The organism is Rathayibacter sp. SD072 (genome assembly GCF_017355185.1).
Classification (GTDB): Bacteria; Actinomycetota; Actinomycetes; order Actinomycetales; family Microbacteriaceae; genus Rathayibacter.
Genome location: NZ_JADILJ010000029.1, coordinates 1 through 46,842, shown reverse-complemented (window position 1 = coordinate 46,842; position 46,842 = coordinate 1). Strand labels below are relative to the sequence as shown.

The window sequence follows — 46,842 nt, the reverse complement described above, 5'->3', positions numbered from 1 at the left end:
CACCGAGGCCCGCGGCTTCGCGCTCTACGTCGGCATCGACGAGGCCAAGGCGCGCGCCGCCGGAGTCGACCTCGGCCGCCTCGTCGAGGAGCTCAAGCGCGTCACCGCCCTGATCGCCCCCGACGCCGAGACGTACGCGTCCGTCGCCCTCGCCCCCCAGGGAGCCGGCGGCCGCGACGTCGACGTCGTCCGCCTCGCCCTCCAGGACCCCGCCGCCGTCGCCAAGCGCCGCGCCGAGGCCGAGCCCGACCTCGACCGCGCCCCCGGCGGAGTCGTCATCGACATCTCCCGCAAGCGCGTCATCCTCGACGACGAGACCACCGCCCTCACCTACAAGGAGTTCGAGCTGCTGCAGTACCTCGTCCTCCGCGAGGGCCGCACCATCGAGCGCGCCGAGCTCATCGCCTCCCTCTGGGGAGCCGCCGACGACGACGCCCCCAACGAGCGCACCATCGACGTGCACGTCCGCCGCCTGCGCGCCAAGCTCGGCCGCTACGAGGACATCGTCCGCACCGTCCGCGGCGTCGGCTACCGCTTCGACCGCCACGCCGACGTCGCGATCCGCTACGCGTCCACCCCGAGTCCTGATCTTTTTTGAGGGCGGAGCGCGAGCGCTCCTCCCTCCGCGGTCGGCTTCTCGACGGGTCGAGTACCGCAGAGCGAGGTGCCTTCGGCTCGCTCGAAACGCTGACACGCGTTTCTCGCCCATCGCCTTCGAGACGAGCGGCGGGTCGAGGCGCGAAGCCTGAGGTGCGGCTCCGCCGGCACGCGGTGCGGTGCTTTCTCGTGGGCGGATCACAAGCGCTCCGCCCGCCGCGGTCGGCTTCGCGACGGGTCGAGTACCGCAGAGCGAGGTGCCACCGGCTCGCTCGAAACGCTCGCACGCGTTTCTCGCCCATCGCCTTCGAGACGGGCGGCTGGTCGAGGCGCGAAGCCTGAGGTGCGGCTCCGCCGGCACGGTACCTGTGAGGTGCGGCTTCGCCGGCACGGTTCGCAGAGCACGGTTCGCCGGCAGTCCGGTCGCACCGACGCCGTGTTCAGGTGATCGGGGCGCAGCAGCGCGTTCCTCGGAGAGTCGCCTCGGGCAGCCTGCTCCGAGGGAGGAGAAGCGTTCGGTGGACGGGCGCTCGCTCGCGATCGTGACGGGAGCAGGAGGGCCGACAGCGACGCGGGTGCGGGCGGTCGGCGGCTCGGATCGAGGACCTCGGGCGCGCGTTCCGGAGTGGGGGCGGAAGCGGATGCGGCGTTCAGGGAGATCTCAGGAAATGGCCTCTTGCGGCGTTATCGATCCGTTATATAGTTCAAGAGCGTTAGTCGTTTGCTGTGGCGGCGAAGCGTGGAAGTGATTGCAGGACACTCTTGGTGCAAGGGAATGAAGGCCGGCCGCTCGCCTCAGCGGCCGGCCTTCTGTCGTTCCCGGGCCCGTGCGGTCGCGGCGCTCCGCCGCCCGCGGGACCGAACCCGCACTCGCGCCCCGGAGCAGGGTGGGGACACCGTATCCTGAGCACGACGGAGGAGGTCGGGTGAGTTCGAGACGTGCGGTTGCGGCCTGGGAGTCGCTCTTCCGCGCGCAGGTGCACGTGATGCGGGCGCTCAGCACCGAGTTCCCCTCCAAGGAGATCTCGCTGAACGAGTACGACGTGCTCTTCAACCTCACTCGGCAGCCCGATCGGCGCGCACGCCTCCGCGACCTCAACAAGCACGTGCTGCTCACCCAGCCCAGCGTGAGCCGTCTGATCGACCGGCTGGTCAGCCGCGGACTCGTCGTCAAGAGCGAGGATCCGACCGATGCGCGCGGGACGGTCATCGCGATCACGGACGACGGCTACGACATGTTCCGCCGCGTGGCGCTGCACCACATGGAGACGATCTCGCAGCACGTCGGCGACGCCCTCGACGACGACGAGCTCGACCAGCTCACGGCCCTCTGCGACAAGCTCCGCGACCGCGTCGCCTCCGCCTGACCGGCGGGCTGCCACGGGTCTCCTCCCCAGGCGCGCTCCTCCGCTAGCACTCCACGAACGCGGCGGCCAGCACTTCGCCCCGGTTCCGCTCTCGCGGATCATGGAGACACCATGAGCACCTCCTCCCCCACCCTCGTCTGGCTCCGCGACGATCTGCGCCTCGCTGACAACCCCGCGCTGCGAGCGGCGGTCGATCGCGGCGGGCCGGTGGCGGTCTGCTACGTCCTCGACGACGAGTCGCCCGGCATCCGGCCGCTGGGCGGCGCGGCGCGGTGGTGGCTGCACGGCAGTCTCACCGCTCTGGGCGCCGACCTCGCTGCGCACGGCGGGTCCCTCCTGCTGCGCCGCGGACCCGCCGAGGCCGTGATCCTGCAGCTGGCCGACGAGCTCGGCGCGGGTGCCGTGCACTGGAACCGGCGCTACGGAGGGGCCGAGCGCGCCGTCGACACCGCGGTGAAGGAGGGCCTGCGCTCGCGCGGCATCGAGGCCGAGAGCCACCAGGGCTCGCTGCTGTTCGAGCCGTGGACGGTGCAGACCGGCGGAGGGACGCCCTACTCCGTCTACACGCCCTTCGCGCGCGCCTGCAGGAAGAAGGACGTGCCGCGAGCGCCGCTGCCCCGTCCGCGCTCGATCGACGGCGTCGTCGACCCGGTCGCCTCCGACGACCTGGACGACTGGGAGCTGCTGCCGACCCGGCCCGACTGGGCGGCGGGACTGCGCGAGCGCTGGGTGCCGGGAGAGAAGGCCGCGGCCGATCGTCTGCGCGCCTTCATCGCCGAGCAGCTCGACGACTACTCCGACGGCCGCGACCGCCCGGCCGACGACGCGACGTCGAACCTCTCGGCGCACCTGCGCTGGGGCGAGATCAGCCCGTTCCAGGTCTGGCAGGCCGTCGTCGAGTCGCGGGGAGAGGGGGCGCACCACGAGCAGGGCCGCGAGCGCTTCGCCTCCGAGGTGCTCTGGCGCGAGTTCTGCTACCACCTGCTGTTCCACTGGCCCGACCTCGCGACCGCCAACTTCGACACCCGCTTCGACCGCTTCCCGTGGGCCCACGCGAGTCAGGAGCACCTCGACGCCTGGCACCAGGGCCGCACCGGCTACCCGCTCGTCGACGCCGGCATGCGGGAGCTCTGGCGCACCGGGTACATGCACAACCGGGTGCGGATGGTCACCGCCTCGTTCCTGATCAAGAACATGCTCGTCGACTGGCGCGTGGGCGAGGACTGGTTCTGGGACACCCTCGTCGACGCCGACCCCGCCAGCAATGCCGCGAACTGGCAGTGGGTGGCCGGATCGGGAGCCGACGCCTCGCCGTTCTTCCGGGTGTTCAACCCCGTCACCCAGTCGCACAAGTTCGACCCCGCCGGCGACTACCTGCGCAAGAACATCCCGGAGCTCGCGGCGGTGACCGGCTCCGCGATCCACGAGCCCTGGACCCTCCTGGACACGCTGACCACGGAGGGCGAGGACTACCCCGCGCCGATCCTCGACCTCAAGGAGACCCGGGTGCACGCGCTCGACGCCTTCGCGCGCATCAAGAGCTCGCCGCGCAGCATCGCGCACGTGGACGCCGACTGAAGGAGGCTCCGTCCGGGCCGCGGGGCGGGCCCGGCCCTCAGGCGTCTCCGACCCTCAGTCGTCGCCCGCGGGATCCAGGAGGAGCGCGGGATCCGCGAGCGGGGCGCCGCCACGGCCGGGGGCCCGCAGATCGCGCGCGGGGATGCCGACGAGGACGGCTCCGTCCGGGGCGTCCTTCACGACCACCGCGTTCGCCCCCACGCTGACGTCGGAACCGAGGGCGATCGGGCCCAGCACCACGGCTCCCGCGCCGATCACGACGCGATCGCCGATCGAAGGGTGCCTGCGCTCGCGCGTCGACGACCGTCCGCCGAGGGTGACGCCGTGGTAGATCATGCAGTCGTCGCCGATGCGCGCCGTCTCGCCGATCACGACCCCCATTCCGTGGTCGATGAAGAGGCGTCGGCCGATGGTCGCGGCGGGATGGATCTCGACTCCCGTGGCCGCCCGGGCCGCCTGCGAGAGCAGCCGCGCGGGGAGGCGCAGACCGCTGCGCCACCAGCGGTGCGCGATCCGGTGGAGCCAGACGGCATGCACCCCCGGGTACGAGAGGACGACCTCCGCCGCGCTCCTGGCGGCCGGGTCGCGCCGGCGTGCGGTCCGGACGTCCTCGCGCAGTCGCACGAGGACGCCGGGACCGCGATCGGCGGGGCTCAGCTGCGGAGGTCCTCGTACAGAACGGTCGAGATGTACCGCTCGCCGAAGTCGCAGACGATCGCGACGATGGTCTTCCCCGCGTTCTCGGGCCGCTTCGCGACCTCGAGAGCGGCCCACATGATCGAGCCGGACGAGATGCCGCCGAGGACGCCCTCCCGAGCGGCCATCTCGCGGGCCACCCGGATGGAGTCGTCCAGCGTCACGTCGATGATCTCGTCGTAGACCTCGCGGTCGAGGTTCGCGGGGACGAAGTTGGCGCCGATGCCCTGGATCTTGTGCGGTCCGGCGGTGCCCTGCGTGAGCAGCGGCGAGTCGATCGGCTCGACCCCGATGATCTGCACGCCGGGCTTGCGCTCCTTGAGCACCTGCCCGACTCCGGTGATGGTGCCGCCCGTGCCGATGCCGGCGACGAAGACGTCGACCTCGCCGTCGGTGTCGTCCCAGATCTCCTGGGCGGTCGTACGGCGGTGGACCTCGGGATTGGCGGCGTTCTCGAACTGGCGGGCCAGGATCGCGCCCGGGGTCTCGGCGACGATGGCCTCAGCGCGCTCGACCGCTCCGCGCATGCCCTCGCTGCCGGGGGTGAGCACGATCTCGGCCCCGTACGCGCGCAGCAGGACCCGGCGCTCCACCGACATGGTCTCGGGCATCGCCAGCACGACCCGGTAGCCGCGCGCCGCTCCCACGAGCGCCAGCGCGATGCCCGTGTTACCGCTCGTGCCCTCGACGATGGTGCCGCCGGGGGCCAGCTCGCCAGAGGCCTCCGCCGCGTCGACGATCGCCACGCCGATGCGGTCCTTCACGCTGTTCGCGGGGTTGTAGAACTCGAGCTTGGCGAGCACCCTCGCGCTCTCGGCGCCCGGGAGGCGGTTGATGCGGACGAGCGGGGTGTTGCCGACGAGCTGCGTCACGTCGTCGTGGATGCGTGCCATGGTGTGTGCTTCCTGCCGGAGTGGGGACCGCCCCGGGGGCCCGGGGCCGGCGCTGGTGCCGAGTGGTGCTGGAGCGGTGCGGCCCGTGCGGGGCGCGCTCCCCCCACGATACGGATGCATCGGCTCCGAGGGAGCCCCGGGGCGCCCTTCGGAGGCACCCCTCGGAGGCACCGTCCGGCGCCGCGGCTACCAGGCGGGGACGGCCGCTGTACATCCCCCGCCACTCCGCATCTCGTCCTGGCGGAGGACGCCCTCGGCGGGGGTCGTTCACGTACCATTCTCACGGGGGCACTGCGCGACGGCGCGAGGCTCCGGCCGCCCCTCCCCCTCGACACCCCGCGGCCCCGCCGCGTCGGAAGGACCCCTGCTCCATGGCTCTCCCCACCGCGTCCCGCCGCTCCGACAGGCCGCTGGGGATGTCGCTGCGGGCGGTCATGGGGTTCATCGGCATGAGCGTCGTCGCCGGCGTCCTGATCACGGTCGGGGTGACCCCGGCGCTCGCGCTCACCGGTCTCGCGACGACCAACACGATCGGCATGTTCCAGAACCTGCCGGGCTACATCGACGTCGGCCAGACCATGCAGCGGACCAACGTCTTCGCGGGGGACGGCACCACCCTGCTCGCCTCCGTCTACGACCAGAACCGGGTCGAGGTCGGCTGGGACGAGGTCGCGCAGACCGCGAAGGACGCCGCCGTCGCCGGCGAGGACCCGCGCTTCTACGAGCACGGCGGGATCGACATCCAGGGCACCCTGCGCGCGCTCGCGGTCACCCTCTCGGGCGACGACCTCCAGGGCGGCTCGTCGATCACGCAGCAGTACGTCAAGAACGTCCTCGTGCAGAAGGCGGAGTCGATCGCCGACGAGGCGGAGCGCGCCGCCGCCTACAAGGTCGCGACGGCCCCCACCCCCGAGCGCAAGCTCAAGGAGATGCGCCTGGCGATCGGACTCGAGAAGGAGTACTCGAAGGACGACATCCTCCTCGGCTACCTCAACATCGCCCTCTTCGGCGGCACCGTCTACGGCATCGAAGCCGCCGCGAACTACTACTACGGCATCCCCGCGAGCCAGCTCTCGACCGCCCAGGCCGCCGCACTCCTCGCCATCGTGAACAACCCCGAGAAGTTCCGCTTCGACGACCCGGCGAGCGAGGCGAACGGCGCCGCCAACGGCTACGCCGCCACCAAGGAGCGCCGCGACTACATCCTCACCGAGGAGCTGAAGTACGGGAAGATCGACCAGGCCACCCACGACGCCGCGATCGCCGAGCCCATCACGCCGAACATCACGCAGCCCTCCACCGGCTGCACGACGGCCGGCAACGCCGCGTACTTCTGCGACTACGTGCTCAACGTGCTCCGCAACGACGAGGTCTTCGGAGCGACCGACGACGAGCGCTACGCGAAGATCCGCCGCGGCGGCTACGACGTCGTCACGACGCTCGACCTCGACATCCAGCAGGTCTCGCAGGCCGCTCTGAACGCCTACGTGCCTCAGACCGACCCGCGCTTCGAGGTGGGAGCGACCGCCTCGAGCGTCGAGGCCCGCACCGGCCGCGTGCTCTCGATGGTCCAGAACACCGTCTACAGCCAGGACCCCGAGGTTCTGGCCGCCTCGCCCGGCACGAGCGCCGTGAACCTCAACGTCGACGAGGCGATGAGCGGCAACCGCGGTGTCCAGACGGGCTCCACCTACAAGGTGTTCACCCTGGCCAACTGGCTGACCGCCGGCCACACCCTCAACGAGAGCTTCCCCTCCCCGACCTCCGGCTTCCGCAGCTACCCGCAGAAGTGCAACATCGCCGAGGACGGGGTCACGGTCCCCGTCCCCTTCTACCGCCCGAAGAACGACGCCCCCTCCGACAACCGCGAGTCGATGAGCGCCGTCACCGCGACGCAGGGGTCGATCAACACGGGCTTCATGGGCATGGCGCACCAGCTCGACCTCTGCGACATCCGGACGACCGCCGAGGCGTTCGGCATGCACACCGCGACGAACACCGAGCTGTGGTCGACCCCGTCCACCGTGCTGGGGACGAACACCATCGCCCCGCTCACGGTCGCCGGCGCCTACGCGGGCATCGCGAACGACGGAGTCGCCTGCGACCCGATCGTGATCGACCGCATCACGGGGGCCGACGGCGCTCCGGTGGCCGTGCCCGCCGCGGACTGCGCCCCCGCCGTCTCGCCGGAGGTCGCCCACGGCATGCAGTACGCCATGCAGCGCGTCATGACGTCCGGCACGGGAGTGTCCTCGAATCCCGACGACGGGATCGAGCACATCGGCAAGACCGGCACCACCGACGACGCCGCCGACGTCTGGACCGCGGGCGCCAGCCGCTCCGCCTCGCTCGCCGTCTGGGTCGGCAGCATCAACGGCTTCGAGGACGGCGAGAAGATCAACCTGCGCCAGGTCAGGATCACCGGGGAGAAGGGCAGCATCCAGGCCGCTCAGGCGCGTCACGCGATCTTCCGTCCGATCATGACCGCGCTCGACTCGAAGTACGGCGGCGACGACTTCATCGATCCGCCCTCATCGATGCTGGCCTCCTCCTCGCGGGCGGCCTCGGTCACCGAGGTGCCCGACGTCTCGGGCCGCACCGTCGAGGAGGCGACCGCGATCCTCCAGGCGTCCGGCTTCACCGCGGGCCACCAGGAGATCGTCGACTCCACGACCGTCCCGGCCGGATCGGTCGTCTGGACGACCCCGAGCGCCGGCCAGGACGCGGTCGACGGCGCGGTGATCCCCCTGCAGATCAGCTCGGGCGAGGAGCCCGCCAACACGAGCGACGTCGGCGACGTGGACGGCGACCTGGTCTTCGACTGATCCGGGCGGGCGCGCTCCGTCGAGCGCAGCGCGCCTCCCCGAGCCGCTCCGGCACCTCGCCTACAGTGCTGGAGCAGCGAGAGGAACGATCCTGAAGCGACCCAACGTCCCCGTCTTCCAGCCCCGTCGAACCGTCCACGGAGCTCTCGGCGCGCTGATCGGATTCGTGATCGTCAGCGTCCTCGCCGGTCTCCTCGCGACGATCGCGGTCGCTCCCGCCGTGGCCCTCACGGGTGCGGCGACGTCGGGCACGATCTCGGCGTTCCAGTCGCTGCCGAGCTACCTCGAGGTCGGCGAGCTGATGCAGAAGACGGACGTCTACGCGGGCGACCCGGAGGATCCGACGCTCCTCGCCTCCTTCTACGACCAGAACCGCATCGAGGTCTCGGCCGACCGGATCGCCGCTCCCGTGAAGGACGCGCTGGTCGCCAGCGAGGATCCGCGCTTCTACGACCACGGCGGCATCGACCTGCAGGGCACGCTGCGCGCGATAGCGAGCACCTACATCCTCAACAGCGACACCCAGGGCGGCTCGTCGATCACGCAGCAGTACGTCAAGAACGTGCTCGTGCAGAAGGCGGAGTCGATCAGCGACCCGGACGAGCGCGCGACGGCGTACGCCGAGGCGACGGCGACGACCGGCGAGCGCAAGCTGAAGGAGATGCGCCTGGCGATCGGACTCGAGAAGGAGTACTCGAAGGACGACATCCTCCTCGGTTACCTCAACATCGCCCTCTTCGGCGGCACCGTCTACGGCATCGAGGCCGCCGCGAACTACTACTACGGCATCCCCGCGAGCGAGCTCTCGACCGCCCAGGCCGCCGCACTCCTCGCCATCGTGAACAACCCCGAGAAGTTCCGCTTCGACCGGCCGGACGACGCCGAGAACGGCGAGGCGAACGGCTACGCCCTCACGACCGCCCGCCGGGACTACATCCTGGACCGGATGCTCGAGGCCGGCTCGCTCGACCGGTCGGAGCACGACGCGGCGCGAGCCGAGCCGATCCTGCCCTCGATCACCCCGCCCTCGACCGGGTGCCGCACGGCCGGCGACGCCGCCTACTTCTGCGACTACGTCTCCCACGTCCTACGCGACGACCCGGCCCTCGGCGACACCGATGACGAGCGCTACGCAGCGATCAAGCGGGGAGGCCTGAAGGTCTACACCACGATCGACCTCGATCTGCAGAAGGAGGCGCAGGCCGCGATCGACGCGCAGGTGCCCTCCTCCGACCCGCGCTTCGACGTCGGGGCGACGGCGGTCGCGGTGCAGGCGGGCACGGGCGCGATCCTGTCGATGGCGCAGAACAAGCGCTTCAGCCAGGACCCCGACGTCATCGCCTCGAGCCCCGAGTACTCCGCGCTCAATCTCAACGTCGGCGCCGCCCAGGGCGGCGGGTCCGGATTCCAGACCGGATCGATCTACAAGGTCTTCACGCTCGCCGAATGGCTGCGGACCGGGCACACCCTGACCGAGGAGTTCGACTCGAAGCGGAAGAACTGGACGGGCTTCACCGACAGCTGCAACGGCACGCAGAACTACCCGGCGTACAACCCCAAGAACGCCGGCGACGGCTTCTACACCGACACCCAGACGGCGCTGCAGTCGACCGTCTACTCGCTGAACTCCGGGTTCACCGGGATGTCGCACCTCCTGGACCTGTGCGGGATCCGCAAGACGGCGGAGGCCTTCGGCGTGCAGCGCGCCGACGGGGACCCCCTGGTCCAGAGCGCCGGTGCGGTGCTGGGCACGAACGAGGTCTCGCCGCTGTCGATGGCCACCGCGTTCGCGGGCATCGGCAACGACGGCACCACCTGCACCCCGGTCGCCATCACCGCCATCGTCGGTCCCGACGGGTCCTCGATCGCCCCGCCGGAGTCGGTCTGCACGCGCTCGGTGTCGACCGAGGTCGCGCACGGCATGCAGTACGCGCTGCAGAAGGTGGTGTCGGACGGCACGGCGATCGCATCCGATCCCGACGACGGCGTCGCGCACATCGCCAAGACCGGCACCACGGACGGGGCCGCGAGCACGTGGACCGTCGGCGCCTCGAGCACCACCTCGCTCGCCGTCTGGGTGGGGAGCATCTCGCCGCTGTCCCCGGAGGGCGACTGGATGAACCTCGACGTCATCTCGTTCCCGAGCGGGGGTGCGGAGGGCGCGCGGCACCGGATCTGGAAGCCGCTCATGACCGGGATCGACGCGCGCTACGGCGGCTCCGACTTCGCGCCTGCCGATCCGTCGGTGATCGAGGCACCGCGCCTGACGGTCCCGGACCTGGTCGGCCGCACCGCGGAGAGCGCCACGGCCGCGCTGGACGCCGCGGGCTTCACTCCGGGATCAGCGGTGCAGGTCGAGTCGTCGGCGCCGGCGGGGACCGTGGCGGGCACCGTGCCCGCCGCCGGCTCGTCGATCGTCAAGGGAGCGCAGGTGCAGGTGCAGGTGAGCACGGGGACGGCTCCGGCGCCGCCCGGCGCGATGCCCTAGGACGACCGGGGCGGAACGGCGCTCCGGCTACGGTCGCGGGCGGGCACCGCCAGCAGCAGCACCGCGGCGACCAGCACGGCGACGCCGACCACCGCGTCGGCCGTGAGCCGCTCGCTGAGCAGGGCCACGCCCAGGAGGGTCGCGGTGGCCGGCTCGACCAGCGTCAGCGTCGAGACGGTCGCGGCCGGCAGCACGCGGAGGCCGCGCGCGAAGAACGTGTAGGCGAGGGCGACGGTGACGACCCCGAGCCAGAGGACGGCGGGGAGCGCCGGCGCGAGACGGGACGGATCGCCCGCGAGCAGCACGGGCAGCGACAGGAGCGCCGCTGCTCCGAACTGGGCCCCCATCGCCGCGGCAGGAGTGAACCCGCGCTCGAGCAGGAGCTTGCCGCAGACGGCGTACAGGGCGTAGGAGGCGCCGGCCCCCGCCGACCCGAGCAGCCCCGGCACCGAGACGCCCGCGGAGCCGCCCTGCGTCAGGAGGCCGGCCAGCAGCACCACTCCGACCGCCGCGAGGGCGGTGGAGGCGAACCAGCGGGCGCTGGGCACGGTGCGCAGGACCAGCCACTCGAGCAGCCCGGTGAAGGCCGGGGCCGAGCCGAGCGCGACGATGGTGCCGACGGCCACTCCGTTCTCGGACGTGCCCGTGAAGAAGGCGGGCTGGTAGGCCGCCACGCCCAGGGCGCCGAGCAGCACGAGCAGGAGCGTCGCCCGTGTCGGCCGCGCGAGCCGTCGCGAGCGCAGGGCCTCGACTCCGAGGAGGAGGGCGAGCAGCGCACCGCCGAGGACGATGCGCGCGGCGCCCAGCAGCAGCGGATCCGTGCCGGAGGCACCGAGCGCCTGGGCGGTGCCGGTGGTCCCGAAGCAGACGGCGGCGAACACCACCGCGGCGATCGCCGACGTGCGCGTGGTCATCCGGGCCCCGTTCCCGCGTCGGTCGACGCGTCCGCCCAGTCTCCCAGGACGCCCGTCCTCCGCCGTCGCCGTGAACCGGCTCGCCGGTTTCCCAGGATCCCGGCCCCCGGTCGGCGGAGGATGAGGGGTAGCGTCGACGGGGTCGGCAGGAGGGGCGGGACATGGGGATCGCGGAACCGTTCGACGTCGAGGACTACAGCAGGAGTGCGCACGGCAGCCTCCGTGACGACTTCTCGCTCCGCGAGTTCGAGGAGGTCCCGCTCGACCGCGAGGCCATCGTCGCGACCGCCTACCTCCGCGCCCTCGAGCACGCGATCGTCGCGCGGGTCCTGCCCGTCGCGCGGACGCATCCGGACGCCCGCGTGCGCGGCTTCGCGAGCGCCTGGGCCGCTGAGCGGCACCGCATCGCCGATGCCCTGGGCGACGTGCTGACGGCCTCGCCGCGCATCCGCGGGATCGAGACCCGGCCTCCCGAGCCGATCGCCGCCCCCTCCGCTCTGCGGGCACGGGTCGCGGGCCTGCTGCCCGGCCCGGTCGCCCTCGTGCTCGCCGTGGACGCGCACGTCTCGCTGCACGCGTACCGTCGCCTCGCCCGCCTCTCGCTGCACCCGGAGATGGAGCGCCTCGCGGACGCCGTGACCGGGATCCTCGAGCGCCACGCGGACTTCTTCGGCGAGCTCGCGGCGTCGCGGCTGGGTCGCCCGCTTCCCGGTCGGATCGCGGCCGCCGCTCTCCTGCTGACGCTCCGGCTCCCGATCGGCGAGGCCGATCTGCCCGAGCCGCTCGCCCGCGAGGGGCGCGAGCTGGTCTTCGGCCGCGACGACGGGGGCCTGGACCGCATCGACGCGGCGGTCACGGGGGCGTTCTGCCTGCCCTGCAGCGCGGCCCAGCGGCTCGCGCAGCCGCACCGCGCCCCGTCCCTCCGTGCCGCGGCGGCCCTCGGCCGGCGGGCTGCCGACGTCGTGCACGCGGTGCGCAGCGCACGCGAGGCCGCGGAGCAGGCCCGCGGCTGATCCCGGCAGGGTCCACGGCCCCCGCAGCCCGACGTCATCCCGCTGTCACACGGACGGGGTACGGTGTGCGCCGGGGAACGGAGGGCGTGTGGCACGACTGCTGCGCTCGGCGCGCCGGATCGCTCTCGTGGCGGCCCTCGTCCTCGGTCTCGTGGTCGTCGCGGGGTTGCCCGTCTACGTCCTCCCCTCCGTCGACGCGGTGCCGGAGCGCGCCGATGCGGTGCTCGTCCTCGGCCCGCCGACCCGCGCTCGCACCGACCTCGGCCGGGAGCTCGTGCGCGAGGGCGTCGCCGACACCCTCGTGATCTCGGTCTGGCCCTCCGACCTCGCCGCGGATCCGGACGAGCGCGACGTCGTCGCGTGCGACGAGCCGGGGATGCGCGTGGAGTGCTTCACCGCCGACCCCGGCACCACGCAGGGCGAGGCGCGCGCGCTCGCCGACGAGGCGCGCGCCGAGGACTGGGCATCGGTCGTCGTCGTGACCCAGACCCCGCACATCACCCGGGCGCGGATGCTGCTCGAGCGCTGCTGGCCGGGCGAGGTGCTGATGGTCAGCTCCGGCGAGCCGTACACGCTCGGCGCGTGGGCCTACGAGTACGCCTACCAGACCGCGGGATTCGCCAAGGCGTTCGCGACTCCCGACTGCTGAGCCCCGGGAGGCCTCGCCGCGGGCCGCTACCCGAGGAGCTCGCGCACGTCCTCGGCCGTGATGCCGCCCGTTGCCGCCGCACCGTCGTCGGACATGACCGCGGCGAACAGGGCGGCCTTCGCCTCCTTGAGCGCCATCACCTTCTCCTCGATCGTGTCCTTCGCCACGAGGCGGTAGACCATGACCGAGCGGGTCTGGCCGATGCGGTGCGCGCGGTCGACGGCCTGCGACTCCGTCGCCGGGTTCCACCACGGGTCGAGCAGGATGCAGTAGTCGGCCTCGGTGAGGTTCAGGCCGAAGCCGCCGGCCTTGAGCGAGATGAGGAACACGCCCGCCTCGCCGGAGCGGAAGCGGTCGATCACCTCGTCGCGCTTCTTCGTGGCGCCGTCGAGGTAGGCGTACTCGATGCCGGCCCCGTCCAGACGGTCGCGCACCCGGCCGAGGAAGCGGGTGAACTGGCTGAAGACCAGCACGCGGTGCCCCTCCGAGAGGGCGTCGGCGAGCAGCTCGTCGAGCAGGTCGAGCTTGGTCGAGGGCACGGTGGCGTGCGCCTCGTCGACCAGCGCCGCATCGAGGGCGACCTGCCGCAGCACGGTGAGCGCACGGAAGATCGCGAAGCGGTTCTTCTCGAAATCGCCGATGAGGCCCAGCACCCGCTGCCGCTCACGGGCGAGGTAGGTGTCGTAGACCTTCCGCTGCCGGGTGCCGAGCTCGACCTCGATGGTCTGCTCCTGCTTGGGCGGCAGCTCGGTCGCGACGAGCTCCTTCGTGCGGCGCAGCATCAGCGGGCGGATGCGGCGGCGCAGCTGCGTGAGGCGCTCGGTGTCGGCCTCCCGCTCGATCGGCTTCTGGTAGTACTCCGCGAAGCCCGCGGGTGAGGGGAAGAGGCCGGGCGCCACGATGGAGAGCAGAGACCACAGCTCCATCACGTTGTTCTCCATCGGGGTGCCCGTGATGGCGAGCTTGAACGGCACGTCGAGCCGGCGCGCGAGCTGATGCGTCGCCGACTGGCGGTTCTTCACGAACTGCGCCTCGTCGAGCATCAACCCGGCCCAGCGGATGCCCGCGTACGACTCGTAGTCGAGGCGGAAGAGGGCGTAGGAGGTGACGACGAGCTCGGCCTCGCCGATGGTGGTCGACAGGGCGCGCCGCTTCTTCTTCGACGTCTCGTCGATGCCGACCACGGTCAGCCCGGGGGCGAACCGCTTGGCCTCGCCGACCCAGTTCGGCACGACGCTGGTCGGCGCGATCACGAGGAAGGGCCGCGGCGACGTGCCGGCGTCTCCCGCCGCGGCGCGCTGCTCCTGCATCGCGCGGGCGATGAGGGCGAGCGACTGCACGGTCTTGCCGAGCCCCATGTCGTCGGCGAGGACTCCGCCGAGCTGGTTGTCGTAGAGGAAGGAGAGCCAGTCGTAGCCGAGCTGCTGGTAGGGCCGCAGCTCGACCTGGAAGCCGTCGGGCAGGGGCCGCGACTCGAGCGCACCGGTGGCGGTGAAGCCCGAGAGGCCCTCGACGGCGCGGCGCCATGCGGCGGCCTGCGCCTCGACGACGCCGAGCTCGACCAGCTCGTCCCAGAGCGACGACTGGAAGCGGCTGATGCGCAGCGTCTCGCCCGGGTCGTCCGAGAGCTCGCGCGCCTCGGCGATCAGCTCGCGCAGGCGCCCGAAGCGCTCGTCGTCGAGGGCGAAGTAGACGCCGCTGGGCAGGACCATGTACTCGTCGCCGCGGGCCAGCGCGAGGAAGATCTCGGCGAGCGGGACCGCTTCGTCATTGACGGTGACCGAGATCTCGAGGTTGAACCAGTCGCGGCTGTCGGGCTGGGCCACGGTCTGCACGGCGACGACGGGCGCGGTCTCGGCCTCGCGGTACTCCACGCGCTCGCCGATCTCCTCGATCTCGACCGTGCCGAGCTCGCGGAGCCGCTCGACCTCGCCCGTGAGGAATCCGACGGTCTGCATGCCGCGCAGATCGAACGTGGGCCGCAGCCGCCTGCTCGAGGCCGAGACGAGGGCCGGGGTGGACTCGGGGTCGATGCCGGCGGCGACGAGCGAGTCCAGGACCCGCTGCTCCGCGTCGGGGTCGCGGTAGCCGGTCTCGCCGTCGATCCGCAGCGGGAGGCGCTCGGCGTCGACTCCGCGGGCGCCCTCGACGCCGTAGCGCCACCACCACGAGCCGCGCAGGCCCGCGCCGTCGGTGTGCTCGAGCGTCAGTCCGAGCCGCGGCTCGGGCACGGGCGGCGCCTCGAACGAGCCGTCGCGCGAGACGATCGCGAACAGGCGGTGCAGTCGCTGGTAGTGCTCGGTCAGGAACGCCGCCTCCTCCTGCTCGGGGATGCGGATGGGCTCGCGGCTCCAGAGGAACGTGCGGGCGGAGGAGAGCAGCGGCGCCGCGAACGGCACGAGCGTGACGGGGCGCGCGCGCAGCTCGTCGCCGGGCTCCCACAGGTAGAGGCCGACGGCGGGGTCGCCGATGAAGCCGAACTCCTCGGGCGCGGGGGTGTCGCCGATGGCCACGAGCGAGCGCAGCTCGAGGCCGCCCGCCGTGCGGGTGACGTCGATCGAGGCGGTGGCCGTGGTGTCGAGGATGCGCAGCGGAGTCTGGTCGCGGTCGCCCATGACCAGGCCGATGCCGGCGCGGACGGCGCCGTGCAGCGCGGCCCAGATGGCCTCGCTCCGGCAGCCGTCGAGGTAGAGCCAGGTGTCGGGCGAGTAGTAGCTCGACGCGCTGTGCCCCGAGAGCAGCCCCTGGATCTCGCGGACGACGTCGATCTGCCGCTCGTCGTAGTCGTGGCTGTAGTGCAGGTAGCCGAGGTCGCGCCAGCTGGTGCCGGTGCGGACCCAGCGGTCGCGGTCGCCCATCCGCACCGGGCGCACGCCCAGTCGGGGGCGCGGCTCGGGCGGCGGCCGGTAGCTGTTGTAGCGGCCGGGCGGGCGCCGCACCGGCTCGCCGGGGAGCAGCTCGAACTGCAGGCCGAGCGGGATGCCGGAGCGCGACCGCTCCATGCCCGCGAGCAGCGGTGCCAGCGCGCTGCGCCACTCCGGCACCGCGTCGGCGCCGGTCTCGCCGGCGAACGGACCGGCGAGGCCGCCCTCGCGCTCGCGGCGCAGCGCCTCGACGAGCACCGCGGCGACGTGCTTGCACTCGTGCTTGACCGGGCAGCTGCAGGCGCCGCCGAGGAGGATCGAGCGCCCCCCGTCCTCGCGCAGCTGCACGCTGACCGCGTAGGGCGAGCGGCCGGAGCCGCGGACCTGGCCGAACAGGCGCGTGCGCCCGCCGAACCACTGCAGCTCGCCGACCCGGCCCTCGTCGGCGTAGGCGGTGCCCTTCTCGAAGGCGGCGGTGCCGACGAGCGCGCGGATGTCCTGCTCGGAGAACGGCTCCTGGGGCTCGGGGGTCTCCGGCGGAGCGGGCGCGGCCGAGGGCTGCGCGTCGCTCGAGGGACTCCGGCGGGCCATGGACCTCATGCTCTCCGCGCTCCGAACGGAACGCATCCGTCCATTCAACCCGATTCCGGGGCGCTCGCGAGCCGCGGGCCGGGATCCGTGGACGCGCGGCGCCTCCGTACGATGGTCGGATGCCCCGTCTGGCCGTCGTCTCGGCGCACACCTCCCCCCTCGACCAGCCCTCGACGGGTGACGCGGGCGGCATGAACGTGTACCTCGCGGCGGTGCTGCCGGAGCTCGCGCGGCGGGGCTGGGACGTCGTCGTGCTGACCCGCGGCTCCGGGACGAGGACGCTCGCTCCGGGTGTCGAGGTGGTCGGCGTGCCTGTAGAGGCCGGCGACAAGTACGCTCTCGCGGCGTCGGCGCCCGAGTTCGCGCGGGCGGCGGCCGGCGCCGACGTCGTGCACTCGCACTACTGGGTCTCGGGCCTGGCGGGAGTGCTGACCGAACTGCCTCACGTGCACTCGATGCACTCGAGCTCGCTGGCGAAGAACGCGCGGCTCGCGCCCGGCGACGTGCCGGAGCCCGCCGAGCGGATCGACGCCGAGCGCTCGGTGCTCGCCGCGGCCGATGCGGTCGTGGTCGCGGGGTCGGCGGAGCGCGCGGACGTCGAGGGCGGGTACGGCGTGGATCCGTCGCGGATCGTCGTCGTGCCGCCGGGGGTGGAGGCGCGGTTCCATCCGGGAGCCCCGGCCCGCCCGTACGAGATCGTGCTGGTGGGCCGGGTGCAGCCGCTCAAGGGGCAGCTGCTCGCCGTGCAGGCGCTGGCGCGGATGCCCGCCGTCGAGCGCCCCCTCCTGCGGATCGTCGGGGGGCCCGCTCCGGGACGCGAGGAGTACCTGGCCGCCGTGCGATCGGCGGCGCGCGCCCTCGGCGTCGAGGCCGACGTGCGCTTCGACGGAGTGGCCGACCGCGACGAGGTGGCACGGCGGCTCCGCAGCGCCCGGCTCGCGCTCGTGCCGTCGGCGGCCGAGACCTTCGGGCTGATCGCGCTCGAGGCCGCGGCCTCGGCCACTCCGGTGGTGGCGCGCCGGACGACGGGCCTGGTGGACGCGGTGCGGGACGGCAGGAGCGGCGTGCTCGTCGACTCCGCCGACCCGGACGTCTGGGCGGACGCGGTCCTCGGCCTGCTGCGCAGGCCCGAGGAGCTCGCCCGGCTCGGCCGCGGCGGCACGGCCTGGGCCGCCGCGCACTCGTGGCCGGCCGCGGCCGAGCGCCTGGACGACCTCTACCGGCGGCTGCTGTCCCGCTGAGGGAACCCCCGACCGTCGAGGGAGCCCGCTCCCGGGGGTTCCCTCGACGGTCCGGGGTTCCCTCGGCACAGTGGCGGCCGAGAGGAAGGGCGGACGCCGGGCCCGTCAGTCGAGGACGGCCGGGGCGCCCGGGTCGAGGCGGGCGCCGCTCGTGGAGCGGTACCAGGGGGCGAGGCGGTCGGGCGAGACGGCGACCATGGCGGCGCCGGTGAAGCCGGCGTCGTTGCCGAAGCGGGCCGGGACGATCTCGGTGCCGATGTCGAGGAAGCCGGCGAACTCGTCGAAGACGTGCGCTGCCGCTCCTCCGATCACGAACAGCTGCGGCGAGAGCAGCATCTCGAGGTGGCGGTAGTAGACGCTGAGGCGCCCCGCCCACTCCTCGAGCGTGATGCCCTCGCGGCGCACCGCCGAGAAGCCGACGCGCGGCTCGAAGTCGGGGCCGTCGATGTGCACGTGGCCGAGCTCGGAGTTGGGGATGACGACCCCCTCGTGCACGAGCGCCGTGCCGATACCGGTGCCGAGGGTGGTCAGCAGGAGCAGCCCCTCGCGATCGCGCATCGCGCCGAACTCGCGCTCCGCGACTCCGGCCGCATCGGCGTCGTTGACGACGACCACGTCGACGCCGGTCGCCTCCGAGAGCAGCGCCTGCGCGTCGAGGCCGACCCAGCGTTGCGAGACGTGCGTGGTCTGGCGGACCACTCCCCCGCGCACGATGCCCGGGAACCCGACTCCGACGGGCGTGCCCGCGATGGGCGAGACGTCGCGGACGATGCCGGCGATGGCGACGGCGAAGTCCTCGGGCTCCTTGCCCAGCGGGTTGGCGACGGCGAAGCGGCGCGCGGCCCTCTCCCCGGTGGTCACGTCGACGAGGGACGCCTTGATCGACGTCCCGCCGATGTCGACTCCGACGGCGAAGCGCGGCAGGACGCCGTCCAGGGGCTGGGTCACGGATGCTCCGACTGCAGAGGGGTGGGGAAGTGACGAGTCTACGAGTCGGAGCCGGGACCGGGCTCGGAGAGGGCTGCCAGGACGTACCGGAGGACGGGTTCGTAGAGGTGCACGGCGAGGCCGTCGTCGATCGGCACCACGACCTCGACCGAGCCCTGCGCCTCGGCGACGAACACCGCGGGATCGTTGCAGTCGGCGATCGCGATCGTCGGCAGGCCGCGGCGCCCGGCCGCGCCGGCCCAGCCGTGGTCGGCGACGACGAGGTCGGGGCGGATCCCCAGGGCGTCCAGCTGGTCGAGCAGGGCGTTCATCGGCTCCGGCGAATGGGTGTGCAGCAGGCTCCCGCCGCGGTAGACGCAGGTGACCCCGCCGGTGCACCAGAGGAACTGGTGCTCGTCGGCCAGCGGCACGCGGATGCGGTCGGCGCCCGCGAAGGGCAGCGCGTTGACGTCGAGGACCTGCGCGCCCGCCTCCGTCGCGGCGGTGGCGAGCCGGCGGTAGAGGTCCATCAGGGTCGCGGGATGCGCGGTGGCGAAGAGGATCAGGTCGCCGCGCTCGACCGACTCCGCGAAGCGGCGGCGGTAGGCGTCGAGGCGGGCGAGGGTGAGCCGCACGTCGATGCGGTCCTGCCCGCTCTCGAAGGCGGGGTCGGTGCTGATGCCGACGCGCTCCCCCATCAGGGCGAGGAGGCTGTCGAGATCCCAGTGCTCGGCGACGTCGACGCCGTAGAGGTGGGCGGGGTCGCGGGCGGCGAGCTTGCGGAGGTTGCCGAGGTTGCTCGCCCGATCGGTGAGCACGGCCCCGGTCAGGAGCGTGGAGTCGAGGACGGCGGCGAGGTCGAGATCGTCGGTGTGCATCGCGATCAGGATATCGGTCTTGACTTTCCGAACAGTAGCGATATATCGTTAACGCATCGCCGACGGATCGAAGAGCACTCGCTCGACGACGGGCGACCGGATACCGGAAGGCATCCACACGAACGAGAGCAGATCAGACATGACTCCCAGGAACTTCTTCCCCGACCACGACTCCTCGCGCCACGACGGCGCGCACCACGACGACCCCCGACGCGGCGGTCACGACCACCCCGGTCGGCGCGAGCGCCGCGGCCCCGGCGGCCACGGGCGCGGCTTCGGACCGGGCTTCGGCTTCGGCCCCGGCTTCGGCGGCCCCTTCGGCGGACCCGGCCGCGGCGGAGGACGCGCCCGGCGCGGCGACGTCCGCGCGGCCCTCCTCTCCCTCCTCGCCGAGACCACCTCGAACGGCTACGGCCTGATCAAGGCGATCGCCGAGAAGACCGGCGGCGCCTGGCGTCCCAGCCCCGGCTCCGTCTACCCCACCCTCCAGCAGCTCGTCGACGAGGGCCTCATCACGGCCGTCGGCGAGGGCCGCGGCACCGAGTACCAGCTCACCGACGCGGGCGGCACCTACGTGCGCGAGCACGCCGACGAGCTCGCGGCCGCCTGGGAGGCGACTCCCGGCGCGAGCGACGGCGACCGCGCGTTCATGGAGAACGTCGGCAAGCTGATGGGTGTGATCCAGCAGTTCCGCGGGGCCTCCGACGCTCAGCGCGCCGCGGCCTCCGACAAGCTGGACGAGGCGCGGCGGGCGCTGTACCTCATCCTCGCGGACTGAGATCCTCGCGGACCCGGCCGGTCCGGCCCGAGGGGGCGCCGCCTCAGCGCGACGCCTCCGCCAGCCGGGCGAGTCCCTCGTCGAGGGACACCGACGGCGTCCACTGCAGGTCGGCGCGCGTGCGGCGCTGGTCGAACCAGTGCGCGGTCGAGAGCTGCTCGGCGAGGAAGCGGGTCATCGGAGGCTCGTCCGCGCCCGGCCGGACCGCCCAGACCCGCTCGACGAGCGAGCCGGCGGCACGGGCGACGGAGGCGGGCACCGACCAGCTCGGCGGCTGGACGCCGGACGCGCGGCAGATGCCCGCGAGCAGCTCGGCGACAGGTCTCGGCTCGCCGTTCGTGACGACGTAGGCCTGCCCGTGCACCTCCGGGGCGCGGTGGAAGGCGGCGACGATCGCGGACGCCGCGTTGTCGAGGTAGGTCGAGTCGATGAGCGCCTGGCCGTCGCCCAGCAGCGGGAGCCGCCCGGTGCGCGCCCGCTCGACGATGCGGGCGACGAGCTGCGTGTCGCCGGGGCCCCAGACCAGGTGCGGCCGCACCGCGACGACGGCGAAGCCGGCCTCGTCGGCCGCCAGAGCGAGCAGCTCGCCGCGCGCCTTCGTGCGGGCGTAGTCGCCGCGCGCGCGGTCGGGATCGGCCGGCTCGGCGTCGTCGCCCGTGATCGAGGAGCCCGAGTGGGCGACCGACGGCGAGGACACCTGCACGAAGCGGCCCACGCCGGCGCGACGGGCAGCGGCGAGCAGGCGGCGCGTGCCGTCGACGTTCACGCGATCGAAGTCGCCCGGATCGCCCGCGAGCGAGACCTTGGCGGCGAGGTGCACGACGCCGTCGACCCCGTCGAGCGCCTGCTCCACGGCGCGCGGATCGGTCAGCGAGCCGCGCGCGTCCTCGACGCCCGCGACCCCGGAGGGCCGGCGCTGGAAGGTGCGGACGTCGTGGCCCTCGGCGGCGAGCAGAGCGGCGACCGCTCCGCCGAGCAGCCCGCTGGCGCCCGTGACGAGGACCGTCACGGCGCCGTCATCCGTCCACCGGCGAGGATCGCCCCGGCCCAGCGCGAGAGCGCGGCCCGGTCGATCTTGGAGTTGTGCCGGATGTCGGTCGGCAGTGCCGGCACGACGAGCACCGCCGCGACGGGAGCGCCGACGGCGGCGCGGACCTCGGCCGCGAGCCCGGGGTCGGCGAGGCGGGTGCGCGCGACGGCGTCCCTCCGCTCGACGACCGCGACGAGCTGGGCGGTGCCGCGCGGCCCCACTCCGACGATCGCGGCGCGGGCGACGGTGGCGACCCGCGCCTCGATGCGCTGCTCCGGACCCACGGGCGTCACGACGCCCTCGGCGGTGACGACGACGTGCGGCATCCGGCCCTCGACCCAGAGGCGGCCCTGCGCGTCGAGGCGGCCGACGTCTCCCGTCCGATGCCAGCGCTCACCGGGCACGGCCCCGATGCGGGCGGTGCGGTCGGTGAGCCACAGGCGCTCGTAGTGGTCCTCGACGTGCCCGGCCGAGACGACGATCTCGCCGGTGACGCCGACGAGCTCCTCCACGGAGTCGGAGGCGCGTCCGTCGGCGTCGAGCGGGGCGATGCGCACGCGCACGCCCGCCGCGGGGACGCCCACGCAGACGCCGCCGCGCGGATCGTCGTCGGCGGCGGCCTCGCGGATGCCCTCGAGCGACGCGTCGGTGAGCAGCAGTCCCTCGGTCATGCCGTAGGGGGTGCGCGCCGACGCGTTCGGCATCAGCGCCTGCGCCTGCGCGAGCAGCCCCTCCGAGACGGGGGCGCCGGCCGAGAGGAACGTCCGCACGTCGGCGAGGACGCGGTGATCCTCTGCGGTCAGCGCGTCGGCGGTGGCGACCACGTTCGCGAGCGCCGCGGGCGAGAGGAACACGACGGTGGCCTCGACCTGCGCGGCCGCTGCGGCGACGGCGGTCGCGGTCAGCGTGCGCGGGGCGGTGACCTCCATGTCGGGAGTCGCGGAGCGCGCTCCGAGCGCGGGCCCGAGCAGCGCGAACGGAGCGAAGCCGGCCACGAGACCCGTGCCGGGCCCGATCCCGTACTGGCGGGCCAGGGCGTCGCGGACGCCGGCGAGCTGCCGGTGCGTGTAGACGACACCCTTGGCGGGACCGGTGGAGCCCGAGGTGAAGAGGATCGCGGCGACGTCATCGGCCGCGGGCGACTCGGCGAGCAGCCCGGGGTCGGCGGCGAGCTCGGCGCGCCCGAGCTCGATCAGCTGACCGAGCGAGGAGTCGATGCCGAGGGCTGCGGCGGAGGCGCGCGGAAGGGTCTGCGTCGAGACGCGGCCGCCGGGCCAGCCGAGCGCGCGGGCGACCGCGAGTCCCGGCAGAGCGCCGACCACGAGATCCGGCCACGTGCCGCGGACGGCGCGGGTGAGGCCCTTCAGGCCCAGCCCGGCGTCGGCGACGACCACGACGGCTCCGATGCGCAGGCACGCGTAGAGCAGCGCGGTGAGATCAGCGCCCGGCGGCACGAGCAGCGAGACGCGGTCTCCCGGCCGCACCCCCGAGGCGCGGAGCCCTGCGGCGAGCTCGTGCACGCGGCGGGAGAGCAGGCGCCAGGACACGCGGCGCGGCCCGTCGCCGCCGGGCGGCGCCATCTCGACGAGCGCGAGAGCGTCGTCGTCGGCGTGCGTCTCGAGGTGGCGCCAGAGCGGCTCGATCGGAGCGGTCGGCCGGCGGACGTCCGGCGCGGCGCCCGCTCCGGAGAAGACGTCGCCGAGCCAGGTCAGCGCGGCCGAGGCGTAGTCCACGTCCTCGGCGACGAGGTGGCCGGCACCCTCGAAGCGGTGCACCTGCGCGTGCGGCAGGCGGTCGACGAGGTCGTCGAGGTAGCGGTCCGAGAAGATCGGGTCGAGCGGGCCCCAGAGCATCAGCGCGGGGACCGTGAGCTCCGCGACGCCGGCCGCGATGCGGGTCAGCTCGCCGTGGCTCGGGTGCGCGGCGTCGACCGGGATGTCGGCGACGAACCCGCCGACCCCGCCCCGTCGCTCCGCTCCTCGGTAGGGGGCGCGGTACCCCTCCTTCACCGCGGCGGGAAGGGCGGGGTGCGCGATCGCGAGCGTGGTCTCGAGGAACGCCGGAGTGCCGACGGTGGAGGCTCCGAGGACCCCGGACGCGAGCGCGAGGCGCAGCGGAGCCGGGATCGGCTCGCCGTCGGGCTGGTGCACGGCGGTGTTCAGGAGCATGACACCCGAGAGCGCGTCGGGGTGGTCGACCGCCCAGCCGAGCGAGACGACCCCGCCCCAGTCGTGCCCGAGCGTGACGACGTCGGAGTCGAGCCCCAGCACGTCGGTGAGGTTCGAGAGCTCGCGGACCCGGTCGGCGAGGGTGTGCAGAGCGCCGGTGCGCTCCGAGAAGCCCATCTCGAGCTGGTCCACGGCCACGACGCGCCACGCGGGCCCGCCGCGACGGGCCGCCTCGAGGGTCGCGGAGGCGAGTCGGCGCCAGAGGTACGACCAGGTCGGGTTGCCGTGCACGCCCAGGATCGTGCCGACGGGCTCGGCGCCCAGGGCCTCCCCCGTGTCGAGCAGGTGCCAGCGACGGGAGTCGCCGCGCGCGTCCGGAGCGTCGACCAGGCGCGACCACGACGGGTCCAGCCCCTCGAGCCCGGGCGGCGGCAGCTGCGCCGGTGCGGTGGAGCCGAGCGCGGAGCGGATCCGCGCGGCCGGGTGGGGACCGGCGGGCGGGGTCACCAGGCGATCTCGAGCATCGCGGTGTTGATGCCGGAGCCCACGCCCATCAGCAGCACCCGGTTGCCGGGCTGCAGGGTCTTCGACTCCTGCGCGAGGGTGATCGGGATCGAGGCGGGACCGACGTTGCCGAGCAGCGCGTAGGTGGTGGGCACGCGGTCGCGGTCCAGGCCCACGGCCTTGACGAGGGCGCTGGTGTGCACCTCCGAGACCTGATGCATGATGTAGCGGTCCATGCCGCTCCACTTCCAGTCGCGCTTCGCCTCCTTCCAGGCGGAGACGACGAGCTCCATGCCGCCCTTGAGCAGGGCCTTCGCGTCGGTGAACATGCCGTCGACGCTGCCGACGCAGAGCTCGTTGAACTGGGTGGCGGCACGGGTGATGCCGCCGAGGAGGCGGTGCCCCTTCGGGTGCGCATCGGCCGGGCCGAGGATGGCGGCCGCGGCGCCCGACCCGAGGGTGAGGCTGGCGAACTCGCTCATGAAGTCCTTGCGCGAGACGCCGTCGCGGCTGAGGCGCTCGATCGTGTTGACCTGGATCTCGTCGGCGTCCTCGCCGTCGATGATCATCGCGTAGCGGATCTGGCCGGAGTCGATCAGCTGAGCCGCGAGGGTCATGCCGCTGACGAAGCCGAGGCAGGCGTTGGCGATGTCGAAGTTGATCGCCGAGGACGGCAGCCCCAGCCCGTGGTGCAGGCGCACCGCGACGGAGGGCTCGAGGTGCTTGCGCGTGACCGAGGTGTTGATGATCAGCCCGATCTGGTCGGGCCGCACCCCCGCCTCCTCGAGCGCGCGACGCCCGGCGTCGATGGCCGCCGCGTCGAAGGTCTGGTCCTCGCCCCAGTTGCGGCGCTCGTGCACGCCGGCGACCCGCTGCAGGAGCCCGGTGGGCAGGCGGAGTCGCTTCAGAGCCGGCGCCAGACGCGCGTCGATCTCCTCGGAGGTCGTCACGCGCGGGGCGATGGTGGTCGCGACGGACAGCAACGCGACGTTGCGGTGCGTGGTCGTTGCGTTTCCGTCCAACGGAACTCCCTGTCGAGTTGTCGATCGTGGCAGGTGCCGCGATGATTTTACGCTTTCGTTCACTCAGTGAATCCTGGACGGCCGCTGAGGGCCGTGGGAACCCCCTCCGCGGCCCCTCCCGCCCGGAACGGCGCGGATCGCGGCGGACGGCCACACCGCGCCCCCGCTGTCAACCTCCCCGGCGAGCGGCGTCAGGTGCCCATCGCCCAGGGTTCGCGGTCGCCCCGGAGCCGCGCGGCGAGCGCCATCGCCTGCTCGTCGGTGAGGGTCGCGACGTAGTCGACGATGCCGCGGGCGCGGCCCAGGCGACGGAGCGACTCCGTGTCCACGCGCGGGCGGTCCCTCTCTCCCGCGGGCAGCCACTCCGGTCGGTCGGCGCGCAGCCGGAAGTACCCGTCGGTGGCGAGCTCGATCAGGTCCAGCAGCTTCTGCGGGGCGCGGGAGCCGTCGCGCGGGTCCTCCAGCCAGTCGTCGAGGTGGGTGACGAGGGTCTCGAGCACCCGTGACTGCCCGCGCTGGTAGGTCGCGAAGTCGGGCCGGTCGATGACGAAGCGGGTGTGCACGAACTTGAGCACGGCGACGTCGTGCCAGGCGTCGGGGAGGAGCGACACGTGCCCCGAGCGGACATTGGGCTGGGCCAGCACGAGCACCGAGCGCTGCAGGCGGCCGATCCACGACGAGACGAACGCCTCGATCGCCCGCTCCGTGCGGGTGGACCCGTCGAACGGCACGGCGAGCAGCCCCTCCACGAGCTCGGCCGAGACGCGCTCGACGGAGGAGCGGAAGTACTCGTCGCTCGCGATCCACGGGTCGCGCGCGACGAGGCGGCGCCGGAGCATCTCGAGCGAGTGCCCGGGCGCCCGGGCCCACAGCTCGCCGGCGTCGAGGGCGGCGAGCGCGTTCTGCTCGCGCAGGAAGGCGCGGAACTCCACCGCCACCGCGGCCTGCTGCAGCACACCCGCGCGGTAGAAGTCGTCGAGATCGTGCAGCGAGTAGGCGATGTCGTCGGCGACGTCCATCACCGAGCACTCGAGCGTCTGCTGCCACGGCGCGATCGCCTCGAACGTGCCGCGGGCGTCGAGCATGTCGTCGAGGTCGAGGGTGTAGGCCGAGAACTTGGGCGGCGCGGTCTCCCAGCGGCTCGCGGTCGAGCCCCGGGGCAGCTCGGTGGGATCGGCCGACGCGATGTCCGGGCGGCAGACGGTGCGCCCCCACGGGTACTTCAGCACTGCGGCGCGGGAGGCGGCGGTGAGGTTCAGACCCGCCTCGACGGTCTCGCAGACGTCGAGCTCCGAGAGGATCCGGAAGGACTGCGCGTTGCCCTCGAAGCCCTCCTCGAGGCCGAGCCGCTCGCGCGCGAGGCGGTCGAGCGCCTGCTCGCCGAGGTGCCCGAACGGGGGGTGCCCCAGGTCGTGCGCGCTGGCCGCGGCCTGCACCACGACGGGGTCGCAGCCGCCGAGCCGCTCGACCAGCTCGCGCTGCGCGGGATCGGTGGTGGTGAGCTGCATCGCGATCGCGCGGGCGACGGCGGTGACCTTGATGGAGTGGGTAAGGCGGTTGTGCACCACCTGGCCGACCCCCGAGGGCGAGATGACCTGCGTGACGGCCGAGAGCCGGGCGAAGTACGGCGAGAAGCGGATCCGCTCGAGATCGACCCGGTACTCCGGGAAGTCCTCGCCGGTCGCGAACCGGTCGACGGGCTCGGGGATGCGCCGGTCCGTGCGCCGGTCGCGGCTGTGCTTCGCCTCCATCCGCTCACCCTAGACGAGGGGCCGATCCTCCTCGGGGCGCGCCCTGGGCGCGACGGCGAGCAGCACCGCGGCGGCGACGACCGCACCGAGGACGTAGGCGCCGATGTCGATCCAGGAGAAGGTGCTGCCGACGACCAGGCGCAGCGGCGGCCACGCGTCGACGAGCCGCTCGGCGACTCCGATCGCCTGCAGCTGCTCCATCGCGATCGACCACGCGAGGGCGATGCCCGCGGCCGGGAGCCCCGCCAGGGCCGGCAGGACGACCGCCGTCAGCAGGCCGACGAGCACGACGTAGAGCACGCCGCCCGCGACGTCGGCGATCAGGCCGACGAGGAGGAAGCGCAGGGCGAGACCGAGGCCGAGCGCCGCGACCGCGGCGAGCGCGTACGGGAGGCGGGCCCTCACGAGCCGCTCCCCGGCCACGCGGCCAGGAGGCGGTCGTGAGCGCGGAGGAAGGTGCGGTCGTCGGCGACGCCCCAGCCCAGCGGACCGGGCGAGGCCACGACCAGCGGGACCAGCACCGTGCGGCGCCGTCGGCGGCCGGGAGCGAGCACCCCGAGCGCGAGGGCGCGGACCCGCCGGGCGCCGAGGGCGACCGTGGCCACCTGGACCGACGCGACGTCGTCCCATCGGGCGATCGGGAGGGAGTCGGCGCGCTCGGCGGCGAGCGCCGGACCGTCGGAGCCGAGGGCCACGACCGAGACGGAGTCGGGGCGCCGCGCGGCGGCGGGGGCCGCGGCCCGGCGCAGCGACCGCTCGAGCTCCCGGGCGCCGAGGACGGCGAAGCCCTCGCCCACGTCGGCCAGCTCCGCGAGCCTGCGCTGGCGGGCGGGCGCGGCGTGGTGGATCCGCGAGCGCACGCTCTCGCGCAGGCGCAGCAGCTCGCCCGGAGACGTGAGCAGCACGGTCGGCTCGAACCGGGTGCGCGGAGGGAGCGGCGCCGCGCGGACGGGTCCCCTGGTCGACTCCCGGGTCGGAGCGCCCCACGGCGGCGGTGCACCTGCGTCCACGTCCCCTCCTCCCGTCGCGGTGACGGCTCCGATTCTCCTCCGTCGTGCCGCGTCTTGCCCGAGAGCCCTCCCCGATCTACGATGGGAGTACCCCCTGGGGGTATCCGAACACGACGGCGGCGGACCGGGTCCGCCACCACGAGGAGCACCGACATGACCACTCGACTCGACCTCGGCCTGACCGCGAAGGCGACCGGCGACGCCGTCGCCGGCGGCTCCTGCGGCTCGGCGGGCGGCTGCGCCTGCGGCGGCCACGGGGACGCGCACGGCGGCGCCGGCGCCACGATGATCGCGCCCTCGGTGCAGACGTTCGGGGTCGCCGGCATGACCTGCGAGCACTGCGTGCGCAGCGTGACGGAGGAGCTCGCCGCCTACCCCGAGGTGACCGGTGTCGACGTCTCGCTCTCGCCCGAGGGCGTCTCGGCCGTCACCGTCGGCTCGTCGCGTCCGCTGGGTCGCGAGGAGATCGCGGCCGCCGTCGCCGACGCCGGCTACCGCCTCGCCCCCCTCTCCTGACGTGCCGACCCGGGAGGCGGCCTCGCTCGAGCTCGCGATCGGCGGGATGACCTGCGCCTCGTGCGTCGCCCGGGTCGAGCGGCGCCTGGTGGCGCTGCCAGGAGTCAGCGCGACGGTGAACCTCGCTCTCGAGCGCGCGACCGTCGTGCTGCCGGAGGGCACGACGGCCGCCGACGCGATCGCCGCCGTCGAGTCCGCGGGCTACACGGCGACGGTGCCCGCGGCCCGGACGGACGAGCCCGGGCGACCGGACGGCGCAGCGGATCCCGACGACCTCGAGCGCCGCACCCTCCGCACGCGCCTGAGGGTCTCGGCGCTGCTGGCCGCCCCCGTCGTCGTGCTGTCGATGATCCCTCCGCTGCAGTTCGCGAACTGGCAGTGGCTGTGCCTGATGCTCGCCGCGCCGGTCGCCGTCTGGGGGGCGTGGCCGTTCCACCGGAACGCCGTGAGGGCGCTGCGCCACGGCTCGACGACGATGGACACGCTGATCAGCCTCGGCGTGCTCGCCGCGTTCGGCTGGTCGCTGTACGCCCTCTTCCTCGGCGACGCCGGGCGCCCCGGGATGAGCATGCCCTTCGAGCTGCTCGGCTCCCGCTCGGGCCACGACGAGATCTACCTGGAGGTCGCGGCCGCCGTCCCGGTCTTCGTGCTCGCCGGCCGGTACCTGGAGGCGCGCTCGAAGCGCGACGCGGGGGCGGCCCTGCGCGCGCTGCTCGATCTGGGGGCCAAGGACGCGGTGCGCGTGACCGCCGAGGGCGCGGAGGAGCGCGTCCCGGCGGCCTCGCTCGCCGTCGGCGACCGGATCCGCGTGCGCCCGGGCGAGGTCGTCGCCGCCGACGGCACGGTGCTCGAGGGCTCGAGCGCGGTGGACGCGAGCATGCTCACGGGCGAGAGCGTCCCGGTCGAGGCGGGTCCCGGATCCGTTCTCGCCGGGGGTGTGCTGAACGCCCACGGCGTGCTGACCGTGCGGGTCGACCGCGTCGGCTCCGACACCGTCCTCGCCCGGATGGGCCGCCTCGTCTCGGACGCGCAGGCGGGCAAGGCGCGCATCCAGCGCCTCGCCGACCGCGTCTCCTCCGTCTTCGTCCCCGTCGTCGTCGTGCTGGCGCTGGCCACCCTGGTCGGCTGGCTGCTGACCGGCGCCGAGCTCGCGGCCGCCGTCTCGCCGGCCGTCGCGGTGCTCGTGGTCGCCTGCCCGTGCGCACTCGGCCTCGCGACTCCGACCGCGGTGCTCGTCGGCACCGGCCGCGGCTCGCAGCTCGGCATCCTGATCCGCGGACCCGAGGTCCTCGAGAGCAGCCGGCGGATCGACACGGTCGTCTTCGACAAGACCGGCACGCTCACCACCGGCGCTTTCGAGGTCGTCGACGCGAGCGGCGACGAGGCGCTGCGGATGCTCGCGGCCGTCGAGCGCGGCTCGGAGCACCCGCTCGCCGCGGCGATCGTCCGCGGCGCCGAGCAGCGCGGTCTCGTCGTCCCCGAGGCGAGCGGGTTCCGCGCGAGCGCCGGCTTCGGCGTGCGGGCGCGCGTCGAGGGGCGCCTCGTCGTCGCGGGCCGCCTGCGCTGGCTCGAGGAGCAGTGGGGCTTCGCGCCCGGCGCCCTCGCCGAGCAGGCCGACCGGGCGGGAAGCAGCGGCGGCACCGTCGTCGGCGTCGGCTGGGACGGCGAGCTGCGCGGTCTCGCCGTGCTGCGCGACGAGCCGCGGGCCGAGGCCTCGCGGGCGGTCGCGTCCCTGCGCGGTCGCGGACTGCGCGTGCTCCTGCTCACCGGCGACAACCCGCGCGCGGCCGCGGCGGTCGCCTCCGCCGTCGGCATCGACGAGGTGATCGCCGAGGTGCTGCCGGAGGAGAAGCTCGCGGTCGTCGAGCGCCTGCGGTCCGAGGGGCGCAGCGTGGCACTGGTGGGCGACGGGGTGAACGATGCGGCGGCCCTCGCGGCGGCCGACCTCGGCATCGCGATGGGCGCCGGCACCGACGCCGCGATCGAGGCGAGCGACATCACGCTCGTCGGCGACGACCTCGCCCGGGTACCCGACGCTCTGCGCCTGGGCCGCCGGACGCTGGGCGTCATCCGCGGCAACCTCTTCTGGGCCTTCGCGTACAACGTCGCGGCGATCCCGCTGGCGATGGCGGGGCTGCTCGGCCCCCTCGTCGCGGGAGCGGCGATGGCGTTCTCGAGCGTGTTCGTCGTGCTGAACAGCCTGAGACTGCGGGCCTTCCGCGCCGAGGACTGAGGCGGCGCCGGGCCCTGGCGCTCGTCGGTCCGCCGTGATCGACTGGGGCGATGCGCACCGAGACCCGCCAGGGCGTCCCCCTCCTCCTCGTCGACGACGACGGGCCCGCACTCTCCACCCCCGAGGACGCGCTCGCGCTCGTCGCCGGCACCTACGACGGCGACGTCGAGACGGTGGTCGTGCCCGTCGGCCGCCTCGACCCGGAGTTCTTCCGCCTGCGCTCCGGAGTCGCGGGGGAATTCGTGCAGAAGCTCGTCAACTACCGCAAGCGCCTCGTCGTCGTCGGCGACATCACCGCCGCCGTCTCGGACTCGAGCGCGTTCCACGACTTCGTCGTCGAGTCGAACCGGGGGGACCACCTGTGGTTCGTCCCCGCGCTCGACGCGCTCGACGCCCGGCTGTCCGGCTCGGACTCCCCCGAGGCGCCCGGCTCCGAGGGCGGAGTCGAGCCCACCCCGGGTCCGGCCCACTGATGGCGCTGCTCGTCCCGGACGCGGCCGGCGCTCCCCCGCGGCTGGACGGACCCGTCCGCCTCCTCCTGCTCGCCGACACCCACCTGCCCCAGCGGGCGAAGGAGCTGCCGGAGGAGGTCTGGCGCGCCGTCGACGAGGCCGACCTGGTCGTGCACGCGGGCGACTGGGTCGACGAGGCCGCCCTCGACGCGCTCGAAGCGCGTGCTGCGCGGCTGCTCGCGGTGTGGGGCAACAACGATCCGGAGGGGCTGCGCGCGCGCCTGCCCGAGGTCGCGCACGCGGTCGTCGGCGGTCTGCGGATCGCCGTGATCCACGAGACGGGCGCGGCGACGGGACGCGAGGCCCGCGCCGACACCGCGCACCCCGACACCGACGTGCTCGTCTTCGGGCACAGCCACATCCCCTGGGACTCGACGAGCCCGGCGGGGATGCGCCTGCTCAATCCCGGCTCGCCGACGGATCGACGCCGCCAGCCCGCGTGCACCTACCTGACCGCGGTGGCCGAGGCGGGCGCGCTGCACGATGTGCGGCTGGTGGAGCTGCCGCCGCGGGCGCCGGCGGCTCCGCGCCTCCGGTAGCGCCTACCACTCCCCGCGCCGCGACAGCTCGCGCTGCAGGCTCCGCGGAGCCGGGGCGCCCGGAGTGCCGAGCAGCTCGCTCAGCCCCCGCGTCCCTCCCTCCGCGAACGCGCGACGCTGGCGGGCGGCCCCCGTGCCGATCCGCGCCAGCCGCTCGAGCCCGTCGTCGACGGCCTCCGTATCGCCGTTCGCGCGCAGCCCGCGGTCGATCCACTCGCGCAGCTCCGCGACGACCTCGGCGGCCGGCAGCGCCCGCCCCTCCCCGGGCGAGAGCAGCGTGCCGTCCAGGCCGAAGCGGCCCGCGTGCCAGAGCCCCGCGTCCAGCAGCTCCGGCGCGAGCGGGGAGCAGGGCTCGCCGGCCTCCGCCCGCTCGAGGCCCGATCGCACGAGCGCGCGGCAGATCCCCGCGAGCAGCACCGAGTCGGCGGCGTCGAGCTGTGCGTCCGCCACCCGGATCTCGAGCGTCGGGTAGCGCGACGACAGGCGCGCCTGCCAGGCGATCGCCTCGCGGTCCACGCTCGAGCCGAGCCCGATCAGCGCGCGCTCGCGGCGGTCGTAGTCGTCCGCGCCGGTGAAGAGGGGCGGACAGCCGGCCGTCGACCAGCGCCGCAGCGCCACGCTCCGCCAGCTCCCGAACCCCGAGTCGGCCTCGCCCTGGAACGGCGAGTTGACCGAGAGCGCGAGCAGCGTCGGCAGCCAGACCCGGAGCCGGTTGAGGGCGGCGGCTCCCGCGTCCCGGTTCGGCACCTCGACGTGCACGTGCAGCGCCTGGATGCGGTGCCCCTCGAGCAGCGCCCCCATCCGCTCGCCGACCTCCCGGTAGCGCGGCTCGGGCGACAGCGCGGGCGCGCCCCCGGAGGAGAAGGGGACGCCGACACCCGCGGCCAGCGCGTCGAACTCCGCCGCGGTCGCTGCGAGGCGCGAGCGGAACGACGAGAGGCACTCGTGCGCCTGCGCGAGGCTCCGCAGCACCGGCGAGGTGAACTCGAGCTGGCAGGCGAGGAACTCGCGGCCCACGCAACCGCCGAAGTTCGGATCGCCGAAGAACTCGGAGTAGACCGCGTTGCCCAGGTCCAGCGGTCGGAGCCCCGCGGCGTCCAGCAGGACGAACTCCTCCTCGATCCCGAAGCCGAGCATGGCTGCCTCCCGATCCCCGGTCCCCCGCGACCTCGTCGTCGCTCGAGGGGTCCGATGACGCGACGCTAAGCGAGCCCGAACGGTGTCGGGGAGGGCCTTGACGAACCCCCGCGCACGCGGTCCAGGACGTTCCGCGCCCTCGGCGCAAGGGGGTGGCGACGAAGTATGGTCCGCCTAAGCTCGATGGAATGACCGGTTCGCACGACACCCCCGACACCGCGCACCTCCGCCCGGTCGGGCTCGACGACGCCACCGTCGCCGCACTGGGCAAGCTGTCCGAGGCCCTCGAGACCGTCGAGCACGCCCGCGGCCTGCTCTACGGGTTCCACCGCCTCACCGGCGCCGCCGACCTCGCGCTCGGCGAGGCGGTCGAGGCGTTCCGGGAGGCGGGGCACCCAGGAGTGGCCGACAGGCTCGAGTCGGAGCTGGTCGGCCGCAACGTCATCGAGGGTCGATGGACCTTCCAGATCGTCGAGGACTACGACGACACCTACTACTCGGCGTTCCGCGAGCAGGAGCGCGCCGCCCGCGACGAGCTCGCCGACGGGCGCCGCCACCTCTTCGAGTCCGAGATGAAGGAGGACCGCCGCACGGCGGGCCGCCGCCACCACGAGTCCCGACCGGAACGCGGATGAACGCCGTCATCCGGATGCACGCCGCCTCGCTGCGCGTCAAGGCCGCGACTCCGGGTCGCGCAGGGCGCACCGGGGGCCCCGATCAGGAGGACACGATGAGACGCACGATCCTGAGCATCGACGGACGCCGGTTCCTCCTCTCGCTCGCCCTCGACACCGAGGAGCTCGAGAAGCGCCTCGTGCAGGCCGTGCGCGATCACGGCGACATGGTGAGCTTCACCGTCGCCGGCGAGCGCGAGGTCTGCGTCCTCGTCTCCCCCGGGGTGGCCGTGATCCTCGAGCACGAGGACGTGCCGGCCGAGGACCCGGACGCCGAGGACGCGCCCTTCCACTACGACGACGTCGAGTACCTGAGCTAGGACTCGGAACCCACCGCCCCGCGAGGGCTCAGACCGCGCCCGCGAGGGCCCACAGGTGGTACGCCGCGTGCGCCCGGTGCGGACGCCAGCGCTCCGACTCCGCGTCGGCCGCCACCGTCGAGACGCCGCCGAGCGCACGCCGCAGCACGAGATCGCCCGCCGGGAAGGCATCGGGGTCGCCGAGCAGGCGCAGCGCGAGGTAATCGGCCGTCCACGGACCGATGCCGGGGATCGCGAGCAGGAGGCGCCGCTGCTCGGGCAGATCGCCGGCGGCGTCGAGCACCAGCCCGTCGGCGAACGCGGCCGCGACGGCGCGGACGGTGCGGGCGCGGGCGTTCGTCACTCCGATCGCCGCCCGCAGCTCCTCGAGGGGCACGGCGAGCAGCTCGACGGGGGACGGGAACAGCCGCAGTCCCGCAGGGCCGGTGCCGCCGAACGCCGCCACCGCCCGTCCGGCGAAGGTGCGCGCCGCCGCGACCGACACCTGCTGCCCGAGCACCGACGCCACAGCGGCCTCGAACGGCTCCGGATAGCGGATCGCGCGCAGACCGGGCCGCGCCGCGACGGACGCGGCGAGCCGGGGATCGGCGGACAGCGCCGCTCCGATCGCCTCGACGTCGGAGTCGAGATCGAGCCAGGCGCGCACCCGGACCGCGACCCGGTCGATCGCATCGCCGTCCGCCGTCACGAGCGCTCCCGCCTCCGTCAGCTCGAGGACGACGTGGCGCGGTCGCCCGTCGACGACGAGCAGGCGCTCGAGCCGGCGACCGCCCTCGGCCACCCGCTCGGCACCGGGGACCGCGTGGTTGCGGAGGAGGCTCGCGGTGGCCGCGAGGTCGACGGGCCCGTCCGCCCGGAGCTCCACCGTGCGCGTCTCGCTCAGGGGATCAGCACCACCTTGCCGCCCGCGCGGCCCGACGCGACCAGCTCGAGCGCGGCGGCCGCCTCGACGAGCGGGAAGGACGGACCGAGGACGACCTCGAGCTCACCGCGACCGGCGGCCTCGACGAGGGGCGCTCGAGCGGAGTCGCGCAGCGCGGTGCCGGGGTCGGCCCCCGCTCCCCCGCCCAGCCGCAGCACGCCGCCGAGCCGCTCGGCGTGCTCGAAGCCGGCGATGGTGGCGATGCGGGAGCGGTCGGCGACGACGGCGACCGAGACGTCGAGCGCCTCGTCGGTGCCGGCCGTGTCGAGCGCGACGTCCACCCCGTCGGGTGCGGCGGCGCGCACGCGCTGCTCGAGGCCCGGCCCGTAGGCCAGGGGTTCGCCGCCGAAGCGCCGCACGACCGGGGCGCCGCGCCCGCTCGCCGTGCCGAGCACGCGGGCCCCGTGCGCGACGGCCAGCTGCACGAGGAGGCTGCCGACGGCTCCGCTCGCCCCGTGCACGAGCACGGTCTCGCCCGCCGCCACCCGGGTGGCCTCGAGCAGGTGCACCGCGGTCGTGCCGGTCAGCAGGAGCCCGGCCGCCGCCTCCCAGCCGAGCCCCGCAGGCTTGGGCAGGACGGACGACGCCCTCGCGAGGAGCTCCTCGCTCCAGCCGCCCGAGACGCGGAACGCGACCACTTCGTCGCCGACGCGGAGCGCACCGAGCGGACCGACCGCGTCCTCGCCCACGGCGGTGACCACTCCCGAGACCTCGCCGCCCGGGCGGACGGGGGTGCGGCCCCGCCCGAACACCCCGGAGAGCAGCTTCGCGTCGGAGGGGTTCACCCCCGCGGCGCGCACCCGGATCCGGACGGACCCCGGCCCGGGCTCGCCGAGCTCGACCTCGGCCGGGCGCAGCGACGCGATCGAGTACTCGTCGGCGAGCATCTGCAGAACCATGCCGTCCCCCTCCGGGATCGTGCTCGGGGTCCGAGCAGGGCCGACGCTAGCACCGGCGTCCGACACCGGAGCAGCCGGTTCCCGTCGGTCCGAGAACGCGCGTTCTGACGACGCGTACCATGGGACGATGCCCGCGACCACGACAGCCGACGCCCTCCCGGCGTCCCCGACCCCGGGTGGGGCGGTGCCCGTCCCCACCCCCCGCGAGGCGATCCTGGCGGCGGCGGACCGCCTCTACTACGCGCGCGGGATCCTGTCGGTCGGCATGGACGAGCTGCGCACCGCGGCCGGCGTCTCGCTCAAGCGGCTCTACTCCGAGTTCCCCAGCAAGGAGGCCGTCGTCGTCGCCGTCCTGCACGGCCGTCACGCCGGATGGACCGCCGGGGTGACCGCCCGCGTGGCCGGGGTCGAGGGGGCCCGCGAGAAGCTCCTCGCCATCTACGACTTCCTCTTCGACTGGTTCTCGGAGGACACGTTCCGCGGCTGCGGGTTCATCAACGCCTTCGGCGAGCTCGGCTCGTCGAACCCCGCCGTCGCCGAGCTCGCGCGCGAGCACAAGGCCGTGTTCCAGCGCTTCCTCGCCGAGCTGGCCGAGCAGATCGGAGGCGACGCCGAGCTCGCCGCGCAGCTCGCGATCCTCGCCGAGGGCGCGCAGACCACCGCGGCGATCGCCGGCACGCCCGAGTCCGCGCTGCACGCCCGACGGGCCGCAGAGATCCTGATCGACGCGGTCTCGCGCCGGACCGCTTGAGGGCGGCTACGCCTCGCCGCCGCCGGGCGGCCCGACCACGAGCAGCGCCGTGAACACGACGGCGACGGCCGCGAGCACCAGTGCACCCGCGAGCACCGGTCGGACGAGAGCCCAGCGCAGCAGCCGGCTCGCGAGGCGGTGATCGCGCGGATCGTCCCCGGCGAGCCGGCGCCACTCCCCCTCGAGCAGACCGCGGCGCTCGAAGCCGCGCTCGAGCGGGACGGTCGCGTACGGGACCACCGCGCTGGCGAGCGCGAGCACCGTCGCCGCGATCGACCAGCGCTGGTTGACCGAGAGGACGAGCGCCGCCGCGCCGTACGCGAGGAAGGCGAAGCCGTGGATCGGGCCGGCGACGCTGACGGGCCAGTCGCCGACTCCGACGGCGTACTTCAGCAGCATGCCGGCGATCAGGAGGGTCCAGGTCACCGCCTCGACGACGGACAGGACGCGGAAGAGTCGACGGGGGCTCATGGCCGGGAGACTACGTCACTGCCGCTCCGGAAGCCCTGAGGGAGCGCGATGCGGGCGGAGGGGGACGGAGCGTCCGGTCAGTCGAGTACGCCCGTGAGCGAGAGCGCCGAGAGCGCGCCGACCGCCAGCGTCGCGACGGTCGCGAGCAGCCCGTGCAGCCGCATCCGCGCGGGCGCGGTCGGGCCGGCGCCGTGCAGGCCGCTCCAGAGCCGCTCCGCCACGGTCGCGGCCGAGGGGCGCTCCTCCGGGTCGAGCGCGGTCATCGCGGCGAGCAGAGCGCGCCAGCGCTCGGGGAGCCCGGCGGGCAGGACCGGGGCGTGGTGCATCCGCTGCAGGGAGATCTCGAGGGTCGTGCCCTCGTAGGCCCGCTTCCCCGTCAGGGCCTCGAGCAGCACGAGGCCGAGCGAGTAGACGTCGGAGGACGGCCCGACGGGCCCCGCGCCCACGCTCTCGGGGCTGAGGTACCCGGCGGTCCCGACGAGCAGGTCCGGACGGGTGAGGCGCGCGTCGTCGACGGAGCGCGCGATGCCGAAGTCGCTGAGCTTGGCCTCGCGGAGGGAGGAGCCGGCCGGCACCGGACGCGATCGCACGAGCACGTTCTCGGGCTTCACGTCGCGGTGCAGCACATCGCGGGCGTGCAGGTGGGCGAGCGCGTCGGCGACCTGAGCGCCGACCTCGGCGATCATCCGCTCGTCACGCGACGAGAACCAGGCAGCGGCCGGGTCGGCGGGATCGAAGTACTCGAGGACGAGGTAGGACAGCTCCCCCTCCTCCTGGGCGATCTCGCCCTGATCGAGGATCTCGACGACGCTGGAGTGGCGGGAGTCGATGAGCATGCGGATCTCGCGCTCGCGGCGGGCCCGCTCGTTCGGGGTGTCGGCGACGGCGCGGTGCACCTTGACCGCGACGGGCCGGGCGAGGCGCAGATCGCGAGCGCGGTAGACGCTCGCACTGCCTCCCTCGCCGATGCGCTCGAGCACGAGGTAGCGGCCGGACAGGGTCGCTCCGAGGAGCGGATCGACGGAGGTCCCGGCGGGGAGGAGGTCGAGCTCGTCGATCACGCCGCATCACCCCCTGAATATCGCTAGCTCGTCTAACTAGCTACGAGAGTTCTATCGGAGGGGACGTCGCCGCACAAGCCGGTGGGACGGGGTTTGGCATCACTAGATGTTCTTGCTACATGACTGTCTAGACTGTCCTGCATGGACGACGTCGCGACCACTCGACCCGGAGCCTTCTGGTTCCCGGGTGAGTCGAGCGAGCCCGGTGCGGTCGAGGTGCTCGCCGCGATGAGGGCGTTCCGCACGGCCGAGACCGCGATGCGCCGCCGCACGCGCGGGTCGATGGGGATGGGCGAGAACGACCTCCTCGCCGTCCAGTTCCTCATGCGCCGCCAGCAGACGGGTCAGCACGTCAGCCCGAAGGACCTCGCGGCCTACCTCGGCATCTCCTCCGCCTCCACCACGGTCCTGATCGACCGCCTCGTGAAGAGCGGTCACGTGGTGCGCCAGCCGCATCCGAGCGACCGCCGGGCCATCCGCATCGTCGCCACGCCGACCTCCCACCGCGAGGTGCGCGAGACGCTCGACGAGATGCACCGCCGGATGCTCGAAGCGGCCGAGCAGCTCGACCCCGTCGAGGCCCGCACGGTGATCCGCTTCCTCTCGACGATGCGCGACATCGTCGAGAACCCGGCCGAGACCGCCGACATCGCGTTCGCGGACCAGGCGTTCGCGGACGAGCTCGTCGAGAGCGCTCCGGAGCGCCGCCGCGCCTGACGCGCGGCCCGTCCGGGCTCCCGGTGACGCCTTCGCCACCCCTCGCCATCCGTTCACCTGCGGTGGCTACCGTGTCGCTGAGCCGACGGCAAGGACTGGCGCACGCCGCTCGCCGTAGAGCGTGTAGTGCGGGTCGCGCCGAGGGTCAATCCCCCGAGCAGAAGTAACTAGCTTGACTAGTAGGAAGTCTGTCTAGCGATATGCTGATCGGACCGCATCCACTCGTCTGATCGGAGAAGATCATGGGCAACATCCTCTACGGCACCCCTCCCGCCTCGATCGAGGTCGAGGACCGGGCTCTCGCCCATCTTCAGATCGTCATCATCAACAAGTTCCGCCGCGACGAGCGCTTCCTGCTGACCCTGGACGCCTCCCCCCAGGCCGGCACCGGCCGCCGCGGCGTGTGGATGCACCCGACCATCCCGATCCAGTTCGAGTTCAAGGGCAGCCGCCAGCCCACCATCAACCCCGAGTGGGTCGAGGCGCTCATGGAGCGCGCGAACAGCGGAGCGGGGCTGCGCATCGTCCCCGAGCCGGCGTCGCAGGCCGCCGTGCCGCTGCGTCGGGCCGAGTCCGCCGCCTGATCCGCCCCGGCACCCGGATCGATCGGCTCCCGATCGAGCATCCGATCCGGACGACCTCCTTCGAAGGCCCGATCCCCAGCGGGGACGGGCCTTCGGTGCGTTCGAGACCGACGATCGTCGGTCTGAACGGCCACCCCGCAAGTGGTTGACATTCCGCGCCAGAACCCAGATACGCCCCCTACACTGCGAGGGCGGTGCGGAGGGCGTTCCGGCGGGCTCGCCCCCGAGCCGCACGCATGACCGACCGCTGGTCGCCGGGTCCCCCTGCCCGCGACCGGCGGTCGGGTGCGAGGCGCACCCGAAGCGCCGCGGACAGGTCCGCCACCCCCAGGAGCCGGCGACAATGACCATCGAGATCTCACCCTGCAGCGAGGAGCGCGTCGAGCCCCTCGATCCCTCCGACGGCGTCGACGTCCGTGCCGACGGCAGCAGCGGAGCGACGGCCGACGACTCCCGCGACCCCGGCGCCGCCCACGCCGAGGTCCTCCCCGGAGCCGTCTTCACCGCCGTCGTGACCGGCGGTCTCGAGCAGTGGCGCGTCGTCGCCGTCCTCGGCATCCGGGTCCTCGCGGAGCGCCTCGAGGGCTCCGAGCGCCGCAGCTTCACCCTCCGCTTCGTGCGCTACCGGCTCGCGCTCCCCGCCGATGAGCAGGAGCCCCGTCAGCGGGGAGCGGGCCGCCGGAGCGCCTAGGGCCTGCTGAACAGGCCCCGACGCCTCCTGAGGGCGGTCCTCACGCCTCGAGCGCCGGCTCCGGCCGGACCGTGCGCCCGAGTCGCGCGAACAGGCGGTCGAACACCGCGCGGCGGTCGAACCGCAGCGCGTACTCGCGGGCGGCGACGGCCAGTCGGGCGCGCTCGGAGTCGTCGAGCTCGAGGATCGCGTGGTCCAGGAGCGACGCGATCGCGTCCGGATCCTCCACCGGGACGACGAAGGCGTGCTCGCCGATCGCCTCCCCGATCCCGCCGGTGAGGGTCGTGATGACGGGACCGCCCCCGGCGAGCATCTTCTCGGCGAGCGCGATGCCGAACGTCTCGACGAACTCGGGCCGGGGCTTGCTCGGCAGCACGAACGCCGAGCAGCCGGCCATCAGGTAGGGCTTCTCGGCGTCTCCGACGTCGTCGAGGAACCGGATGCGGTGCGCCAGCGGCGAGGCGGCCGCGATCCGGCGCAGCTCCGCCTCCTGAGGGCCTCGCCCCGCGATGACGAGCTCGTGCTGCTCGTGGACGCGGCTGCGCTCGTAGCCGGTGATGAGGTCCTCGACGCCCTTGGCCTCGGTGAGGCGCGAGAGGAAGAGCACGTAGCCGTCCCGGCGGAGCCCGCGTGCCCGGATCAGGTCGTCGAGGGCGACCGGATCGAGGTCGGAGTAGGCGTCGGAGTCGATCGCCGGGTACGAGATCGCGATGCGGGACCGGCATTGCTCGGCGAAGCGCGTGCCGTGCACGGCGTCGATCCGCTCGGCCTCCTCGACGACGAGGTCGCGGGTGTACTCCGAGACGGCGACGCAGTGGTCCTGCGAGAGATAGGAGGCGAAGATGTGGGCGGCGGCGCCCAGACGCCCCTCCTCGACCGCGCGGCGGACGACGTTCGTGACGTCGGAGCCCACCGCCTCGGCGATGGTGGTGACGTTCACGGGCAGCCCGGTGCTCCAGGCGGCGCGGAGGGCGTCGGACACCGCGATCGTGTGCGGGCTGAGGTAGAGCGACAAGCAGACCGTCGGCACCCCGTCGGTGAACAGCTCGATGAGGCGGCCGATCATGCCGGCGAGGTAGCGGCCGTCCGGCACCTTGTAGTCGCCGACCGGCGCCGGCCGCTCCACGATGATGCCCTCGCTGTAGGGCAGGACCGCGTCCAGCGGCTTCAGCGGCAGTCCCGCCGCCTCGAGGCGCTCGATCGGCCAGGTGACGATGCGGACCTCGTCGAAGCCGCGCTCGAGCGCCGTCTCGGCGAGATTGCGGGCCTCGACCGAGTGCCCGCAGATCACCGGATCCGCCCGGACGACGATCACGAGCCGATTCTGCACGGTGCTCGCGTGAGTGCTCTGGTCCATGGTCTCCTCCTAGGGCTGGGTGGTGCTGGTGGTCGTGGCGGCGGGCCGCGCGGGATGCGACGGCGGCCGGTGCTCCGGGGCGGTCGCCCACTCCGACGGCTCGGGTCCGAGGTGCAGGGTGAGCTCGCCACCGCGGTGCAGCTCGGCCGCGCTGATCGCGCTCGACACGAGGGGGGCGCCGTTGAACTCGGCCGACTGCACGTACTGCACCGCTGCGCCGGGCACGGGCTCGACGAAGCCGGTGGTGCGGATCTCGAGGTCGGCCCCGCCGACGGCGACCGAGACCCGGGAGAACGCCGGTGCGTTCACCAGGACGAGTCCCTGCCCGGCGACCGGGAACAGCCCCAGGCTCGCCCAGACGTACCAGGAGCTCAGCCCGCCGGAGTCGTCGTTGCCGGGCAGGCCGCCGCGGCCGGTGCCGAAGCGCTGGTGCAGCACGCCGTGCACGATCTCGGCCGTGCGGTCGGGCCGGCCCGCGTAGTGGTAGGCCCAGGGAGCGTCCATGTCGGGCTCGTTGTTGAGGCCCTCGAAGCGCCCGAGCGCGGCTCCCTCCGCCATCTCGGCGCGAGCGGGGCGCAGCCCGGGCTGCGTCACCGGCTCGGCGCCGTAGCCGAAGAACTCGTCGAGCTGCGCGACGAACGCGTCGTCGCCTCCGCTCAGCGCGATGCGGCCCGCCATGTCGTGCAGCAGGCGGAAGGAGTAGTTGTGGCGCGTGCCCTCGTAGTACGTGGAGTCCTTGAGCAGCCCGGTGCGGAGGTCGAAGGCGTTCACCCACTGCGCGGCGCGCTCCTCGAGCTGCTCCGCGAGCACCCGGTCGCCGACGTGGCGCGCCACCACGGCCGTGCACCAGTAGCCCTGGGCCAGGTCGAGGGTGTGGCTGATCGGATGCGCCTCGCCGGCCGCGAGGAACTCCTCGCCGTAGGTGCGCTTGAGGTCCTCCGCCATGTGCACGAGCGCCGCGTCCCAGTCGATGCCGGGCAGGCCCAGTCGGCAGAGGTCGGCGAGGAAGGTGTGCGCGAGAGCGCTGCCCTGCCGGGAGAAGCGGTCGCTGCCCTTGGCCATCCGGTAGCCGATCGGGAAGTTGCCCTCCTCCTCGCAGATGGTGAGCAGCGCCGCTCCGATCTCGACCGCGCGCTCCGGAATCAAGGCGGTGAGCAGCGGCAGCTGGGTGCGGTAGATGTCCCACATGGTGCTGATGTCGAAGACGAAGGGGCCGTCGGTCGGCCAGAACGGGCTCTCGGAGGGGGCGAGGCACGGCTTGATCAGCGAGTGGTAGAGCGCCGTCGAGAAGACGGTCTCGCGATCGGTGGACGGAGTGTCGACCGCGATGCGGCGCAGCTGCTTCCGCCACGTCTTGCGGGTGCGGTCGCGGCGCTGGTCGAAGCCGGTGCCGGTGGGCGGCACGTCGCGGTGCAGGTTCTCGCGGGCGCGCTCGGTCCCGCGGAGCGAGAAGCCCATCCGGAGCTCGACCGTCGTGCCGGGCTCGCTGGGCCCCGCCCACATCAGGCCGAACGGGCGGAGGGTGGTCGGGCGGATGTGGTCGAAGTCGAGCCGGGTGCCGCCCGGCATGAGCCGGCGGTCGTACCAGAGCATCTGGCGCCAGTGCAGCGCGTCGCACTCGAGGTGCACGGCGAGGGGCGCGCCCTCCATCACGACCTCGCCGCTCGCGACGCCCGGTGAGATCGACCGCAGTTGCGCGCGCAGCGGCACGGTCGCTCCGCTCGGGATCGCGAGGCCGCCGAGCGACAGGTCGACGACGACGCGGGCGCTGCGGTGGCGCGGGAACGTGTAGCGGTGCACGGCCGAGGCGGGGCCGACGGTCAGCTCGGCGCGGACCCCGGAGGAGAGGGTCGCCGCGTAGTAGCCGGGCTCGGCGACCTCGTCGACGACGTCCCAGCTGCGGCCGAGCTCGTCGAGCGGCTCGATCATGGGCGTGACGCGGAGGTAGTTGTAGTACTTCCGGATCGCCCCGGTGCCCGACTGCTGGAAGTGCGTGAAGCCCGAGGCCTCGATGCCCTCGCGGATGAGCGGGGGCACGCCCTCGAGCGCCAGGTCGTAGCGTCCGTACCCGGTCGGGTAGGCGCCCGAGTAGGAGCAGGCCGAGACCATGCCGAGCGGGTACGTCGCTCCGGGGTGCGTGTTGCCGATGAGCGGCTTGGGCGACCACCAGGTCGCGGCGAGACCGGTGGGCTCGGCGAGCGCCGTCGCCTCCGTGCCGATGAACGGGTCGACCCGCTCGATCATGCTCCGCTCACCGCCGCCGCCATGCCGTGACGCTAGGTGCGGTCGGTGTCATCGGGGTGACGGGGAGGCGACGGGACGGCGACGGTCGGGCGGACGGGGAGGGTGCGCGGGGGCTCGCCCTACGGGATCAGCTTCTCCGCGCGGTAGCGGTCGAACAGCGCGGTGAAGGAGTCGACGGTGCGGTGGTGCAGCGTGAATCCGGCGAGGCGGGACTTGCTGATGTCGGTCACGACCTCGATCTCGCGGCCGAGGTCGGCGTCGGTGTGCCACCAGGACGCGACACGGCCGAGGTCGGGCTCGATCAGGCCGTGCTGCTCGACCAGGCGCTGCCAGACGGGCCGCGCGTCGGCCATCTGCTGCTCGAGCGGCTGCGGCTCCTCCCCCGGGCCCACCGGCTCGACGCCGAAGTGCTCGGCGAGGCGCGTCCACATCCAGCGCCAGCGGAAGACGTCGCCGTTGACCACGTTGAAGGCCTCGTCGCGGCCGGCCTCGGACGTCGAGGCCCAGACCATCTGCGCGGCGAGCACGGTGGCGTCCGTCATGTCGGTGAGGCCGTTCCACTGGGTGAGCGAGCCCGGGAACACGAAGGGCCGGCCGAGCTCACGCTGGATCGAGGCGTAGACCGCGAGGGTCAGGCCCATGTTCATGGCGTTGCCGACCGCGTGGCCGATCACCGTGTGCGAGCGGTGCACCGACCACGTGAAGCCCGCGCGCTCGGCGGCGGCGAAGAGCTCGTCCTCCTGCGCGTAGTAGAAGTTCGGGGCGTCCAGCCGCTCCTCCTCCTCGTGGAAGGGGGTGTCGGGCATCGCGCCCTGGCCGTACGCCTCGAACGGGCCGAGGTAGTGCTTGAGCCCGGTGACCAGGGCGACGTGCTCGAGCGGAGCGTGCGCCAGCGCGGCGAGGAGGTCGCGGACCATGCCGGCGTTGACGGCGATGTTCTCCTCCTCCGTCTCCTGGCGGGACCAGGCGGTGAAGTAGACGTGCGTCGGCCGCTCGTCGGCGAGCACGCGGGCGAGGTCGTCGGCCGAGCGCAGGTCGGCCGCGAGCGGGCGGACGCCGGGGCGCTCGGCGATCGGCCGGCGCGAGAGGGCGGTGACGGGCCGGCCCTGCTCGGTGAGCAGATCGACGAGGGCGGAGCCGGCGATGCCGGTCGCGCCGACCACGAGGGCGCGGCGGTCGGAGTCGGCGGGAGCGGAGTGTGCGGGGGACGGGTGCGTCGAAGTCATCCCCTGTGCCAACACCGAGCGTCGCCAGGCATTCCCCGGTCGAGCTCTCCTCCCCAGCCGCCCCGGCTCCCCGGCACTCCCCGTAACACCTGGACACAGAACCCGCCGCGTCGCGCCCGGCGGCTACCGTCGCTCCCGTGCCGCCGCCTCCGGCGCGCCGTTCGAGAGGAGCCGACCATGACCGTCGCCACCGCCGCCGCGCCCACCGCCGCTACCGCCGCCGCACCTGCCCCGGCCGTCGGGACCGTGCCCTACGACGAGCTCGCCGCGCGCTTCCGTCCGCTCTTCGCCGAGATCGCGGCGGGCGCCTCCGCCCGCGAGCGCGACCACGTGCTGCCGGCCGAGCAGATCCGGGCGCTGGCCGCGGCCGGCTTCGGCGCCGTGCGGGTGCCGATCGAGAACGGCGGAGCAGGGGCGACCCTCCCCCAGCTCTTCCGGCTGCTGACCGAGCTCGCCTCGGCCGACTCGAACATCCCGCAGGCCCTGCGCGGGCACTTCGCGCTCGTCGAGGACCGCCTCGTCGCCACCGACGGCACGCGCGAGCGCTGGCTCCAGCGCTTCGTCGACGGCGAGATCGGCGGCAACGCGTGGACCGAGGTCGGCACCGTCGCCATCGGCGACGTGAACACCAAGGTCAGCCCGATCGAGGGCGATCCCGAGCGCTTCCTCGTGAACGGCACCAAGTACTACTCGACCGGCAGCATCTTCGCCGACTGGATCGACGTCTTCGCCCAGCGCTCCGACACGGGGGCGACGGTCATCGCGATCGTCGACGCCCGTCAGGGCGGAGTGACGCACGCCGACGACTGGGACGGCTTCGGTCAGCGCACCACGGGCTCCGGCACCAGCACCTTCGTCGACGCCGTGGTCGCGGCCGAGGACGTCGTCGACTTCGGCACCCGGTTCCGCTACCAGACCGCGTTCTACCAGGCCGTGCTGCTGTCGGTGCTGGCCGGATCCATCGCCGCCGCCGAGCGCGAGCTCGCCGAGGCGGTGCGCGGCCGCACCCGCATCTACTCGCACGGCAACGCCGACTCGTACGCCGCTGATCCGCAGATCCTGCAGGTCGTCGGGCAGGTCTCGGCCGCCGCGTACGCCGGCTCGGCGATCGTCGAGAAGGCCGCGCAGGCCCTGCAGCTCGCCTACGAGGCCGCGTCGGGGGAGGACCTCGTCGAGGAGGAGCGGCTGAACGACCTCGCCGAGCTCGAGTCGGCGCAGGCGCAGATCGTGCTGACGCAGCTCGCCACCCGCGCGACGTCCGACGTGTTCGACGCGCTCGGCGCCTCCGGGGTGAGCACGACGAAGAACCTCGACCGGCACTGGCGCAACGCCCGCACCGCGGCGAGCCACAATCCGTGGGTCTTCAAGGCGCGGATCGTCGGCGACCACGCGGTGACCGGTGCGCTCCCTCCGCGGGTCTGGTCGATCGGAGCGGGCCCCGGGCGTCGCGCGTAGCGGCGGATCCCGCCGCGCCGCCCCGACTAGCGCGCGGCTCGGCGAGAGGTCAACCCGCTGGAGGCGCTCGCGGCGCCCCTTCTAGGGTGCGAGCACCGGAGACGAGGCGCCACGGGGGGGACCGCGCACGTCTCTCTCCGTCTTCGCTCCCGACGACGGAAGGGCCGCTCCGCCATGCCTCGAACCACCCCGCACAGCACGCCCCGCAGCACGCGGCACAGCACACCGCAGGACACCGGGAGCCGGGGTCCGACCGCGCCTCCGGCGTCGAGGACCGGACGCCTGCTCGGCGTCGGACTCCTCGCCCTCCTCCTCGTCGCCGGGCCCCTCGCGGCCCCGCCCGCGGCCGCCGCGGACGCCACGGTCCCGGTCGTCAGGATCACATCCCCCGCCTCGGGCAGCACGGTGTCGGGGCCGGCCACCCTCGTCGCGACGGCGACGGACGACGTCGGCGTCGCCTCCGTCTCGTTCTGGTCCGGCAGCACGCGCGTCGGCGACGGCGCGAAGCGCTCGGACGGCCGCTGGGCCCTCACCGCCGACACCCGCGCCTGGCGCGACGCGACCTACACCGTGACCGCCCGCGCTGGGGACGCCGCGGGGAACACCGGGACCAGTGCGGGGGTGCGCCTCGTCGTGCGGAACGCGGGGGGCGCGACTCCGACGCCGACGGCGACTCCGACTCCGAGTGCCACCACCACTGCGGCGCCCCCGCCGACGCCCACTGCGACTCCCACCCCGACCGCCGCGCA

The 46,842-nt window shown here is 73.7% G+C and carries 41 protein-coding genes; 21 read left to right on the top strand and 20 right to left on the bottom strand.

Annotated elements, in window-relative coordinates; translation table 11 throughout:
* From IOC53_RS12285 to IOC53_RS12275, 3 genes are all read left to right on the top strand, one after another.
* Nucleotides 1–598: winged helix-turn-helix domain-containing protein (locus tag IOC53_RS12285; protein WP_207406110.1), on the top strand; the 598-nt coding region annotated here is incomplete at its 5' end.
* Nucleotides 599–1,583: 985 nt separating this feature from the next.
* Nucleotides 1,584–1,964, top strand: coding sequence for a MarR family winged helix-turn-helix transcriptional regulator (locus tag IOC53_RS12280; protein ID WP_207406123.1), 381 nt, complete (start codon nt 1,584–1,586; stop codon nt 1,962–1,964).
* Nucleotides 1,965–2,075: 111 nt separating this feature from the next.
* Nucleotides 2,076–3,542 (top strand): deoxyribodipyrimidine photo-lyase, encoded by a 1,467-nt coding sequence (locus tag IOC53_RS12275; protein ID WP_207406108.1) that lies wholly within the window; start codon nt 2,076–2,078, stop codon nt 3,540–3,542.
* Nucleotides 3,543–3,596: 54 nt separating this feature from the next.
* Here IOC53_RS12275 and epsC read toward each other — a convergent pair whose 3' ends face one another.
* Complete coding sequence (gene epsC / locus IOC53_RS12270) at nt 3,597–4,199, bottom strand: serine O-acetyltransferase EpsC (protein ID WP_207406120.1); 603 nt, start codon at nt 4,197–4,199, stop codon at nt 3,597–3,599.
* Entirely contained in the window at nt 4,196–5,131 is a 936-nt protein-coding gene (cysK, locus tag IOC53_RS12265; RefSeq protein WP_207406106.1) for a cysteine synthase A, read from the bottom strand. The genes epsC and cysK overlap by 4 nt, the downstream gene beginning before the upstream one ends.
* 371 nt (nt 5,132–5,502) lie before the next feature.
* On the opposite strand from cysK, the gene IOC53_RS12260 reads away from it, so the two are divergent.
* Both IOC53_RS12260 and IOC53_RS12255 read left to right on the top strand, forming a co-directional pair.
* A complete protein-coding gene (locus IOC53_RS12260) occupies nt 5,503–7,956 on the top strand; it encodes a transglycosylase domain-containing protein (protein WP_207406104.1) in 2,454 nt (817 codons plus the stop codon).
* Nucleotides 7,957–8,122: 166 nt separating this feature from the next.
* Entirely contained in the window at nt 8,123–10,444 is a 2,322-nt protein-coding gene (locus IOC53_RS12255; protein WP_207406100.1) for a transglycosylase domain-containing protein, read from the top strand.
* Here the strand turns inward: IOC53_RS12255 and IOC53_RS12250 are convergent.
* Nucleotides 10,441–11,358, bottom strand: a complete 918-nt coding sequence (locus tag IOC53_RS12250) for a DMT family transporter (RefSeq protein WP_207406098.1) — start codon at nt 11,356–11,358, stop codon at nt 10,441–10,443. The genes IOC53_RS12255 and IOC53_RS12250 overlap by 4 nt on opposite strands.
* Before the next feature lie 161 nt (nt 11,359–11,519).
* Between IOC53_RS12250 and IOC53_RS12245 the strand changes: the two genes are divergently transcribed.
* Together IOC53_RS12245 and IOC53_RS12240 are read left to right on the top strand one after the other, a co-directional pair.
* The gene (locus IOC53_RS12245) at nt 11,520–12,371 is read left to right on the top strand and encodes a hypothetical protein (RefSeq protein WP_207406096.1); all 852 of its coding nucleotides are present in this window, start codon (nt 11,520–11,522) and stop codon (nt 12,369–12,371) included.
* A gap of 88 nt (nt 12,372–12,459) precedes the next feature.
* A complete protein-coding gene (locus IOC53_RS12240; protein ID WP_207406094.1) occupies nt 12,460–13,020 on the top strand; it encodes a YdcF family protein in 561 nt (186 codons plus the stop codon).
* A gap of 26 nt (nt 13,021–13,046) precedes the next feature.
* Here the strand turns inward: IOC53_RS12240 and IOC53_RS12235 are convergent, their stop codons facing one another.
* Nucleotides 13,047–16,475, bottom strand: coding sequence for a DEAD/DEAH box helicase (locus tag IOC53_RS12235; protein ID WP_207406093.1), 3,429 nt, complete (start codon nt 16,473–16,475; stop codon nt 13,047–13,049).
* 119 nt (nt 16,476–16,594) lie between these two features.
* On the opposite strand from IOC53_RS12235, the gene IOC53_RS12230 reads away from it, so the two are divergent.
* A complete protein-coding gene (locus tag IOC53_RS12230; protein WP_207406091.1) occupies nt 16,595–17,716 on the top strand; it encodes a glycosyltransferase in 1,122 nt (373 codons plus the stop codon).
* 105 nt (nt 17,717–17,821) lie between these two features.
* On the opposite strand, the gene IOC53_RS12225 is transcribed toward IOC53_RS12230, so the two are convergent.
* Together IOC53_RS12225 and IOC53_RS12220 are read right to left on the bottom strand one after the other, a co-directional pair.
* Entirely contained in the window at nt 17,822–18,664 is an 843-nt protein-coding gene (locus IOC53_RS12225; RefSeq protein ID WP_207406089.1) for an ROK family protein, read from the bottom strand.
* A 38-nt stretch (nt 18,665–18,702) separates the two neighbouring features.
* Nucleotides 18,703–19,521, bottom strand: coding sequence for a phosphatase (locus tag IOC53_RS12220; RefSeq protein WP_207406087.1), 819 nt, complete (start codon nt 19,519–19,521; stop codon nt 18,703–18,705).
* A gap of 139 nt (nt 19,522–19,660) precedes the next feature.
* On the opposite strand from IOC53_RS12220, the gene IOC53_RS12215 reads away from it, so the two are divergent.
* Nucleotides 19,661–20,299 carry a PadR family transcriptional regulator gene (locus tag IOC53_RS12215; protein ID WP_207406085.1) on the top strand — a complete coding sequence of 213 codons (639 nt, stop codon included), beginning with the start codon at nt 19,661–19,663 and terminating at the stop codon, nt 20,297–20,299.
* A 43-nt stretch (nt 20,300–20,342) separates the two neighbouring features.
* Here the strand turns inward: IOC53_RS12215 and IOC53_RS12210 are convergent, their stop codons facing one another.
* The 6 genes from IOC53_RS12210 to IOC53_RS19490 form a co-directional block, all read right to left on the bottom strand.
* On the bottom strand, nt 20,343–21,308 hold the full coding sequence (locus tag IOC53_RS12210; protein WP_207406083.1) for an NAD-dependent epimerase/dehydratase family protein: 966 nt from the start codon (nt 21,306–21,308) through the stop codon (nt 20,343–20,345).
* Nucleotides 21,305–24,004: an alpha/beta fold hydrolase gene (locus IOC53_RS12205; protein WP_307786179.1), complete on the bottom strand. Its 2,700-nt coding sequence runs from the start codon at nt 24,002–24,004 to the stop codon at nt 21,305–21,307. The genes IOC53_RS12210 and IOC53_RS12205 overlap by 4 nt, the downstream gene beginning before the upstream one ends.
* Nucleotides 24,001–25,023: a 3-oxoacyl-ACP synthase III gene (locus IOC53_RS12200; protein ID WP_207406081.1), complete on the bottom strand. Its 1,023-nt coding sequence runs from the start codon at nt 25,021–25,023 to the stop codon at nt 24,001–24,003. The genes IOC53_RS12205 and IOC53_RS12200 overlap by 4 nt, the downstream gene beginning before the upstream one ends.
* Nucleotides 25,024–25,214: 191 nt before the next feature.
* Nucleotides 25,215–26,774, bottom strand: a complete 1,560-nt coding sequence (locus tag IOC53_RS12195; protein WP_207406079.1) for a deoxyguanosinetriphosphate triphosphohydrolase family protein — start codon at nt 26,772–26,774, stop codon at nt 25,215–25,217.
* Between the two features lie 9 nt (nt 26,775–26,783).
* Nucleotides 26,784–27,179, bottom strand: coding sequence for a DUF2809 domain-containing protein (locus tag IOC53_RS19495; RefSeq protein ID WP_207406078.1), 396 nt, complete (start codon nt 27,177–27,179; stop codon nt 26,784–26,786).
* Nucleotides 27,176–27,784, bottom strand: coding sequence for a hypothetical protein (locus IOC53_RS19490; RefSeq protein ID WP_207406077.1), 609 nt, complete (start codon nt 27,782–27,784; stop codon nt 27,176–27,178). The genes IOC53_RS19495 and IOC53_RS19490 overlap by 4 nt, the downstream gene beginning before the upstream one ends.
* A 153-nt stretch (nt 27,785–27,937) precedes the next feature.
* On the opposite strand from IOC53_RS19490, the gene IOC53_RS18960 reads away from it, so the two are divergent.
* From IOC53_RS18960 to IOC53_RS12165, 4 genes are read left to right on the top strand one after another with little or no spacing between them, the layout of a single operon-like run.
* Nucleotides 27,938–28,300: a heavy-metal-associated domain-containing protein gene (locus IOC53_RS18960; RefSeq protein ID WP_242683275.1), complete on the top strand. Its 363-nt coding sequence runs from the start codon at nt 27,938–27,940 to the stop codon at nt 28,298–28,300.
* 1 nt (nt 28,301) lies between these two features.
* Nucleotides 28,302–30,533, top strand: a complete 2,232-nt coding sequence (locus IOC53_RS12175) for a heavy metal translocating P-type ATPase (protein ID WP_307786178.1) — start codon at nt 28,302–28,304, stop codon at nt 30,531–30,533.
* A 50-nt stretch (nt 30,534–30,583) separates the two neighbouring features.
* Nucleotides 30,584–31,006, top strand: coding sequence for a DUF4180 domain-containing protein (locus tag IOC53_RS12170; RefSeq protein WP_207406075.1), 423 nt, complete (start codon nt 30,584–30,586; stop codon nt 31,004–31,006).
* Entirely contained in the window at nt 31,006–31,584 is a 579-nt protein-coding gene (locus IOC53_RS12165) for a metallophosphoesterase (RefSeq protein ID WP_207406074.1), read from the top strand. The genes IOC53_RS12170 and IOC53_RS12165 overlap by 1 nt, the downstream gene beginning before the upstream one ends.
* Before the next feature lie 3 nt (nt 31,585–31,587).
* Here the strand turns inward: IOC53_RS12165 and IOC53_RS12160 are convergent, their stop codons facing one another.
* Nucleotides 31,588–32,721 carry a YbdK family carboxylate-amine ligase gene (locus IOC53_RS12160; RefSeq protein WP_207406073.1) on the bottom strand — a complete coding sequence of 378 codons (1,134 nt, stop codon included), beginning with the start codon at nt 32,719–32,721 and terminating at the stop codon, nt 31,588–31,590.
* 188 nt (nt 32,722–32,909) lie between these two features.
* Here IOC53_RS12160 and IOC53_RS12155 point away from each other — a divergent pair, with 188 nt between their 5' ends.
* Entirely contained in the window at nt 32,910–33,356 is a 447-nt protein-coding gene (locus tag IOC53_RS12155; RefSeq protein ID WP_207406072.1) for a hypothetical protein, read from the top strand.
* Nucleotides 33,353–33,715 (top strand): hypothetical protein, encoded by a 363-nt coding sequence (locus tag IOC53_RS12150; protein ID WP_207406071.1) that lies wholly within the window; start codon nt 33,353–33,355, stop codon nt 33,713–33,715. The genes IOC53_RS12155 and IOC53_RS12150 overlap by 4 nt, the downstream gene beginning before the upstream one ends.
* Nucleotides 33,716–33,743: 28 nt before the next feature.
* Here the strand turns inward: IOC53_RS12150 and IOC53_RS12145 are convergent, their stop codons facing one another.
* Nucleotides 33,744–34,580, bottom strand: coding sequence for a DNA-3-methyladenine glycosylase (locus tag IOC53_RS12145; protein ID WP_207406070.1), 837 nt, complete (start codon nt 34,578–34,580; stop codon nt 33,744–33,746).
* A 14-nt stretch (nt 34,581–34,594) separates the two neighbouring features.
* Nucleotides 34,595–35,536: an NADP-dependent oxidoreductase gene (locus IOC53_RS12140; RefSeq protein WP_242683274.1), complete on the bottom strand. Its 942-nt coding sequence runs from the start codon at nt 35,534–35,536 to the stop codon at nt 34,595–34,597.
* A gap of 127 nt (nt 35,537–35,663) precedes the next feature.
* On the opposite strand from IOC53_RS12140, the gene IOC53_RS12135 reads away from it, so the two are divergent.
* Nucleotides 35,664–36,287: a TetR/AcrR family transcriptional regulator gene (locus IOC53_RS12135; protein WP_207406069.1), complete on the top strand. Its 624-nt coding sequence runs from the start codon at nt 35,664–35,666 to the stop codon at nt 36,285–36,287.
* Between the two features lie 6 nt (nt 36,288–36,293).
* On the opposite strand, the gene IOC53_RS12130 is transcribed toward IOC53_RS12135, so the two are convergent.
* Nucleotides 36,294–36,758, bottom strand: coding sequence for a DUF3817 domain-containing protein (locus IOC53_RS12130; protein ID WP_207406068.1), 465 nt, complete (start codon nt 36,756–36,758; stop codon nt 36,294–36,296).
* Between the two features lie 77 nt (nt 36,759–36,835).
* Nucleotides 36,836–37,819, bottom strand: a complete 984-nt coding sequence (locus IOC53_RS12125) for a serine/threonine-protein kinase (RefSeq protein ID WP_207406067.1) — start codon at nt 37,817–37,819, stop codon at nt 36,836–36,838.
* A 141-nt stretch (nt 37,820–37,960) separates the two neighbouring features.
* On the opposite strand from IOC53_RS12125, the gene IOC53_RS12120 reads away from it, so the two are divergent.
* The 3 genes from IOC53_RS12120 to IOC53_RS12110 all read left to right on the top strand — a co-directional run bounded on the left by IOC53_RS12120 (nt 37,961) and on the right by IOC53_RS12110 (nt 39,811).
* Nucleotides 37,961–38,536 (top strand): MarR family winged helix-turn-helix transcriptional regulator, encoded by a 576-nt coding sequence (locus IOC53_RS12120; RefSeq protein ID WP_207406066.1) that lies wholly within the window; start codon nt 37,961–37,963, stop codon nt 38,534–38,536.
* A gap of 242 nt (nt 38,537–38,778) precedes the next feature.
* Nucleotides 38,779–39,120 carry an ATP-dependent DNA ligase gene (locus IOC53_RS12115; protein WP_207406065.1) on the top strand — a complete coding sequence of 114 codons (342 nt, stop codon included), beginning with the start codon at nt 38,779–38,781 and terminating at the stop codon, nt 39,118–39,120.
* 343 nt (nt 39,121–39,463) lie between these two features.
* On the top strand, nt 39,464–39,811 hold the full coding sequence (locus tag IOC53_RS12110) for a hypothetical protein (RefSeq protein ID WP_207406064.1): 348 nt from the start codon (nt 39,464–39,466) through the stop codon (nt 39,809–39,811).
* 40 nt (nt 39,812–39,851) lie between these two features.
* Here IOC53_RS12110 and IOC53_RS12105 read toward each other — a convergent pair whose 3' ends face one another.
* The 3 genes from IOC53_RS12105 to IOC53_RS12095 all read right to left on the bottom strand — a co-directional run bounded on the left by IOC53_RS12105 (nt 39,852) and on the right by IOC53_RS12095 (nt 44,638).
* Nucleotides 39,852–41,168 (bottom strand): glycosyltransferase, encoded by a 1,317-nt coding sequence (locus tag IOC53_RS12105; protein WP_207406062.1) that lies wholly within the window; start codon nt 41,166–41,168, stop codon nt 39,852–39,854.
* Between the two features lie 9 nt (nt 41,169–41,177).
* Nucleotides 41,178–43,412, bottom strand: coding sequence for a glycoside hydrolase domain-containing protein (locus IOC53_RS12100; RefSeq protein ID WP_207406060.1), 2,235 nt, complete (start codon nt 43,410–43,412; stop codon nt 41,178–41,180).
* A gap of 119 nt (nt 43,413–43,531) precedes the next feature.
* On the bottom strand, nt 43,532–44,638 hold the full coding sequence (locus tag IOC53_RS12095) for an SDR family oxidoreductase (RefSeq protein ID WP_207406058.1): 1,107 nt from the start codon (nt 44,636–44,638) through the stop codon (nt 43,532–43,534).
* 177 nt (nt 44,639–44,815) lie between these two features.
* Here IOC53_RS12095 and IOC53_RS12090 point away from each other — a divergent pair, with 177 nt between their 5' ends.
* Both IOC53_RS12090 and IOC53_RS12085 read left to right on the top strand, forming a co-directional pair.
* Entirely contained in the window at nt 44,816–46,093 is a 1,278-nt protein-coding gene (locus tag IOC53_RS12090) for an acyl-CoA dehydrogenase family protein (protein ID WP_207406056.1), read from the top strand.
* A gap of 174 nt (nt 46,094–46,267) precedes the next feature.
* Nucleotides 46,268–46,842 (top strand): Ig-like domain-containing protein (locus tag IOC53_RS12085; RefSeq protein WP_242683273.1); only part of this gene is annotated, 575 nt, incomplete at its 3' end.

Excerpts from the sequence above, each read along its gene's own strand:
- IOC53_RS12280 (WP_207406123.1), top strand. The coding sequence starts at position 1,584 with ATGCGGGCGCTCAGCACCGAGTTCCCCTCCAAGGAGATCTCGCTGAAC.
- IOC53_RS12275 (WP_207406108.1), top strand. The coding sequence starts at position 2,076 with ATGAGCACCTCCTCCCCCACCCTCGTCTGGCTCCGCGACGATCTGCGC.
- cysK (WP_207406106.1), bottom strand. The coding sequence starts at position 5,131 with ATGGCACGCATCCACGACGACGTGACGCAGCTCGTCGGCAACACCCCG.
- IOC53_RS12260 (WP_207406104.1), top strand. The coding sequence starts at position 5,503 with ATGGCTCTCCCCACCGCGTCCCGCCGCTCCGACAGGCCGCTGGGGATG.
- IOC53_RS12250 (WP_207406098.1), bottom strand. The coding sequence starts at position 11,358 with ATGACCACGCGCACGTCGGCGATCGCCGCGGTGGTGTTCGCCGCCGTC.
- IOC53_RS12245 (WP_207406096.1), top strand. The coding sequence starts at position 11,520 with ATGGGGATCGCGGAACCGTTCGACGTCGAGGACTACAGCAGGAGTGCG.
- IOC53_RS12235 (WP_207406093.1), bottom strand. The coding sequence starts at position 16,475 with ATGGCCCGCCGGAGTCCCTCGAGCGACGCGCAGCCCTCGGCCGCGCCC.
- IOC53_RS12230 (WP_207406091.1), top strand. The coding sequence starts at position 16,595 with ATGCCCCGTCTGGCCGTCGTCTCGGCGCACACCTCCCCCCTCGACCAG.
- IOC53_RS12220 (WP_207406087.1), bottom strand. The coding sequence starts at position 19,521 with ATGCACACCGACGATCTCGACCTCGCCGCCGTCCTCGACTCCACGCTC.
- IOC53_RS12215 (WP_207406085.1), top strand. The coding sequence starts at position 19,661 with ATGACTCCCAGGAACTTCTTCCCCGACCACGACTCCTCGCGCCACGAC.
- IOC53_RS12195 (WP_207406079.1), bottom strand. The coding sequence starts at position 26,774 with ATGGAGGCGAAGCACAGCCGCGACCGGCGCACGGACCGGCGCATCCCC.
- IOC53_RS18960 (WP_242683275.1), top strand. The coding sequence starts at position 27,938 with ATGACCACTCGACTCGACCTCGGCCTGACCGCGAAGGCGACCGGCGAC.
- IOC53_RS12170 (WP_207406075.1), top strand. The coding sequence starts at position 30,584 with ATGCGCACCGAGACCCGCCAGGGCGTCCCCCTCCTCCTCGTCGACGAC.
- IOC53_RS12165 (WP_207406074.1), top strand. The coding sequence starts at position 31,006 with ATGGCGCTGCTCGTCCCGGACGCGGCCGGCGCTCCCCCGCGGCTGGAC.
- IOC53_RS12160 (WP_207406073.1), bottom strand. The coding sequence starts at position 32,721 with ATGCTCGGCTTCGGGATCGAGGAGGAGTTCGTCCTGCTGGACGCCGCG.
- IOC53_RS12155 (WP_207406072.1), top strand. The coding sequence starts at position 32,910 with ATGACCGGTTCGCACGACACCCCCGACACCGCGCACCTCCGCCCGGTC.
- IOC53_RS12150 (WP_207406071.1), top strand. The coding sequence starts at position 33,353 with ATGAACGCCGTCATCCGGATGCACGCCGCCTCGCTGCGCGTCAAGGCC.
- IOC53_RS12140 (WP_242683274.1), bottom strand. The coding sequence starts at position 35,536 with ATGGTTCTGCAGATGCTCGCCGACGAGTACTCGATCGCGTCGCTGCGC.
- IOC53_RS12135 (WP_207406069.1), top strand. The coding sequence starts at position 35,664 with ATGCCCGCGACCACGACAGCCGACGCCCTCCCGGCGTCCCCGACCCCG.
- IOC53_RS12130 (WP_207406068.1), bottom strand. The coding sequence starts at position 36,758 with ATGAGCCCCCGTCGACTCTTCCGCGTCCTGTCCGTCGTCGAGGCGGTG.
- IOC53_RS12120 (WP_207406066.1), top strand. The coding sequence starts at position 37,961 with ATGGACGACGTCGCGACCACTCGACCCGGAGCCTTCTGGTTCCCGGGT.
- IOC53_RS12115 (WP_207406065.1), top strand. The coding sequence starts at position 38,779 with ATGGGCAACATCCTCTACGGCACCCCTCCCGCCTCGATCGAGGTCGAG.
- IOC53_RS12110 (WP_207406064.1), top strand. The coding sequence starts at position 39,464 with ATGACCATCGAGATCTCACCCTGCAGCGAGGAGCGCGTCGAGCCCCTC.
- IOC53_RS12105 (WP_207406062.1), bottom strand. The coding sequence starts at position 41,168 with ATGGACCAGAGCACTCACGCGAGCACCGTGCAGAATCGGCTCGTGATC.
- IOC53_RS12100 (WP_207406060.1), bottom strand. The coding sequence starts at position 43,412 with ATGATCGAGCGGGTCGACCCGTTCATCGGCACGGAGGCGACGGCGCTC.
- IOC53_RS12095 (WP_207406058.1), bottom strand. The coding sequence starts at position 44,638 with ATGACTTCGACGCACCCGTCCCCCGCACACTCCGCTCCCGCCGACTCC.
- IOC53_RS12090 (WP_207406056.1), top strand. The coding sequence starts at position 44,816 with ATGACCGTCGCCACCGCCGCCGCGCCCACCGCCGCTACCGCCGCCGCA.